Here is a 57,671-nt window from a genome sequence, read left to right as displayed (position 1 = left end):
TCTACCTCGTCCCGTTCGCCGAAGCGCTAGCCAGTGCGGGGGAGGGGTCCGAAGCCTGCGCAGTCGCTGAGGAGGTCGTGGCTGCCGAGTCAGGCGTTGGTCATCTGCGGTACTGGTATGCGCTCTTGCTGTGGCGGCAGGGCGAACGAACGGCTGCCGTCGCGCAATTGGCAAAGGCGGTGACGCTCAATCCGGCCGACCGTCGCTATCGTCGCAGGCTCCTTCGGTATCGTGGGATCCGGTACGCCTGCCTGATGCGTTACGTTGTCACTTTGCAATGGATGCGTAGGCCTGCCGCTGCCGGGATAAGCGCCTTCATGCGTCGGGAAAGACGACGAACGGGGAACGATGGCGTCGGAACCGCGCAGCCCCGCGCGCGCCACCCGTGACGTCGTCCCCCTATCGGTCATTCTCGCGAAGACCGGTATCCGTTATCGCGCGACGCGGACCCGCGGCACCGTCAGCCGTATTGATCCGAGCCTGCGCCAAGATGATGGACGGGTGGAAGGCAATGACGACGGCGCGTCGCCACCGCGCAAAGAAAAAGGGCCGGGGTTTCCCCCGGCCCTTTTGCATTCCGTTCGTCGAGCGAAGGCTTACGCCGCCGAAACCTCGGCGGTGTCGACCTTGATGCCGGCGCCCATGGTCGAGCTGACGGCAACCTTGCGGACATACTTGCCCTTGGCGCCCGTCGGCTTGGCCTTGACGATGGCGTCGACCAGCGCATCGAAGTTCGCGCGCAGGTCTTCGTTCGTGAACGATGCCTTGCCGATGCCCGAGTGGATGATCCCGGCCTTCTCGACGCGATATTCGATCTGGCCGCCCTTGGCTGCCTTGACCGCTTCCGCGACGTTCATCGTGACCGTGCCGAGCTTCGGGTTCGGCATCAGGCCCTTGGGACCGAGAACCTTACCGAGGCGACCGACGACGCCCATCATGTCCGGGGTCGCGATGCAGCGATCGAAATCGATCGTGCCACCCTGGACGATTTCCATCAGGTCTTCCGCCCCGACGACGTCTGCACCAGCGGCGCGGGCTTCGTCAGCCTTGGCACCCTTGGCGAACACGCCGACGCGAACCGTCTTGCCGGTGCCCTTGGGCAGCGTGACGACGCCACGGACCATCTGGTCGGCGTGACGCGGATCGACGCCGAGGTTCATCGCGACTTCGATCGTCTCGTCGAACTTCGACGTTGCGTGGGTCTTGGCGAGCGCGATTGCCTCGTCGATGCCGTACAGCTTCTCGCTGTTGATCGCGGTGCCGAGCGTTTTTGCCTTCTTGGTCAGCTTTGCCATGATCTCAGCCCTCCACCACTTCGAGGCCCATTGCGCGGGCGGAGCCTTCGATGATGCGGGTTGCCGCGTCGATATCGTTGGCGTTGAGATCCTTCATCTTCGCGGTCGCGATTTCCGAAAGCTGCGAGCGCTTGATCTTGCCGGCAACGGTCTTGCCCGGCTCCTTCGAGCCCGACTTGAGGCCAGCGGCCTTCTTGATCAGGAACGTCGCCGGCGGCGTCTTGGTCTCGAACGAGAAGCTGCGGTCGGCATAAACGGTGATGACGGTGGGGAGCGGCGTGCCGACTTCCTGGTCACCGGTCGACGCGTTGAACGCCTTGCAGAATTCCATGATGTTGACGCCGCGCTGACCCAGCGCAGGACCGATCGGGGGCGACGGGTTGGCCTTGCCGGCCGGCACCTGAAGCTTGATGTAGCCTGTAATCTTCTTTGCCATAAGGCGGTCTCACTCTGTCATGGGGCGCGGGCGCCGCGAGGGTGCCGTGCCCGGTTCAAGTTTAGCGGTTCTAGCGACGCCTCCATAAAGAGCCGCCTCCCGCAGATCCCAGCGATGTCTCGTCGGAAGGGAGCGCGCATAGCCGATCGGCGAGGCGTGCGCAAGGCGGGCCCGAGGGCGATCCCGTTCGTCGGCACGGTCGTTTCGGGGCAAGGCAAAGTCGTGAAAAGTCTACAATCCTTTTGGTGGAAATTCCTGTCCGGGGACGGAGGATCGTTTCCCGACTTGGCAGGTGTTGGCCCTATCTTTCTTGAAAAAAGAAGGAAACCGCGCGTTGTCCACTTGGCGCGACTACGATCGCAGGCGACCTGTCGGTACCGGTTACACCAATTACAGTGCCATTGCCCGCGACCATTTTGTGTGACCCCGAACCTGTTCGACGCCGGTCGGCGCAGCAAGGCGCCCTGCCGCTCCTGATCACAGATCCGGACGTTTTGCTGCATTGCATTATAGAAAGTGGCGGAAATCCGCGGTTGGCACGACTCTTGTTAACCAGTGCTCATGCCCCCCCCCGGGTGATCAGAGGAAAAGGGTTCCCATTATGAAGAAGATCTTGAGCGCAGCGACGGTTGCACTGCTCGCCACCGCAGCGCCGGCATTCGCCGCCACGCCGATCAACGTTCCGTTCACCGCGCCGACCGGCGTTGCAACCACCGAGGCTTTCTCGGGTCTGGTTCGCGTGACCGTCAGCGGCACGGGCTTCTCGAACGGCGCTGCCGTGAACGACGCCTTCTATTCGGTTTCTACGCAGAACCGTAACTCGGGTCTGTACCAGCTCGGCTTCGCGGCAAACGGCGCGGCGCTGAAGGCTGTTTCGAACTCGATCTTCGGCGGTGTCGTGCCGACGTACAGCGCGAACAACACCTACAGCTTCGTGCTGAACACCGGCCTGTCGCAGGCGAGCCTGCTGTCGTTCGGCGTGCTGGACGACCAGTTCGGTGACAACGGCGGTTCGTACACCGTTTCGGTCGCTGCAGTGCCGGAGCCCGCAACGTGGGGCATGATGCTGGTCGGCTTCGGCATGATCGGTTTCGGCCTGCGTTCGTACCAGCGCAAGTCGACCAAGGTCACCTACGCCTAAGCGTAAGACCAACGTCTAATGGTACCGCCGTCCTTCGGGACGGCGGTATTTTTTTGTCCGGTCGCCAAGCCGTCCGAAGCCGGGTCGCTTCAGGGTAACGGATCGGCAGACACGTCAGTCCCGGTATTTGATCTCGAGAAAGCGACCGCGCGTTTCCAGCAGGTCGAGATCGCCCTGCGCCAGTTGCGCGGACATTTGCGAAATCTCCTCGTCGATCAGGCGAAGGCCGTCGGCAAGCTGCGCGTCGGGGGTCCGCCCGTTGCGCTCGACCGTGCGCAAACCGGCGGGAACCTTGGCATAATCGCGGATCAGTTCGGGCAATTGCTCGCCGACGAGCTTGCGGACTTCGGTCGCGGCGGGTTGCTGCTCGTCCAGCGTGGCGAGTTGCGGCGCGAGCGCCTCGAGCCGGACACCGATCCCGTCGACCAGCGTTTGCGCGGGGGCAGGGAGCAGGGCACGCTGTGTCTCGAGCCATTGCTCGGTCATTCGCGGTAGGGTCTTTAGCGGCACCGCAGTCAACTGTTCGGCGCGAACCTGCGGTGTCAGGCTGGCGAACAGCAGGGTCGCGGTCACGACCGCCATCACCGCGAAGACGAGCAACGCGCCGCCCATGCCGAGCGGAATGAACCATCCGAGCGTGACCGCCACGACCAGGATCGCCAGATCCGCTGCTGCGGCATAGCCGACCCGCTTCGCGATGCCGGTCGCCGCACGCCGCCGTCCGCGCTGGAGCGCGCGCGCCGCGCGGGTTCGGTCGAGAACCTCGCCCGCGCGCGCTACCTGGCGATCGACGTCGGTCATCGGCTTACTCCGCCTCAAGCTTGAACGTGTCGCCCGGGCCGGACAGCCGGTTTTGCGCGGCACCTTCGGCACGCGCGATATAGCCCTTCGACTTCTCGACCTCGTTCGACAGCGTGCCGACCGTGGTCTTCATCGAATCCAGCGCCTTGAGCTTGAACGAGTCGATCGCATCCATAGTGTCATAGATGTTCTGGAACGCGCGCTGGAGCGTCTCGACCGGGATGGTCGAGGCGGCGGCCTGCTCGTGGATCGTCGCTGTCTGCGACTTGAGCAGCTTGCCGGTCGCATCGATGATGTTGGCGGTGGTGGTGTTGAGCGCGGTGATCTGGTCGAGCACGAGCCGCTGGTTGGCGAGCGCCTGCGCGACCGTCACCGCAGTGCGCAGCGCGGACACGGTGGTGGTCGAGGCGCGGTCGACGCCCTTGATCAGCTCGACATTGTTCTTCTTGACGAGGTCGAGCGCGAGATACCCCTGGACCGTCACCGCCATCTGCGTGAGCAGATCCTGCGTCCGCTGGCGCACGTAGAACAGCGCGCTCTCGCGGATCGCCTTGGCCTTGGCGGGGTCGCTATGGTCGAGGTCGTTCGCCTTGTCCTCGAGCCGTGCGTCCATTTCCTTCGACAGCACGATCATCTGCTCGAGCCGCCCCATCGCGGTCCACAGGTTGCTGCGCTCGGTATCGATCGCGGCATTGTCCATCAGCAGCTCGTCCTTGCCGCGCGCGAGCGTCTTGAGGATCGCCGAAATGTGCGACTGCGAGGAGCGGTATTTGTCGAAATAGGTGTTGAGTCCGCCGCCGAACAGCTTGGACATGATGCCCCGGCTCGAGATCAGCTTGCTGTTGGTTGAGGGGTCGAGCTTTTCGATCGTGCGGCGGAGTTCCGTCAGGTCGGCACCGACTCCGGTCTCGCCGTCCATCGCCTTGACCGGACGGTCGAGGAAGCGGTTAGACTGCTCGGCTGCGGCGCGGATTTCCTTCTGGCCCATCGCGGCGATCGCGTCGACGCGCTTGCCGAATTCGGGGGAGTTGACGTCCTGCGCGACGAGATCGTCGACGAAGCCCGCGACCTTGTCCTGCAACTTGCTGCGGACGCCATCTTCTACGGGCACGAGCCCGATCGCCTTTTCGGGCGCGAGCACGGGAACGGGATCGGGGGGCGTGAGGACCAGCCCGGACGCCGCGGCATCCGTATCAGTCGGTGCAGTCGTCGCCATCGGTCAGTCTCCCACTTACGCGGACGATAAATGCCGCCGATCCTCCGTCGCTTCAAGTGTATTAAAACAACAGTACACGTAATTCCCGCAGGTTGTAACGAAACCGTAACGGTTCAGCCACGCGTTCGACGCATCCCCTCCATATTGCGGCGCAACACGAAACTGGGGGTCCTTGATGCGTAACCATATTACCTTTGTAACGAGTGCAATCCTGCTCGGCTGCTGTTCGTCGACCGCGATCGCGCAGGCAACCGTGCAACCGAGCGAGCCGACCGCCGAAGGCGGCGACATCGTCGTGACCGCGCAAAAGCGCGAGCAACGGATCCAGGACGTTCCCATCACGGTCAGCGCAGTCACCGGCGCGCGGATGGCGGAGCTGGGGGTCAATTCGCTTGCCGAAGTCGCGCTTTATATTCCGGGGCTGCGGATTCAGGAGCAGAGCGCCAACAATCCAGGCTTCGTCATTCGCGGGATCACGTCGGACAGCGGGTCGTCGCAGCAGGGTGCGCGCGTTTCGCTTTATGCGAACGGGGTCGATATTTCGCGGACGCGCGGCGCGTATCAGGATCTTTACGATCTCGAGCGGATCGAAGTGGTCAAGGGGCCGCAGGCGACGCTGTTCGGCACCGCTTCCGCCGTCGGCGCGGTCAACCTCATCTCCGCGCCGGCGCGCGCCGGGACGTCTGCGCAGCTGATCGGCACCTACGGCAATTACAATCGCGGGCAGGCGTCGGGCTTCCTCAACGTCGGCAACGACACGCTCGCCGCGCGCGTCGCGTTTGCGTACAAATATCACGACGGGTTCGTCCGCAACATCGCGGGCGACCCCAAGGTGCCTAACCAGAACCAGGGCAAGGTCAATCAGGACGATCTCAACGGACAGGACCAGCGCGGCATCCGCGGTTCGCTGCGTTGGGCACCGACCGACCGGCTGACCGCCAATCTCGTGCTGAGCTATGACGGCCAGCGCAACCCGGGCACCGCCTTCCGCTCGCGGGCGCAGGCACCGACCGGCGGCAATGGCGGCGATTACAGCTACGCCGAACTGTCGGGTTCGCCGTTCAGCGAAAGCGTGCTGGGCGCCCGCAAGCTCGGGCTCAAGCGCGATGTCTATGACGCGAACCTGACCGTCGTCGCGGAGCTCGCCCCCGGGGTGACCTTCACGACCGTCAACGGCTATCGCAAGTTCAACAGCAACGAAGTGTTCGACGCGGACGGCGGGCCCGCCTGGTATCTCGAATTCGGCGAGGACGCGCGCGGCGACCAGTGGAGCCACGAAGGCCGCTTCAACTTCACCGGCGACACATACCGTGCGTCGTTCGGCTGGAACGCCTTCTTCGAGAACAATCTGCAGCGCGTTCCCTTTTCGACCGAGGAAGGGACGACCTGACCTGCGCGGGTGCCTTGCCCGCTGCCACGCGCACCGCGCTGGCGGCCGCCGGAATCCCGAGCGGGGCAGGGTGCGTACTGCCCAACGGGACGATCCCCGCGACTCGCACCACCGGCATCCTGACCCGCGGCGCGGCAACGCAAATTCCCTACGCCTCGGTCTTCAGCAATTACGGGACCAACGACACCTATTCGGTGTTTGCCGACGGGACCTGGATCCCGACCCCCAGGCTCGAACTGACCGCAGGCGCGCGCGTGCTAATCGAGCAGCGCAAGTCGGGCTACAGCTCGGTCCAGCCCAAGTCGGTCCTGGGCGGGGTTCCCTTGCTGCCGACCGTCAGCACCGGGGGGCAACTGTTCACCGCGGTGCGCAGCTTCCAGGCGATCCTGCCGCGCTTCAACGCGCTGTACCGCGTGACCAGCGACATCAATCTCTACGCGACGATCAGCAAGGGGCGGCGCTCGCCGGTCGTTCAGCTGGCGGCGATGAATTCGGCGGCGGGGGTGATCCCCAACCTGCAGATCGTGCCCGAGGAAGTGGTGTGGAATTACGAAGGCGGAATCAAGGGCACGGTGGGGCCGTTCAACGGGTCTGTCGGGGTGTTCTATCAGACCTATAACGGCTTCCAGGTCAGCGTGACCGACAGCAGCGGCCGCACCACCACGCAGAGCGCGGGCAAGGCGCGCAACCCCGGCGTCGAGGCCGAGGGCAATCTCAAGCTCGGGCGGTTCGTCCAGCTGTTCGGCAACTTCGCCTATGTCGACGGCAAGATCGCCAATAACGCGAGCTACGGCGTCTTCTCGGGTGATCGCTTCCGGTTGCAGCCGCAATATACCGCCTCGGGCGGGGCGACGATCCGGGTGCCGGTACAGCGGGTGACCTTCTACGCTACGCCGTCCGCGACGTATCAGAGCAGCCAGTTCTTCGAGCTGCCCAACAACCCCGCGATCAGCCAGGGTGCCTATGCGCTGGCCAACATCCGCGCCGGCGTCGAATTGGCGGACGGGCGCTATTCGATCGGCGGTTTCGCGCGCAACCTGCTTGACCGCAAGTATCTGATCGATGCGGGCAACACCGGCGGCGGCTTCGGGATCCCGACCTACATCCGGGGTGAGCCACGGGTCTACGGCGTGGAGGTGAGCGGCCGGTTCTAAGGGCAAGTTATGGGGCTTCAGAGCGACTTGGCAGACTGAAGCCCCAAGTCCCGGGAAGAATGCCTAATTGCCGATACACCTTAAATACGATAGTCATTCGCTTCTATGAACGGGGGCGTTTGATGGCTGTATTAGATCTCAAGGTCGATTCGGGGGTTGTCGTCTTCGACGAGGCGGCATGTCGTGCCGCGGGCAAGGCGCTGCACGATCAATATGTAGCGGCCAGTCCTTTTCCTAGCATCGTGATCGACGACTTTCTGGATCCGGACCTTCTGCGCCAGGTTGTCGCCGAATTTCCAAGGTCGGACGGTAAGACGCATTTCGACCGGTCGCAGGAACGGCTGAAATATCAATATCCGCCAAGCGAATGGTCCGGGCCGGTTACGCACAGCCTGTTCGCGGCGTTCAACAGCGACGCGTTCGTCGGCTTCCTCGAGGAAATGACCGGGATCAGCGGCCTGATCGTCGATCCGTCGTTCGTCGGGGGCGGGTTGCACGAGACCAAGCGCGGCGGGCATCTTGGGGTGCATGCCGACTTCAACCAGCATGTCCGGCTGAACGTGGTGCGCCAGCTCAACCTGTTGATCTATCTCAACGAGAATTGGGACGAGAGTTACGGCGGCAATCTCGAACTGTGGGACAAGGGCATGAAGACGCGCGAGGTCAGCGTGTTGCCGGTGCTCGGGCGTGCGGTCGTGTTCACGACCACGCTCGACAGCTATCATGGCCAGCCCGACCCGGTGACGTGCCCGCCCGAGCTCTCGCGCCGGTCGATGGCGCTGTATTATTACAAGGCGGTCGAGGGCGGGCTCGCGACCTTGCCCAAGCGGACGACCGCGTTCCAGGTGCGGCCCAAATCGGCCGATCAGGTCGATTGGCGGATCCGCAGCAAGCATCTGATCGACGACTGGGTGCCGCCGGTGATCCGGCGCCGGATCAAGCGGATCTGACCCTTATCCGACCAAAGCGCGGCGGGTCGGGTGGCGTTCGCGCCGCCCGGCCCGCAGCTCGTTTCGCCCCCGCCCTTGTTGCAGTGCACGGTTTCCGCTAGGGGCACGCGATCCTTTTCCCGATTTTGTAACGAGACACCCATGAGCCTCCGCAATGTGGCCATCATCGCACACGTCGATCATGGCAAAACGACCCTGGTCGACCAGCTCTTCCGCCAGTCCGGCACCTTCCGCGATAACCAGCGGATTGAAGAAAGAGCCATGGATTCCAACGACTTGGAAAAAGAGCGTGGCATCACCATTCTCGCCAAGCCGACCTCGGTCGACTGGACGCCGCCGGGTGCCGACGAGAGCATCCGCATCAACATCGTCGACACGCCCGGCCACGCCGATTTCGGTGGCGAAGTCGAGCGCATCCTCAGCATGGTCGACGGTGTCGTCCTGCTGGTTGATTCGTCGGAAGGCGCGATGCCGCAGACCAAGTTCGTCACCGGCAAGGCGCTGGCACTCGGCCTGAAGCCGATCGTCGTCGTCAACAAGGTCGATCGGAACGACGCGCGCATCCAGGAAGTGCTCGACGAAGTGTTCGACCTGTTCGTGTCGCTCGACGCAAACGACGAGCAGCTCGATTTCCCCGTGCTCTACGCATCGGGCCGCAACGGCTATGCCTCGACCGACATGGACGCGCGCGAAGGCACGCTGATCCCGATGTTCGAGACGATCGTCGCGCACGTGCCGCCGCCCGCGGTCGAAGTCGCCGGCGTGCCCTTCACCTTCCTCGTCACGCTGCTCGATCGCGATCCGTTCCTCGGCCGCATCCTCACCGGCCGCGTCAACTCGGGCGTGGTCAAGGTCAACCAGCCGATCCACGCGCTCGACAACGATGGCAAGATCATCGAAACCGGCCGCGCCTCCAAGATCATGTCGTTCCGCGGGCTCGACCGCGTGCCGGTCGACGAAGCCAAGGCGGGTGACATCATCAGCCTCGCGGGCCTTTCGGTCGCCACCGTCGCCGACACGATCGCCGACATCACCGTGACCGAGCCGCTCCACGCCCAGCCGATCGATCCGCCCACGCTGTCGATGCGCTTTGCCGTCAACGATTCGCCGATGGCGGGCCGCGAGGGCAGCAAGGTGACCAGCCGCATGATCCGCGAGCGCCTGTTCCGCGAAGCCGAGAGCAACGTCGCGGTCAAGGTGACCGAAGCCGCCGACAAGGACAGCTTCGAAGTCGCCGGTCGCGGCGAGCTTCAGCTCGGCGTGCTGATCGAGACGATGCGCCGCGAGGGCTTCGAGCTCGGCATCAGCCGCCCGCGCGTGCTGTTCGGCGAGGACGAGAACGGCAAGAAGACCGAGCCGTACGAGACTGTCATCATCGACGTCGACGAGGAATATTCGGGCACGGTCGTCGAGAAGATGAACCTGCGCAAGGCCGAGATGACCGACATGCGTCCGTCGGTCGGCGGCAAGACCCGCATCACCTTCTCCGCACCGTCGCGCGGGATGATCGGCTACCACGGCGAGTTCCTGTCGGACACGCGCGGCACCGGCATCATGAACCGGCTGTTCGAGAAGTATGACGCGTTCAAGGGCAACATCGAGGGCCGCAAGAACGGCGTGCTGATCTCCAACGGCTCGGGCGAAGCCAACACCTATGCACTGGGTCCGCTCGAAGAGCGCGGCATCCTGTTCGTCGGCCACGGCGAGGCGCTGTACGAGGGCATGGTCGTCGGCGAGAACGCCAAGCCGGAGGACATGGAAGTCAACCCGATGAAGACCAAGGCGCTGACCAACTTCCGGGTCAGCGGCAAGGACGACACGGTGCGCCTGACGCCGCCGAAGAAGATGACGCTCGAGCAGGCGATCGCCTATATCGACGACGACGAGATGGTCGAAGTGACCCCCAAGTCGATCCGGCTGCGCAAGCGCTTCCTGGATGCCAACGAGCGCAAGCGCGCGAGCCGGGCGAAGCAGGCCGGGTGAGGTTGCGAGTCTTTAGGGGCTAGGAGGGAGGCCGGGTGCGAAAGCACCCGGCCTTTTTTTACTGGTCAATTTAAGAACTAAATCTAACCAATTTTGAAGTATCAAGTGGCTAGGAAGTCAGTTCATGGTTTCCTCTTCGTCGTCCTCAAACTCTTCGACGTCATCATCATGGTTGGGTAGATCTTCAGTTCCTAGAACAGTGTAAATTTTGTCAATTTCTTGAGTGCGCAATAGCCATTCTGCTTGATCGTAATCTTCATAGCGCTTTGAGATTTTAATTCGATCCGCGGGAACTTGGTCATCTGCCTTGAAATCAAGCAAAGTCCGTCGCGATACAAAGATTACGCCCGAAGTGTTTTTAAAGAGGTTTGTCTCTAAAGGGCGAGAGTCTATGAAATTCGCTTTTTCTATATTCGCATATTCAAAAATGCATTTATCCAAGCTCGCCCTCTGAAACATCGCCTTCTCTAAATCGCACTTGGAGAGATTAGTACTCATTAGATGGCAGCCGTTAAAGTTCGCACCTCGAAAACTGCCAAATGAAAAATCAAATTCACTTAAATCTAATGCAAAAACATCGGCCTTGTCTGCTAGTATATATGACAGACATTGCCCAATAGGAGGGCTTCTGTCGTCCCCTGCTCCTATGCGAAGAAGGAAGTTTTTAAATCGAAGTCTACTCTTATCGAAGCCAACATCAATAAGTGCTATGCCGGGCTCGCCATGCAGCTTTGCGATGCATGAATGCAAAACTGCCCATAGCATCACCTCTGCATTCTTTTGCATTCTTGCAGCCGCTCGCCAATTCTTACTCGCCACGCTGTGCGGTAGAAACCCCTCGTCAATAACGGTTATCGCAAGGGCTTGACTCTTCTCATATAATTGACGGATGCGCGGCAACCCATTAACTAAGTCAGATGCCTCAAGACGCACTTCGTCTCTCATATAGTTAAGTATTTCAGTCGTTAAGGTTCCGGATCCTGTTCCGTTCATCCAAAGCTGAAGAGCTTGATCCGTGTACCGAGGTACGAATCCCATGACCTCCTTGGACATTCTCAGTATTGCACGAGCGGCGAGATAGTCGCCAAAGCTCTTATGCGTGAACTCGAACCCTCGGGCTGTTCCCTCAGACGACTTTAAGTAGAAGTTCATCGCGAGATTTGCTACGTCCTCACCACCGTCTCCCTTAAACTCGGCCCAAGCCTCTTCGGCATGGGTAATTTTAAGGGTACTATGAAATGAATCCTCTGTTGCAACTCTTGTATCGCCGCCCAGCCAAGCAGAAAGTGCTATTGTTTCCATCAGATCGTTGAAGCTAACTTTTGTTAAATGTTTTCCAGGTCCCTGCCTATCTCTTGGTTTATTTGCATCCCCCCAACCGCGGGCCCAAACTTCATTTATTAACCGCTGATATATGAGGTTCCTATTTTCGGCGGCAGCTTCCCAATCGTCTATTGCGAAGCCAGAAAGTACTAACAAGTAGCACAGCAGCGGCTCGTTTGTTACGTCGTTGAGCCGCTGATCCGAAAGCGCTAACGGAATATCGCTGTTTAAGCCCGCGCTCGGAGCAAACTTTTGCCACCATATTGGTCGTTGGTCGCGTGACGTAATCTCCAAATAATCGCTGTTCCCGTGGCTGGAGCATGGAGCGTACCCGACAACTTCGACTGCGGAATGGCCTGACGCCCCCCTAAAACGTCTAGCTGCTTGGAAAGATGGCAATCGACCTGTAACCACGATTTTGGGAGAAAAGGCCGCGTCTCCCTGAATTGCGGATTGTAACAAATTTAGTTTCGATACGAATAAGTTTGCGACCTCATCCGCTCCCTCGCCGGGGCGCGCTATTTCGTCTAGTCCGTCGAACAAAAGTACTAGCTTCGGTCCGTCTTCTACTGCGTTTCTTGATAATGGGGGCATAGTAAATGCCCCGCGCGTTCTGCTCGTAAAATAGTTATTTATAGCGTCTCGAAGGCTTCCCTCGAGATCTAAGTGCTGCAAAGGTATAAGCAACGGACGAACATCGGGACGATCGGCTAATACCCTTGCAAGATGTCGCAAAGATGTAGACTTCCCGCTGCCGGGGCCGCCTCCAACTAGCTTTACCTCTTCTTGCGAATCTATGTTTCCTGTATCGTCATCTACCCAATTAATTAAGACAGAATCCAAGTAATCAAAGTGGTATTTGTGTTCAACAAAAGCAGCGGGATCATCCACTTTATCGCGCCACTGACAGCGCAACGGTATATATGATTGCGATAAAGAAACACGGCCATCTTCCTGGCCAAACATCGGCTTTACCTCAAAGTCATGAATCAACTTATTTCGGTATGCCGCCCATTGATCTTCAAAGGCGGCGGCTTGATCGCCCGGTATCTGAATTAAGCTAGCGAGGGCTTTAAAAGAGTCGGGCTTTTTGATCCAAATCTCGGAGACAGCTCGAGAAAAAGCAGAGTCAAACCGTGCGGAAAGCTCAGGCGCGGTTTCGTTTGGTGTCAGGCGAAACTCACTTCGGCGAGCAACAAACTCATCACGTACGATTTTGTATATCGGCAGTGATGTTGGTCTGGTCAGAAAGCTTACGGGTACGTCTTCACTGCCAGCATCTGTGCGGACCCTTGCAGCATCTAGAGAGTCTTTGACAACTCTTCGAAGTCTTTCATCGTCTATTGCAGATGTTGAACGGAGTTCGTCCAAAGACCATGCGAATGACAGCCAAAAAAGTCTCCAAGCATTCTCGCCGGCGTCATCCTCAGACTTAACGGACCCTAGTACGTTAATTAGAGCCGAGATTCCGCCAGATATTCCATCAATACCAAATGCGGTTATGAAACCCTGCGCAGCGACGTCTGCGAGGTTCGTTGCGAATGACGCCCAGTCAACTTTAACGCTCAGACTGCGTTTTAAAGGTACAGTAATAGTTGTGTTTCTGTTCATATCCACTCCAGTCTGTTTGAAATAAGGTCATGAAACCCAAGCATTGTCGAGCGACAAATTGCCAAGGTTGGAAAGGTAATGAATACCCCTGTCCTACACGCCCCAATCCTGCCACCCCTGCACGCCACCACCCCAACAGGAGGCAGCGCCATGCAGAACCGCACCCCCGTCGCGCGCAGCGATCGGCCGGATCTTCCCGACTTCGCGCCCGTGCCGCGCAAATACCGGCATGATGGCTGGACGCCCGAGCGGCAGAAGGCGTTTATCGAGGCGCTCGCCGATACCGGCTGCGTCAGCCGCGCCGCCGCGATGGTCAATATGGCGCAGGCCAATTGCTACACGCTGCGCCGCGCGCCCGGTGCGGAGGAGTTCCGCCGGGCGTGGGATGCAGCACTCGACTTCGGGTTGCAGCGGCTGAAGGACATTGCGTTCGAACGCGCGATCGAGGGGTATCAGGTGCCGGTGTTCGTCGGCGGGAAGCTGATGGGCTATCGCCGCAAGACCAATGACGCGCTGCTGATGTTCTGCCTGCGCCATTATGGCCATGACGCCGAGGGGCGGCGCACCACCATCGCGTATTACAGCGCCGCCGCGATGGCGGGGGTGGGGGCGGGCGCGCGCAGTGACGACAGCAGTGACGGCGGCAGCGGCGCGGGCACGGCGGTCGCGCACGCCTCCGCCACGGTGCGGACGGTCACGCGGCGCGGGGGCGCGCGCAGGGCGGCGGATGGGGCTAGAGCGGTGGCGGGGGCTGCCGCCAAGCGCGAGGCCGAACCGCGCGACTCCGACGCTGCCATCGGGGCCGCGCGGCAGGATGCGCTGGCGGCGACGCTCCACGATTTCGCCGGGGTGACGCTCGATGCGACCGCCGCCGCCGCGATTGCCGAGGCGGTCGAGGCGTGTGCGCTGCGGCGGCGCGCGGCGGATGCGCGGATCGCGCAGGGCGGGGACGATGCGATCGCGCAGCGGCTCGACGACAATGGGCCGGGGCTGGTCAAGGTCGACTGGCGCGACGAGCAGCATTGGGGGCAGCTCGAGCCGCCCTATGCGCGCGATGCGGCGGATGCGTTCGGGGATGCGGCGGCGTTCGACGATGTCGACGGGTCGGACGGGACGGGGATGGACCCGCGCTTCGTCCATGAACTGCCGTGGTCGCTCGCGGGGGTGGATCTGCCCGAGGCGCCGGGGGGCGTGGCTGGCGAAGACCCGGCGGACTGAGCGGGGCGGGGGCGCCGGCACGCCGCCCGGCGGTGCGACCGCGCCTGGAACCAACGGCTTGCGCGACACGGCGCTTGCGGCTCTGCTACGGCGGTCGAGTCAGCGCGGGGGTGGATCGCCGGGGCGCGGTAGCGGGGGGAGCAGGGGTGCAGCATAGGATCGGTGCCGTCGCGGTGGTGCTCGCGCTTGCCGCGCCGCTTCCCGCGGCGGCCCCGGCAGGGGAACAGGCCCCCGCCTTCACCGTCCAGCTCTATGGCGGCGGCGCGGTCGATTCGCGCAGTCTGGCGGGGCGGGTGGTGATCCTCAATTTCTGGGCGAGCTGGTGCGCGCCGTGCAAGCGCGAGCTGACCGAGCTCGATGCGGTGCTCGCGCATCATGGCAGCCCGCGCGTCGCGGTGTTCGCGATCGATGCGGGGACGCGGACCGAGCCGCGGCTGCTCGACCGGCAGGCGGCGGCGATGCGCGTGCCCGTCGCGACCGGGATCACCGCGCCGTATCGCCCGCGCGGCGGCGCGGTGCCGACGACCTTCGTGATCGACCCGCGCGGGCGGATCGTGACGGTGCAGGCGGGCGCGTTCCGGCCGGGTGAGATCGCGCGGCTGGTCGATACGCTGCTGGCGGTCAGTCCGGCATCCGATAGATGACGTTCTGCGCCTGGCCGACACAGCCAAGCACTTCGTTGCCGAGCGTCGGCGGCAGATAGCGGAACTGCGCGACCGCCCTTTCGGACGACGGCCCGAACACGAACGGCGGATAGGCGATCACGGTGCGGACGTCGGTGACATGCCCGTCCGCGGCGATGTCGAACGCGACGCGTGCGCTCCCCTCGAAGCGCCAGCGTTGCGCCTCGGCCGGGAAGGCGCTGTCCGAGATCGCGGTGTTCCGCGCGACCGGGCGGACGTCGAGCAGCGAACATTGCTCGGGCGTGATCCCGGCGGCGGCGAGCCGCTGGTCGGCGACCGCGGGCGCGCCGCTGCGCTTGTCGATCAGCGCGAGATGGAGCTGCGCGAGGCTGCGGATCGGGTCGTCTTGCGGGAGCGTCGCGGGCGGGGTCGCGATCACGGTCTCGAGCAGCGCGCGCGCGGGCGGGAGCGATCCGCCCGCCTCGAGCGCGAGCGCCTGTTCGGTGCGGAGCCACGCCCGCACGCGCGCCGCGCCGGGCTGCGTCTCGAACCTGGCGAGCACCGCGGCGAATCGGCGGGCCCTGTCCCCCTCGTAGCCGCTGCGCGTGGCGAAGCGCTTTCCGCCGCTCGATCCGGCGACCAGCGCAAAGGCGCGGACCTCGACGGGGGCGTTGAGCGAGACCAGCAGCGAATCGAGCGAGTCCTGCGCGGTCGCCCGGCTGCGTGGGTCCTTGGCATTGTAGACCGCGGCGAGCCCCTGCGGGATCGCGCCCGGACCGGGCTTCTCGGGGTCGAACGCGGGGGAGACGACGTCCGGGTCGGCGTGGATTTCGGTCAGCCAGTCGCGCGTGCGCTCGCGGAACGGATCGATCAGCGCGAGCGCGGGCGGGCGCTTGACGCAGCGCAGCTCGAGCCGGACCGACTGGCGCCAGAACGCGTTGAGCTTGGCGACCGCGCTGGGTTGCCAGCGCCAGCCCTGCACGCTCGCGGCGAACACGCTGCCGAGCGGGCCGGGCTTGCTCGCAAAGACCGGGGTCGCGCCGATCACGCGGCCGTCGTCGTCGATCGCGAATTCGACCACCGCGACGTCCTGCGGCGCGATATCGCCGCCGCAGACCGGGAGGTCGCGGTCCGAATCCTGGAGCCAGCTGCTGTCGGGCAAATGCCCCGCGCCGGAATATGTCAGATATTGCCGGACATTCTCCTGGTTGCCGAGCCGCGCATAGATGAGCGCGGCGTTGCCGCGGATGCGGACCTGGCTGATCGTGACCTGGGTCGTCGTCCGCCCGGTCAGGTCGAGCGCCTTTTCGATGAGCGCGGCAGCGAGCCTCGGCTGTCCGCGGTTGAGCTCGGCGACCGCGCGGATGCTGAGCATGTTGGCCTGGTCGGTCCTGGGCAATCCGGCGAAGCGCGGCGCATCGGCCCGGATCGCGTCGATCGTGGTGGCGGCGAGATCGGGTTGCTCGGTCAGCGCCGCCAGCGCGAGCGTGTAGCGGGTGGTCAGCGCCTCGGGACCCGCCGAACTGGTTTCCGCGGCGATCGCCTGTTGCAGCTCGGTGATCGCCTGCGCATTCGTCGCGCCCCCGAGGTGGAGGCTGCCCAGGAGGAACAGCGCGGTCGAGAGATCGTCGTCGCGCGTCACCTTCTGCGCGGTAAAGGCGCGGACCGACAGCGTTGCCTCCGCGATCGCGGGCTCGAACTGCCCGGCCCTATGCAGCGCATACGCCAGCCGCGAGCGAATCACCGCGGCCGATCGCGCGGTCGGCGGGATCCCCGCCAGCGCGGCGCGAAAGGCGGTGACGGCGGTGGCGTAATCGGCCTTGGCGAACGCGGCCTGCGCGGCGTTGAACTGCGCCTGCGGGGTTTGCGCGGCGGCGTTGCCACTTGCCAGCGCGGCCGTGCCTGCTGCGAGAAAGAGCCAGCACTTGCCGATCCGTTGCATTGTAAACCCCCGTTATTGAACCCCGAAGGCGAAGCTATCAGCTTGAATTCGCGTGCGGAAGCGCCGCGAACGAATAAAGCGAAGCGCCGCCAGTCCCGCCGTCCTGGCGCGCGGTCAGGCCGCGCGGTGCGCCGGGCGCGGGGTCGCGTTGAAGCGGCGGTACCACGTCGCGAACACGTCGGCGGCAAGCGGGCGCGCGTAGAAATAGCCCTGCGCTTCCTCGCACCCCATCGCCGCCAGCGCGGCGTCGACCGCAGCGGTCTCGACCCCCTCGGCGACGACCTGGAGACCGAGCTGGCGCGCGAGTGAGATCATCGTGCGGACGAGGATCCGGTCGCGCGCATTGCCTTCGCCCATCCCGCGCACGAACGACTGGTCGATCTTGATGATCTGCGCGGGAAGCCGCTGGAGATAGGCGAGGCTGCTGTGACCGGTCCCGAAATCGTCGATCGCGATCCGCACCCCGATCGCGCGCAACGCCTCGAGCCGCGCGAGTCCGTTGTCGCCATCCGCCATCACCGCGCTCTCGGTCAGTTCGAGCTCGACCATCGCGGCGGGGACCTGATGCTTGGCGAGCAGCAACTGGAGGTTGAGCGCGAAATCCTCCTCCTCCAGATTGGCCGCTGAAATGTTGATCGCGAGCGGGACACGCAGCCCGGCGACCTGCCACGCGCGGACCTGCGCCAGCCCGGTGTCGAGCACGAAGGCAGTCGTCGCGCGCGCGAGCGCGGTATTTTCGATGACCGGGATGAATTCGGCGGGCGACACGTCGCCGAGCGTGGGATGGCACCACCGCAACAGCGCCTCCGCGCCAATGCAGCGCCCGGTCGCGAGGTCGATGCGCGGTTGATAAGCGAGGCAGAGCTCGTCGTCCTGTTCCAGCGCGGTGCCGAACGCGCGCAGCAGATCGAAATTGCGCAGGTGCGGCCCATCCATCGCGGGCGAGAAGACGCCGATCGCGCCCTCGCTATTGCGCGCGTCCTGCGCCGCGCTGTGCGCCGCGCGCAGCGCGTCGCGCGATCGCATCGTGCCGAGCGTCACCGGCGCGATCCCCGCGGTCAGCGTCGTCACGAGACGCGCGCTTGATGCCACGACCGACGCCTTCACCCCCGCCTCGAGAATCGCGTAATAGGAATCGAGGGAATGCCCGGGTTCGGAGATCAACGCGAACTGGGTTTCCCCGACGTGATAGAGGGTTCGGTGCGTGCCGATCAGTCCGGCCACGGTCCGCGCCGCGAGTTTGACGAACTCGTCGATGAAGTTGGTGCCGAGAACCCGGATCAGGCTGTCGACCTGATCCCCGCGCGCCAGGTCGATGAGTGCGACGAAGCGCAACTGGCCGGGATTCTCGCGCGCGAGATCGTCGAAATTCTCGAAGAACTGCAGGCGGTTGGGCAATCCCGTGACCGGATCGGTGCGGCCCAGCGAATGTTGCATCTCGATCTGTGCCATGACCATCGCGGCGAGATCGCGAAGCGCCTTGATCTCCGGCTCGGTAGCGGCGTGCGGTTCGGTCCCGAGGACGCACAAGGCGCCGAGACCGTGGCCGTCCGCGGTGATGAGCGGGGCGCCAGCATAGAAGCGAAAGCCCTTTCGGCCGATCGTGCTGTCGGCATAGACCGGATCGGTGGCGAGGTCGGGGATGATCACCATCCCGGCGGTTTCCACGACTTGCGAACAGGGTGCGTCCGCGCGGGGCATGGACGGCTCCGCGACGCCGACGCGCGACTTGAACCACTGGCGGTCGCTGTCGGTGAGCGACACCGCCGCGACCGGCACGCCGAAGATCTGCGCGGCCATGCGCGTGATCCGGTCGAAGCTCTCGCTCGCCGGCGTATCCAGCAGGTTCAGCTGCCGCAAGGCATCCAGCCTCGCGACCTCGTCAGTCGTACGCATCGAGAAACTCCGTTCGCTCGAACCTCTCCGTAAATGCCTGATAATGTTCAGGGGTTAATAGAATCATGCGGTCATCGCCAGCGCGACGCCGCGACCCGGAAAACGCGGATTTCCTGTCTTTGGGCCGGAAAATCCCGGACCTCCGAGGGGCGACGAACGGTGTATCCCATAAACCACAGTGACGCCCCAAAACGGGACCATTCCGCGATCTTGCTTGTCATAAATAGAAACAATGTTTCAAATTAACGAAAGATATCAGGGGAAGATGTCGGATCGGCGTGAACAGGGGGAATAACCATGCGCGACAATACGATACGGAATATCTTGGGGACCACCGCAATTGCCCTCGTCACCGCGCTCGGCGCGCTGCCGGCGCAGGCGCAGACCGCGACACCGGTTGGCGCCGATACGGCGGCCGCCTCCGACGGGGATATCGTCGTGACCGGATCGCGAATCCGCCGCAGCCCGCTCGATTCCGACAAGCCCGTCGTCACCGTCGACCAGACCTCGATCGCGCGGACCGGGCTCACCTCGGTCGCCGACGTGCTCCAGCGACTGCCGAGCGCAGCGGGCGGGCTGAACACCAAGACCAACAATGCCGGCAATATCGGCGGCCCGCCGGACGGCACCGGGGTTAGCTCGGGGTCGGCGGAAGTTGACTTGCGCTATCTCGCAGCCAAGCGGACGCTGATCCTCGTCGACGGGTTGCGCTTCGTGAACGGATCGGCGGCGGGGGGCATCCCCGCGTCGGTCGATCTCAACACGCTGCCGACCAACATGATCGAGCGGATCGAAGTGCTCCAGTCGGGCGCGTCGCCGCTCTACGGGTCGGATGCGGTGGCGGGCGTCGTCAACATCATCACCAAGCAATCGCAGGTCGGGCTCAAGGCATCGGGGCAATTCGGCACCTATCGCCAGGGCGATGGCCACACGCAGAACTACGAGGCGAGCTACGGCATCCAGAACAAGGCGAGCGGGACCTCGGTCGTGTTCGGCGGCAATTATACAAAGCAGGAGGGGGTGAGCACCGCCAACCGTGCGATCTCGCAATGGCCGACCCCGGGCGCGACGAGCTGCGCGGCAGGGGGCTGTTCGAGCGCGACGCCTAGCGGGCGGTATGACGTGCTGGGCGGGAGCTATACGCTCAATGCCCCCGTGATCGGCCGCAACAGCGTCTTCCCGACCGACTTCCGGCGCTATTCCTCGTCGACCGACAGCTGGAACTTCGCACCGTACAATTACCTGCTGACCCCGTCCGAACGCTATGGCGGGTTCCTCAACTTCAAGCAGGCGTTGTCGGATACGATCAATTTCCGCACCAAGCTGGTCTACACGCATCGCCATTCGACGACCGAAGCCGCGTTCCTGCCGCTGTTCGTCGGGCCGGATGCGGGCAACGGCAACCTGCTCGACACGATCTCGATCGACCGGACCAATCCGTACAATCCGTTCGGGGTGACCCTGTCGTCGGGCGCGGATGGGACGCCCGCCAATTACTCGACGATCCGCCGGCGCTTCGTCGAGGGTGGCCAGCGCGTCTTCACGCAGGATGTCGATACCTTCTCGGCAACGATGGGGCTCGACGGGTCTTTCCATGTCGGCGACCATAAATGGTATTGGGACGTCAACGGCGTCTACGGCTTGAACGATGCGCATCAGTTGTTCACCGGGAACGTGAACGCGGCGAACCTCGCGCGCGCACTCGGGCCGGTCGCCAATTGCACCGGGGATTGCGTGCCGTTCAACATCTTCGGCGGCGCGACGGTTGGCGGGGCGGGGTCGATCACCCCGGCAATGCTGAAGTACGTGACCTTCGATGAACGCGACAAGAGCTTCCAGCAATTGTGGGACTTCACCGCCAACCTGTCGGGCGAGCTGTTCGACCTGCCGGCTGGCGCGGTCGGCGTGGCGATCGGCTACGAACATCGCGACCAATATGCGAGCTACGATCCCGACCCGCTGATCGTCGCGGGGCTTGGTGCGGACGTGCCGACCAGCCCGGCCCGGGGCGGGTTCAACGTCGATGAGATCTACGGGGAGTTGCGCGTCCCGATCCTCAAGGACCAGCCGTTCTTCAACCGGCTCGAATTCGACGGCGCGGTGCGGCATTCGAACTATTCGTCGTTCGGCAGCAACACCACCTTTACCGCCTCGGGGCTGTGGAAGCCGGTCGCCGACCTGCTGCTGCGCGGCGGCTATGCGGAATCGCTCCGCGCGCCGAGCATCGGCGAATTGTACGCGGGCCCGTCACGGTTCGATGCGACGATCAACGATCCGTGCACCAGCGCGGCGGGGGGCGCGTTCCAGACCAACGCGACCGTCCGGGCGAACTGCATCGCCAACGGCGTCCCGGCAAGCGGCAGCTATGCCGAGCCGACCGGCGGGCAGCTCGGCGTGTTCTCGCAGGGGAACACCGCGCTGCGCCCTGAAACCGCCAAGACCTGGACCGCGGGGGGTGTCTACAGCCCGTCCTGGGCACGCGGTTTCTCGCGCGCGTTCAGTCTCGAGGTGAATTACTACAAGATCGATCTCGCCAATGCGATCGACTCGGTGCCCGCCACGCTGACGCTCACGCGGTGCGCCTTTAATGCGGATCCGGTCAGCTGCGCAGCGGTGCGGCGCACCGGATCGGGGCAGATCGCGGGGATCAACGGACGGCTGCTCAACCTCAACGCGATCCAGACCGAGGGGCTCGACGGGACCTTCCTGTTCCGCTCGCCGACCGTCCGGGGCGGGACGATCGGGCTGACGGTCAATGCGGCGTATCTGATCAAGTACAACATCCTGCCGCCCGCCGATCTCGGCGCGCCGGTCCAGGAATATGCCGGGACCGAGCGGGGGAGCCCGGATCAGGCCTATCCGCGTGGCAAGGTCAACGCGACGCTCGACTGGTCGACGCGCAATTACGGCGTGTCCTTCACCGGGCGCTACATCAGCAAGGTCGACGAGCGCGACGGGATCCACACGATGGGCGCGACCTTCTATGGCGATGCGCAGGTCTATGTCTCGCCGTCGTGGATGGACAATCGCTGGCGGCTGACGCTCGGGGTCAACAACATCTTCAACAAGGCTCCGCCGCAGTGCTTCACCTGCGACAGCGCCAATTTCGACCCGACGACCTATGACCTGCCGGGGCAGTTCGGCTACGCTAGGCTGTCGTACGGGTTCTGATCTCGAGATCGTTTCGTTCCCCCGGCGGTCGCGCCGGGGGCGTTGCGATGTTCAGCGGTGGAACAGCACCATCACCGCATCGAACAGCGTCGCCCCCGCGAGCGGACCGACGAGCAGCATCACTAGGTTGAAACCGATGATCCACGTGGTGAGCGTTTCGGCGCGCTTGGACATGCGCGGCGGCGCGGGCTTGGGTTCCCACGGTTCGGGCGGCGGCCAGCCATTCTGGAAATCTACGAACATCCGGCGACTCCGTTTCACATAACACTGTAGCGGAAACTTCCGGGAGCGCACAGTGGACCAATTGTCTCGCATGCGCGGTGCCCCCTAAAGTGAACGCCCGCTAAACGGTGTATTCCGCGTTGGTTAAGGCCGACTCCGGCACCTGTTGCAACACGCTAGCCCCCCATGCGTTTGGTTGCGGACTGAGGGCCTGCTGGATTGAGGAGATTGGACATGAACAGCTTTTTGAAGAAAGCCGGTCTCGGCCTCGCGCTCGCCGCGACCGCATTGACCGCGGCGGCACCCGCCGACGCGCAGCGCTGGCGTGGCGGTGGCTGGCACGGCGGCTATGGTGGTTACGGTGGCTATCGCGGTGGGTATCGCGGGTATAACAACGGTGCCGGGACTGCCGTCGTCGCCGGGATCGCGGGCCTTGCGATCGGTGCGGCGCTGACGTCGAACCGCAACGACCGCTACCGCGACGATTATTACCGCCAGCGCGGGTATCAGCCCTATTACGACGACGGCTATTATCGCAGCCACGGCTATTATCCGAACGATGGCTATTATGCCTATCGTTCGCAGCGCGACTGGGGCCGGTGCTGGGTCGAGCGGCGCTACGACCGCTATTACGACGATTACGTCCGGGTCCGCGTCTGCGATTGATCGCTGACGGGCGCGGGGGCTGAAAGACGGGGGCTGAAAGACGGCGCGGGCTTATGTCCGCGCCGTTTTCGTGTCTGGCCTATTGCTGCGTTTTGCGTCATGAGCGCGACCATCATGACCGACACCGATCTCCCCCCCGACCGCCTCTCCTCCAACCCACGCAGCCCGTTCTTCGACGAGGACAAGCTGTCGCGCGGGATCGGCATCCGCTTCAAGGGTGCCGAGCGCACCGACGTCGAGGAATATTGCCGCTCGGAAGGCTGGATCCGCGTCGCGCTCGGCAAGAAGGTCGACCGGCATGGGCAGCCGCTCACTTTGAAGCTGTCGGGCGAGGTCGAGGCGTGGTTCGAGCGGCCAGCCGAGGCTGGCGAGGGCGCAGAGGCCTGAGTTTCTTCTTCTCAAGCCCCTCCCCTTCAGGGGAGGGGTTGGGGTGGGGAAGTCCCGAGCGCTGCGCTCTGTGAGACACAGCCCCACCCCCAGCCCCTCCCCTGAAGGGGAGGGGAGCATTCAGTTAGTGCACGAAGCGCGCGACCACGTCGCGATACGAGCGCGACACCTTCACCTGGGCGTTCGACTGGAGCACCAGGAAGCATTCGCCATTGGTATGCGGCTTCACTTCCTTGACCAGGTCGAGGTTGACGATGGTCGAGCGATGCACCCGCTGGAACCGGCGCGGATCGAGGCGCTTTTCCAGATCCTTCATCGTCTCGCGCAGGATCAGCGTGTTGTCGCCGGTGTAGATGCACATGTAATCGCCCGCGGCGTCGATCCGCTCGATCGTGTCGACGTCGACGCGGAAGATCTGCCCGCGGTCCTTGATGTTGATGAGCTTCTCGAACCGGTTGGACGAGACCTGCTCGCCACCGTCGGTGAGATTCTCGACTGAATCGGGTGCGATCTCGGCGATCACTTCCTTGAGCCGGTCGACCTCGGTCGCGCCGCGCTTCTCGGACAGGCGCTGGCGAACACGGTCGAGCGTGTCGGCGAGGCGGCTCTCCTCGACCGGCTTCATCAGATAATCCACCGCATCGGTTTCGAACGCCTTGAGCGCGTGGTCGGAATAAGCGGTGACGAAGACGAACAGCGGGGGCTCGACCTCCATCAGCCCCTGGACGACCGAGAAGCCGTCGAACCCCGGCATCTGGATGTCGAGGAAGACCAGGTCGGGCTTGTGCGTCTTGATGCTGCGGATCGCCTCGCGGCCGTTCTGGCAGGTGTCGATGATCTCGATGTCTTCATGCGCCGCCAGCCGGAGCTGAAGCCCCTGGGTGGCGAGTTTCTCGTCGTCGACGAGGATGGTTCGGATCGTCATGCGGCCTCTTTCTTCGGTTCCTCGAGCTGGAACGGGATTTCAATCTCGACCCCGAATCCGCCCCCCGGGATCGATCGTGTCTCGAACTTGTGGTCCGGCCCGAACGCTTGGGCCAGTCTCTCCCTGATATTGGCAAGCCCGACCCCGGTGGAAAGGGGTTGGCTCGCGGAAACGCTTGTCCGAGCCTTGGCTTCGTTCAACCCGGGACCGGTGTCGGATACGACGATCTGCACCCGATCCCCGTTGAGCCGCGCGCTGACGCTGATATCCGCGCCATCTTCCTGGGGGGTCACCGCGTACTTGATCGCGTTTTCGACCAGCGGCTGGAGCAGCAACGAGGGCAGCCGCGCGCGCGCGGCGCGTGGATCGACCTCGAAATGCGGGCGCAGCCGTTCCTCGAAGCGCATCTTCTCGATCTCGAGATACAGTTTCAGCGTCTCGAATTCCTGCTGCACCGTGACATGCGCGGTCGGCTCGTTGGCGAGCGTGTAGCGCAGGAAGGCGGACAGCCGTCCGAGCATTGCATTCGCGCGCTCGGTTTCCTTGAGCAGCACCAGCGTCGAGATCGAGTTGAGCGTGTTGAACAGGAAATGCGGGTTGAGCTGATAGCGCAGCATCGCGAGCTGCGCCGACGAGGCGGTGTTCTCGAGCGTGGCGAGCTGGTCGATCTGTTCCTCGACGATCAGGTAGAAATTGATCCCGAAATACAGCGCGGTCCACCCCGCGAGCACGGTGAAGTTGAGGAAGATCGTCCCCAGCACGAGGCTGACCGTCAGCCCCGGGGTCGAGGACTTGATGAACGAGAACGAAAACGCGTCGAGCACCGCGTAGAGCAGCGTGGCGACCGCGAGCGTCGCGATCGTCAGCAGCGCCATCGCGAGTCGCGGCTGGCGGCGGTACATCTGGTACAGCGTCGAGAGCAACAGCGTGATGCTGTAGCCGACGATCGATTCGATCACGACCGGGATGATGACCGAGACTTCGCTGGCGTTGGAGACGCTCGAGACGCCGCGCAGGATGAGATAGCCGGTCCAGCCGGCCGCCTGCAGCGTCCAGAAGGCTCGGCTCTTGTCCTCGAAGAACGGCCGCGAGAATACGGTGGGCTTTGTGGTCAGCGGCATGGCGCGCGTTCTAGCCCGGCTGGCGGGAAGCGCAAAGCGCGCTATGATCAGGGCACGATGCCGCGCGGCAGATGCGGCCCGTACCCTTGGAAAGGATAGCCATGAACGACATGCCCGAGCGCGCGCAGTTCACCGCGATGGAGCACGGCACCCAGGCCGACTGGCGGATCATCGGGTCGCATTTCGGCGATTTCGCCAAGACCTTGCCGGGACGCGTGCTGACGCATCTCAAGCTGCTCGATGGCGACTACGGCGGGTTTCCGGTCGACCGGCTGCAACATTCGCTCCAGACCGCGACGCGCGCGCATCTGGACGGGCGCGACGAGGCGTATGTCGTGATGGCGCTGCTCCACGACATCGGCGACACGCTGGGGACGTATAACCACCCCGAGATCGCCGCCGCGATGCTGCGCCCGTTCGTCTCGGAGGAACTGCACTGGATCGCCAATACTCACGGCGTGTTCCAAGGCTATTATTTCTTCCACTACATCGGCGCGGATCGCGACTTGCGTGAGGCGTATCGCGGGCATCCGCATTTCGAGGCGTGCGCGGAATTCTGCGAGAAATACGACCAAGCGGCGTTCGACCCCGCGTTCGAAAGCGCGCCGCTGTCGTTCTTCGAGCCGATGGTGGGGCGGGTGTTCTCGCGGCCGATCAATTCGATCTATGCGAAGGCGGCGGCTGAGGCGGGGGCGTTTTAGGCCTGACGAACGCTTGACGGAACCGGACCCCGTTCGTTTCGAGCGAAGTCGAGAAACCTGCGCTGTGCCCGGTTTCTCGACTTCGCTCGAAACGAACGGGGTGTGGTCGTGTCCCTGTCCGTATGACGCCGGAGCTCGGCATGAAAGAAAAGGCCGCCGTTCCCGAAGGAACGGCGGCCAGTTGATCCAGGAAGCTTCGGAGCGCGCTTTAGAAGCTGAAGCGAGCGCCGATGCGGATCGAGTAAAGCGACTGGTTGACGTAAACCTGGTCGGTCGGCGGGGTGAACGACGTAGCGCCACCGGCCGGCGAGTAACGATACTGCGCGCAATTCTGGGCGGCGCTCGTCGCGACGGTCCCGGCGCCGTCGGCATTGCCGGCGGTGGTCAGGCACTGCACGCGAACCACGGCGGCGTTGTACGGGAACACATATTCCCGGGTCTGGCCCCAGTTCTTGTTGATCAGGTTGGTGACGTTCTCGATGTCAGCGAACACCGTGACGCGCGACTTGCCGACATAGGTCGGCAGTTCCTGCGCCAGGTGAAGGTCGAGACGCGTGAACCACTTGGAGTGGAAGGCGTTGCGTGGTGCGACCTGGCCCCGATACTTGCCCAGACCTGATGCATCGATGAACGCGTTGACCGCATTGCGGGTTGCGGCATCGACGTAGGACACGCGCGTGTCGGTCAGCGTCGGCACATACATCAGGTAGCGGTTGCCGCCCGTGCCCGAACCCGAACTGACACCCGTCGTCCCGAACACCGCCGAGCGCGTGCCGCCGAAGTCCTGGAACGTGTAGCTGAACGGATGGCCGATGCGCGATTCCCCGAACAGTGCGAAGGTCGTCTTATAGTCGCGGAAGAAAGCATGATCGTATGTCAGGCTGTACTTGAAGAAGTACTTAACCTGATCGTTCGAGATACCATATTGGACGTTGTTCGGATCGAAGAACGCGCCGTTGCTGTAGTTCGATCCTGCGGTCGACGAGGTTGCCGGGGCGGCGTCCTTGACGTCCTGATAGGTGAAGCTGCCGTTGATGTTCAGCCCGAAGTCGAACGTCTTGTCGAGGCGCGCAACCGCGATGTACGAACGGCCCTTGGTCGTGTTGGTCAGCAGGATGTCGGTGTTGGTGTTGGTGCTCGCCGCGCCATCGATGATGTTGCGGTAGCGCTGGCGGCCATCCGGGGTCAGCGAACCGGCGATCGGCTGCGAGCGGATGTCGGTGAAGTACACCTGGTTGCGAACCTTCGAGTACAGGAAGTCCGCACCGAAGATCCAGTTGTCGCCGAGCGGCCCGAGGTTGGCGGTGTATTCCGTGCTCAGCGTTGCGCGCCACTGCGACGGGATCTTGAAGTTCGGATCCAGCGCGTTGGTGGTCGAAGCAGGTGCCGCGGTCGTGCCGCTGAGGTAGGTGTTGACCGCGCCCGGGATGCTCGTTCCGGTCACGCCGTTGAGCGCGGCCTGGCACTGTGCCGCCGTGGTCAGCGTGGTGCAGCCGATCCCCGTCGCGCTGCGGTTGACCGAGATCGAGTTGGTCAGGACGCCCGTGTTCGAGAAGCTGTTCGACACATAGACGTCGGGGGTGCCGCCGCCGAAGATGCCGCCACCGCCACGGATGCTGAGGCGCGTGAACGGCTTCCAGTCGAAGCCGACGCGCGGCTGGAAGAGACCGAAGCCCGAGATGTTGGTGGTGTTCGCACCGATCGTCTTGAGTTCGCCGTTGACGATCGCGCCGTTTGCGTAGCGCGTGACATAGGCCGCGTTGAGCGCCGGGTTGCTGTGCATCGCGTACAGATCGTAGCGCATGCCGTAGTTCAGGTTGAACGTGTCGGTGATCTTCCACGCGTCCATGATGCCGAAGTTGAGGCTCTGGTAGCGGAACTTGGCGGCGGCATCGTCCGGCACCAGCGAGGGGATCGCGTTGGCGTAGGTCAGGGTGTTGGCCTGACGGTTGGTGAAGTCCGCGATCGAGTCGAAATAATAGTTGCCCGCGCTGTTCTGCACGAACGAGTTGAACACCGACACGTCCTGGAATTCGCCGTACAGGCGCAGGTCGTGGTTGTTGAGCGTCAGGCGGGTCTGCACGAGGCCGCCCCACGTCTCGGTGTGCAGCGCGTTGGTCTGGCGCGAGTTGTCCGGGCCGAACGAGACGACGGGCGCGTTGCCGTCGCACGCGGTCAGGTTGTTGCCGGCCTGCGTGCTGGTCGGGTTGGTGCAGACGCGGAATTGCGCGAAGCCGCGGCCGAGCAGCGGATCCTGGATGCGCGTGTAGTTCTTGTAGAATGCGCGAATTTCGGTCGAGAAGCTGTCCGACCAGGTCGAGTTCAACTGCGCAACGCCGGTGTGCAGGCGGTTGCCCTGGATATAGGCGTTCGACGCCAGACCGAGGCCGGGAGGCGGCGTGGTGAAGGTGTTGTTGAGCAGGTTGATCGCGTCGTTGGCGTAGGTGTAGGTCAACGACAGGCGCTGATCGTCGGTGATGTTCGCGTCGATCTTCGCGACGACGCGGTCGTCCTTGTCGCCGAGATTCCGCTGAACGCCGCCGGTGTCGTAGTTATAGACGCTCTTCGCGATCGCCGAGATGTTGTCGACCTGCGCCTGGGTCAGGCCGGGGATCGCCGTGCCGACGTTGTTGTCGACCGGGCCTTCCGCGATCGGACGACCACCGCGCAGCCGCTCGCCGGCGACCATGAAGAACAGCTTGTCCTTGATGATTGGGCCGCTCAGCTCGGCGCCGTAATTCTCGATCTTGAAGCTCGGGACATTGACCTTGATGTCCTTGGTGCGGCTGCCGACGAAATCGTCGCCCGACAGCGCGTAGAAGCCGGTGCCGTGGAACTCGTTGGTGCCGCTCTTGAGCACGATGTTGATCGCGCCGCCCTGGAAGTTGCCTTGGCGTACATCATAGGGCGCGACCTGGGCCTGGAACTGGCCGATCGCATCGAGCGGGATCGGCGAACGGCGGCTGGGGAGGCCGTCGGTGTTGAGGCCGAAGTTGTCGGTGATCGCGACGCCGTCGACCGAGAAGCGGTTGAAGCGCGCGTTCTGGCCCGCGAAGGAGATCGCACGGCCGCCGGTGGGGGTGTCGTCAAGGCGCGCGAACGGATCGCGGCGCACCAGATCGCGGATGTCGCGATTGACGGTTGCGATGTTGGCGATCTGGCGAGCGTTGAGGACGGTCGCGGGACCCTGCGAAATGGTGCGCGCGCGCGGCAGACTCGACGCCGTCACGACGATGTCGGGGCCATCAGCAGAGGATGACGCGGCCAACTCGATCGGCAGGTCATAGGCCTGCGAGACGACCGTGTTGACGTCGGTGACCTGTGCGGTCGAATATCCGGCTGCGCTGACCGAAACCGTGAAGGGACCACCGGCGCGCAGGCCGCTGGCGTTATAGCCACCGTCAGTGCCGGTCGTGGTGGTCGAGCGCGTGCCCGAGGCGACATCGACGATTTCGACGCTTGCACCCGGAACCGGGACGCCGGCGGCGGTGACGGTGCCGCGGATCGAGGCGGTGGTTTCCTGAGCGCTTGCCGCCGCGGGAAGGATCAGCGCCGCTACGGCCGCGCCAAGAAGAAGATTGTGTCGCATAGTGTCCCCCTACAGGATCTCGGAAAAAGCGATCGCGGTGGGCCTGTGACCCTGTCCGCATCGTCTTGTCCGTGCCCCTGCACGGGAAATATTTCGGTTGGATGACAGTTTCGAGGGAACTTAATGGAAGATTACAATCCGTTCATGGTGCGTTGCAAAAAAGCATCACCCAAAGTCGCGGACGAGCGCCGCCCAGCCGGCTTCGTCGAGGACGGAAATCCCTAGTTCCGCGGCCTTTTTCAGTTTCGACCCCGCGCCCGGGCCGGCCACCACGAGATCGGTCTTGGCCGACACCGACCCCGCGACGCCGGCACCCAGCGTCTCCGCCTGCGCCTTTGCCTCGTCGCGACTCATCGTCTCCAGGCTGCCGGTGAAGACCACCGTCTTTCCCGTCACCGGGGATTCCCGCAGGGTGGAGACGAACGCCGGTGGCGACACCTCCGACAATAAATCCGCCCAGGTCTCGCGGTTATGCGGTTCGGCGAAGAAATCGACCAGCGCCTCGGCGACGACCGGGCCGACACCGTCGACCGACTCGAGCTCGAGTCGCGCCTCCGGGGTGTCGTGCGCGGCGGTGGCGAGCTCGGCGATTCGCTGGACCGTGCCGAACGCCTTGACCAGATCGCGCGCGGTGACCGCGCCGACATGGCGGATGCCGAGCCCGAACAGGAAGCGCGCGGGATCGGGCGCGCGCTTCGCCGCGATCGCCGCGAGCAGGTTCCGCGCCCACACCCGCCCGTCCTTCTTGCGCGCGAGCAGTTGCGCCTCGGTCAGCCGGAAGATGTCGGCGGGGTGATGGAGCAGCCCGTCGCGGAAGAAGTCCTCGATCTGCTTGAGCCCGAGCCCCTCGATATCGAGCGCGCCACGGCTGACGAAGTGGCGCAGGCGCTCGATCCGCTGCGCGGGGCAGATCAGCCCGCCGGTGCAGCGGATATCGACTTCGCCCTCTTCGCGCACCGCGTCGGACTGGCATTCGGGGCATTGCGTCGGGAAGACCCATGCCGCGCGGTCCTCCTCGCGCGTGAGATTCTCGACGATCTGCGGGATGACGTCGCCCGCGCGCTGCAGAACGACCCGGTCGCCCGGGCGGACGCCGAGCCGTTCGACCTCGTCCTTGTTGTGGAGCGTGGCGTTGGTGACGACGACACCGCCGACCGTCACCGGGGTCAGCCGCGCGACGGGGGTGAGCTTGCCGGTGCGGCCGACCTGAATGTCGATCCGCTCGAGCACCGTCTCGGCACGCTCGGCGGGAAACTTGTGCGCGAGCGCCCAGCGCGGCGCCTTCGCCACCGCGCCGAGTCGCGCCTGCCAGTCGAGCCGGTCGACCTTGTAGACGACGCCGTCGATGTCGAACGGCAGGTCGGCGCGGGCGTGCTCGATCTGCGCGTATTGCGCGAGCGCGGCGGGCATGTCGGGGGCGGCGATCAGCAGGTCGCTGACCGGGAGGCCCCAGCCGGCGATCGCCTGCATCACGCCATATTGCGTGTCGGCGGGGAGCGCGGTCGTCTCGCCCCAGCCGTGCGCGAGGAAGCGCAGCGGGCGGCTGGCGGTGACCGCGGCGTCCTTCTGGCGGAGCGAGCCGGCGGCGGCGTTGCGCGGGTTGGCGAACTGGCGCGCCTTCTCGGGTGTGTCCGCCTCGGCGAGCAGGCGGGCGTTGAGCGCGGCGAAATCGGCCTTGGCCATATAGACCTCGCCGCGGATCTCGAACACTGCGGGGGCGTCGCCCTTGAGCATGGCGGGAATGTCGGGGATCGTCGCGACATTGGCGGTGACGTCCTCGCCGACCGTGCCATCGCCGCGGGTGAGTGCCTGGACGAGCGTGCCGTTCTCGTAGCGGAGCGAGCAGGACAGGCCGTCGATCTTGGGCTCGGCGGTGAACGCGACGGCGGCGTCTTCGGGCAGGTTGAGGAAGCGGCGGACGCGTGCGACGAATTCGATCGCCTCGTCGGGGGCGAAGGCGTTCTCGAGGCTCATCATCGGGCGCGCGTGCGCGACCTTGGCGAGATGCGCGGCGGGGGCGGCACCGACCTGGACGCTCGGCGAGTCGCTGCGGATCAGGTGCGGGAAGGCGGCTTCGAGCGCGGCGTTGCGGCGGACCAGCGCGTCATAGGCGGCATCCGAAATTTCGGGTGCGTCGTCGGTATGATAAAGCCGGTTGTGGCGTGCGATCTCGTCGGCAAGCTGCGCGAGTTCGGTGGCGGCGGCGGAGTCTGTAGTGGGGAGGGGGGCGTCCATGGCCCCTGCGCTAGCGGAGGGCCACGGCGCAGTTCAAGTCAATCGTCTTCGCTCGCGTCCATTTCGGCGAGATGCTTGGCTTCCTCGTTGGTCGATCGGCGCTCGGCGGTCTTTTCCGCGCGGGAGGCCATTTCGTCCCATGCCTTGGCGGCGCGCAACCAGCGGCTGCGGACATTGTCGAGCGTGGCGGCGGATGCATCGGTTTCGGCCTGGCGGGCACGATCGCGATAGAACAGGGCTGTAGTGTTCGTCGGAGGTCTCCACGCATGAAAGGAACGAGCCCACCGTGAAGCGAGCAAGGGTGCCGCCGTGACGGCGACACCCCCGGATCGTAAACCGATCAGGCCTGGGCGAGCTTTACAGCCGAGACCTTGCCGCGACGATCTTCTTCCAGCTCGTACGAGACGCGCTGGTCGCGATCGAGCGTTGCCATACCGGCAGCTTCCACTGCGCTGATGTGGACGAACGCATCACCACCGCCGCCCTCAGGCGCGATGAAACCATAACCCTTGTCGGCGTTGAAGAACTTAACTGTGCCGATAGCCATAACGTATTCCTTAAGCCCGGACGGTACCCCTCTTGGGCAGCATCCGGATGGGGCCGAGATCGAAGACGAGTGCGTCGTCCGGCCCCGGCCGGCGCACCCGATGGCGTTTGATCAACCGTGCGCGGAAAAACCGCTGCGAACAGGCTGACCTGAAAGAGAAAAGTCGAGAAACACGAAGCGCGTCCGGGGTAACAAGCGGGAGCGCGGTACGTCTCTCAGCCGCGCGATGCTTGGGAGCGGTGTCGCGCGATTTGGGTGGTGTAGCAGGTTATTACGGGCTTGTCGCGGCTTTTGCTTGGTCGGCGATTGCGGGACCACGCGATCTACCATAGCCTCGGCACGATTGGCCGCGCGGAGAACGGTTTATGATGCTTCCGATCCTTCCGATCGTTGCTGTCCTGCAACTGGCGGCCCCGCCCGCACCGGCGGCGGACTCGCGCAAGACGGTCGATTTGCCACCGCCGTGGCGGCCCTCCACCTGTCCCGCGGGGGAGCCCGGAGGCGACATCGTGGTGTGCGGCACGCGCGACGCCGCTGAGAAATACCGGCTGAAGACGCTACCCGAACGCTATGCGGGGGTGGGCGGCCCGGGGATCGGGGTCGATCTGGGAAAGGGGGTGCGGGGGAATCTGTACACCACGCCCGGTCGGCTGAACGACAAACGCGTGATGGTGACGGTGACGATTCCGTTCTGACCGGGGGCGTTGGAAAGGCCGCATCCCGCCGAGCGTAGGGGCCTGACGGGCAGGGTTCAGGCGACGCGGCAGCGCCCGCGCTACACCGTCTCGAGCAACCGGTCCGCCTGCGCGCGCGCTTCGGGGGTGATCTCCGCACCCGACAGCATCCGCGCGATTTCCTCGCGGCGGTCGGCATCGTCGAGCGCGGTGACGCCCGTGCGGGTGACCACGCCGTCATGCCGCTTGGCGATCAGCAGATGCTGCGCGCCGCGTGCCGCGACCTGCGGGCTGTGCGTGACGACGAGCACCTGCGTGCCCCCCGCGAGCCGCGCGAGTCGGTCGCCGATCGCGCTCGCCACCGCGCCGCCGACGCCGCGGTCGATCTCGTCGAAGATCATCGTCGCCGCACTGCCCTGTTCGGCAAGCGCGACCTTGAGCGCGAGGATGAAGCGCGACAATTCGCCGCCGCTGGCGATCTTGACGAGCGGTGCGAACGGCGCGCCGGGGTTGGTCGAAATCTCGAACTCGACCCGGTCCTTGCCCGCGCTCGACCATGCGTCCGCAGAGGCCGGGGCGACGACGGTGCGGAACCGTGCGGCATCCAGCTTGAGCGGTGCGAGCTCGCCCCGCACGGCGGCGTCGAGTCGCTCGGCGGCGGCGGTGCGCGCCTTGGTCAGCGTGGTGGCGGCGCGGTCGAAGTCGGCGCGCGCGGTCGCGAGCTTGCGTTCGAGCGCGGCGATGCCTTCCTCGCCCGCATCGAGCGCGGTGAGTTTCGCCTCCAGGTCCGCGGCGAGATCCGCCAGCTCGTCGGGCTGGACGCGGTGCTTGCGCGCCATCCCGCGCAATTCGAACAGGCGCGTCTCGTCATCCTCGAGCGCGGACGGATCGAACCACAGGTCGGTCTTGGCGATCCGCAACTGTTCCTCGGCGACCGCACCCTCGATCACCGCGCGATCGATCGCGGCGAGCGCTTCGGCCAGCGACGCATGATCCTCTGCGACGCGTTCGAGCACGCGTGCGGCCTGGCGGAGCTGCGCAAGGCCGCCATCGGACCCCTCGAGCCAGTTCTCGATCGCGGACAGATCGTCGGCGATCTTCTCCGAACGCTGCATCGAGCGGCGGCGTTCGGCAAGGGTTTCCTCCTCGCCCGGTTCGGGGGAGAGCGCGCGCAATTCGGCGACGCTGTGCTCGAGCCATTCGCGGTCGCGTGCCGCGGTCTCGATCGTCGCATGTGCGGTCGCGAGCGCGCCTTCGGCGGCGCGCCATGCCTTGTAGGCGGCTGCGGTGGCGGCGGTATCGACGCGGCCGAACGAATCGAGCAAGGCGCGATGCCCGCGCGCATTGAGCAGACCCCGGTCGTCATGCTGGCCGTGGATCTCGACCAGATGCTGCGCCATCTCGCGCAGCAGACCGGCGGAGGCGGGCTGATCGTTGACGAACGCGCGGCTGCCGCCATCGGCCTTGACGATGCGGCGGATCAACAGCGGTTCGCCGGGATCGCTGTCGAACCCGTTCTCGGCGAGCGCTGCCGCGATCGGGCCATCGGGGGCGGGGGTGTCGAAGGTCGCGGTGACGACCGCCTGCGTCGCGCCCTGCCGGACGAGGCCCGCCTCGCCGCGCCCGCCGAGCGCGAGGCCGAGCGCATCGAGCAGGATCGACTTGCCCGCGCCGGTTTCCCCGGTGAGCACGCCAAGCCCTTCGACGAAGTGCAAATCGAGCGCTTCGATCAGGACGACGTCGCGAATGGACAGCGAAATCAGCATCGTGCCGTCGCCTCTAGCCTATCCCGCGGCGTTCCGGAATTGTTCTTTGCATCCGGCCGCGGCGGAACGCGCTGCACCGGGCCTACTGGCCCGGGTTGGGGTTGCCCGGGTTGGTCGACGATCCGTTGGTGACCGGCGCCGCGCGCGTGTCGCGGTTGATCTCCTTCGACTTGGTCGGGATGCTGAGCGTGCTGTTGAGCGGGACGATCGGCTGGCCCGGCGCAATCGCGGCGACCGCGACGGGGGGATGTTCCTGCGACAGCTTGTACGCGCGCTCATACCATTGCGTGCCGGGATAGTTCGCGCCGAGCACCGCGGCGGCCTTGCGCGCCTCGTCCGGCACGCCGAGCGCGAGCGACGTCTCGGTCAAGCGCATCAGCGCCTCGGGCGCGTGCGTGGTGGTCTGATAATCCTCGACCACGTGACGGAACCGGCCGTCGGCGGCGAGCCACAGGCCGCGACGCTCGTAGAAGCGGCCGATTTCCATTTCCTTGCCCGCGAGGTGATCCCGGACGAGATCGATCTTGAGCCGCGCGTCGGCGGCATATTTGGTGTTGGGATAGCGCCGCGTCAGTTCGCCGAGCGAATCGAGCGCCTGCTGCGTGATCTTCTGGTCGCGCGTGACGTCGCTGATCTGCTCGTAATAGCCGAGCGAGACGAGGTAATAGGCATAAGGCGCGTCGCGGTTGCCCGGGTGGACCGACAGGAAGCGCTGCGCCGACAGGATCGAGGCGGTGTAATCATGCGCGAGATAATAGCTGAACGCGCTCATCAACTGCGCGCGGCGGGCCCACACCGAATAGGGGTGCTGGCGCTCGACCTCGTCGAACAGCGCCGCCGCGATCTTGTAATCGCCATTGTCGAGCCGCTGGCGCGCGGTCGTGTACAGCGTGCCGACGTCGCGCGCGATATACGGGATATCGGACTTGCCACGCTTCGCGCAGCCTGCGGTGGTGAAGGCGGTGGCGGCGATCAGCGCGAGCGCTGTGGCACGAAACAGGGGCGAGCGGGCATGTGGGGTACGCATCGGGGCCGGTCTTAGCCGAAGCGTGGAGGCGCGAACAATGTTTTTCGGCGGGGTTTCCCCCGGCGCGGCTTCCGCCCGGCGCTTTTTGCTTGATCGTTTCTCGGCAGGCGCGGATCACTTCGCGCGAATGCTGCGTTTGCGACATGAATCGCTTCAGGAGACACAAACCCGTGACCGCCACCTTGCTCGCCACCAAACGCGTTGAAAAGCCTTGGGGACGCCACACGCTGTGGCCCGGTTTTCCCGATCCGGCGGCGGACGGCGAGAAGATCGGCGAGGTGTGGTTCCAGACTCCGCATGCGGGCGAGCCCGACCTGCTCGTAAAGTATCTTTTCACGAGCGAAAAACTGTCGGTCCAGGTCCATCCCGACGATGCCGCGGCACAAGCGGCGGGCTATCCGCGCGGCAAGGACGAGGCGTGGATCATCCTCGCGGCGGAACCCGATTCGACGATCGCGCTCGGCACGCTCAAGCCGATGACCTCGGACGAACTGCGCGCGGCGTCGCTCGACGGCTCGATCGAGCATCTGCTCGACTGGAAGCCGGTGAAGGCGGGCGATTTCTATTATTCCGAGGCGGGCACGGTCCATGCGATCGGCGCGGGGATCACGGTGGTCGAGATCCAGCAGAATGTCGACCTGACGTACCGGCTGTACGACTACGGCAGCGACCGTGAATTGCATCTCGATGCCGGGGTCAAGGTTTCCGATCCCGAGCCGTTCGTCCCGCTGCCGACCCCGCCGCAGGACGGCAAGGATCATCAGGTGCTTGCCGAGGGGCCGAAATTCGTGATCGAGCGCTTCGCCGGGGGCGAGCGCGTGGTCGATCTCCCCGCGGGGCTGACCGGGTGGCTGGTGCCGCTGACCGGCGCGGGGGTCGCAGATGGCGTTGCGTTCAAGGCGGGCGAATGCCTGACGCTCGAGGGGCGCTGCGAGATCAAGGCGGATGCGGGGAGCGATCTGGCACTGGCGTATCCGGGATCGAAGCGGATCTGATTCCCCGGTGGCCGTCACCCCGCGTTTCGCCGGGGTGACGGCACCGCTTTTCGTTTTGGCGGAAACCCGGTAGCGGGGCGGCATGCTCCGCGTCCTGACCCTGGCCACCCTGTTTCCCGATGCGACGCGGCCCAATTTCGGGGTGTTCGTCGAACGCCAGACGCTCGGGCTCGCGGCACACCCGGACGTCGACCTGCGCGTCGTCGCGCCGGTCGGTTTGCCGCCGTGGCCGCTCTCGCGCCATACGCGCTTTGCGGGGCTCGCGGGCGTGCCACGGCAGGAGCGCTGGAAGGGGCTCGACGTCCGCCGACCGCGGTTTCTCACGCTTCCCGGGACCGGCGGGCGGTTCCATGCGCGGGCGCTGACGCGCGCGCTGATCCCGCTGCTGACCGCGCTGCGGCGCGACTTTCCGTTCGACGTGATCGATGCCGAATTCTTCTTCCCCGACGGCCCTGCTGCGATCGCGCTCGGCCGGCATTTCGGCGTGCCGGTGTCGATCAAGGCGCGTGGCGCGGACATCCACCATTGGGGCCGCGCGCCCGCGACCGCACGGCAGGTGATCGCCGCGGGGCAGGCGGCGGGCGGAATGCTTGCGGTGTCGCAGGCGATGCGCGCCGACATGATCGCGCTCGGCATGCCGGGCGAGCGGATCCGGCTGCACCACACCGGGGTCGACCTCGACCGGTTCGCGCCCGGCGACCGTAGCGGTGCCAAGGCCGCGCTCGGGGTGGTCGGTCCGCTGATCGTCTCGCTCGGCGCGTTGATCCGGCGCAAGCGCCATGACGTGGTGATCGACGCGCTCGCCGCGCTTCCCAATGCGACGCTGATCATCGCAGGCGAGGGGCCGGAACGCGCCGCGCTTCAGGCGCAGGCGGAAGCACGCGGGGTCGCGGGGCGGGTGACGCTGCTCGGATCGGTGCCGCATGCCGATCTGCCCGCGCTGCTCGCGGCCGCCGACGCGATGGCGCTCGCGTCCGATTCCGAGGGGCTCGCCAACGCCTGGGTCGAGGCGCTCGGCTGCGGGACGCCGATCGTGATCGCGGACGCCGGTGGCGCGTGCGAGGTCGTGAGTGACCCCGCATACGGGCGCATCGTCGCGCGGACCCCCGAAGCGTTCGCGGCGGGGATTCGCGCGGTGCTGGCGCAGGCGACCGATCCGATCGCAGTGCGGCGGGGGGCGGCGCGTTTTACTTGGCCCGCCAACACCGCCGCGCTCTACGCGCATCTCGCCGGACTGGTGTCAGCCCGCGGGTGAGGGCGGGTTCTTCGCGAGCCACGCCTTCGCCTGATCCTCGGTCAGTTCGACCAGATCCCCCATCTCGATCGGCAGGTCGATCAGGTGAAGCCCCCACGCCGCGAGCGGGTGCCCGTCGCGCAGGATCTCGCCGACGATCGTGTCGGTGCGCTTGTCGTCCGGATTGGCGTTGGTCGTCACCGCGAGATAGCTGAACCGCCCCGACGTGGCGCAGCGCGTGCTGATCAGGCCCGGGACCTTGACGAAGCGCGTGGTAACGGGCGCGCCGTCGCGGCTCCATGCGGGTTGCGGCGCGCTGCCCATCCCGGCGCCGCGCGCGCCGAGATACGCGTCGGTCGGCTTGGGCTGGCCGTCGAGCGCGGCGGGGTCGACGCAGGCGGCGGTCATGCCGGGCTGGTCGACCGACCCGAAGCGGCTGAACTCGGGCGGCGGCGTCTCCGCGCGGAAGCTGACGTAGCTGACGACGCACCCGCTCTGCTTGTTGCTGCGGCACAACGGCGTCGACTTGAGGTCGCCGCCGACGTCCTTCCCGACCGGGACCGCGACGTTGGTGCCGGGGATGATCAGCGAGATGATCTGGCGCTGGACCGGTTTCCCCTCGATCTCGCGCGCCATCAGGTCCTTGAGCAGCCCCGCGCCCTGGCTGTGGCCGATCAGCACGACGCCGCGGCCGTGATTGTCATAGGCGAGATATTCGTCCCACGCCGCCTTCACGTCGGCATAGGCGCGCGCGCGGACGTCGGGCATCGGCTTGCCCTGCAACGCCTCGCGCAGCGCGAGCAGCGTGACCTGCCGGTACAGCGGCGCGAACACGCGGCAATGCTTGGTGAAGCGTGCGGCCTGGCTGCCCGCGACCGCGATTTCCTCGGGGCCGGCGATCATGTCGCTATTGGGGGCGGGGTCGGCCGAGACGGTCGGATAGACGTAGAAGCAATCGAACTTCGGGTTCTCGTCGCGGTCGAACCGTTCGATCGTCCGCGATCCGTCGGCGCGGACGATCGTCGCGTCCTGATTGGCGGAGCACGCATCGCTGCGGCCGGGGCGGCAGAGCCATTCGTCGGGGCTGACGTATTTGAGCGCAGCCTGCGGTGGGGGCGGGGATGGCACCTGCGCCGCCGCGATGGTCGGGGCGGCGGTGGCCAGCAGGATGGCGGCAAGCGATTTCATCGATACGGTCCCGACCTGTTCGCGTTGCGCTTCTGCTAGTGGCCTTCGCCGGGGAAGCACCATATCAGACGCAGACGCAGGCGCATGTTCCGCAAAGCAATAGCGCGCCGCGTCAGCCGATCAAAGCGGATAGAGCGCGCCGACGACCCAGCGGCCCTCTCCACGCAGCACGGCCCAGGCACGGGCCGCCGCACGGCTGTCCATCGCCTCGACCCCGATCCCCCGCGCCTCGAGCGCGCGGATGAAGGCGGGGGCGGGGCGCTGCATCGTCGCGCCGGTGCCGAGGAGGAGGAACTCGGGGCGCGGATCGATCGCGAGCAGGTCGGCGAACGATTCGGGCGAAAGCGTCTCGAGCGCGGGCGCGTCCCATTCGGCGACCGCGTCGGGCGTGATCGTCAGCGCGCGGTACACGCCGCGGAACGACCCGGCCTCGACTTTATAGCCCTTGGCCGAAAAGCCGGTGATCGCCGGGCCGGTCCCGCTCGCGCTTTCGATCTGCATCAGCGCGGCTTGGCCGGCTTTGGCGTAGCGACCGGCTCGGCGAGGCTCGGATCGGGGCGCAGGCCCAGCGTGATCAGCAGCGACGACGACACGTAGATCGACGAATAGGTCCCGACGAAGATGCCGAGGATCATCGCCGCGGTGAAGCCGCGCAGCACCGGGCCACCGAAGATCAGCAGCGCGAACAGCGCGAGCAGGATCGTGACCGAGGTCATCACGGTGCGCGGGAGCGTCTCGTTGACCGAGAGATCGACGATCCCCGACATGTCCATCTTGCGATAGCGGCGCATGTTCTCGCGGATGCGATCGTCGATGACGATCTTGTCGTTGATCGAGTAACCGATGATCGTCAGCACTGCGGCGACGATGTTGAGGTCGAACTCGAACCGCGTCAGCGCGAAGAAGCCGAGCGTCATCAGCACGTCGTGGACGATCGCGACGACGGTCGAGACGCCGAACTGCCATTCGAACCGGAAGATCGCGAACAGGCCGATCCCGACGACCGCGAGCACAACCGCGAGGATGCCCTTCCAGATCAGCTCGCCCGAGACCTTGCCGCTGACCGAATCCTGCCGCGAGAACCGCGCATCGGGGAAGTCGCGCGTGATCGCGGACTGGACCTGCTGGACGATGCGGTTGGCGGCACCCTCGTCGCTGCTCTGCGGCGGGGGCAGCTTGATCGAGATGGTATTGTCGTTGCCGACCGTCTGGAGCCGTGCCTCGCCCAGCTCGAGCCGGTCGATCGTGCTGCGCAGCTTGTCAAGCGACGGCGGAGAGGCGAACTTCTCCTCGATCATCAGGCCGCCGACGAAATCGACGCCGAGGTTGAGCCCGCGCGCGAAGACGAGGCCGATCGCGGCGATCGACAGCAGCATGGTCAGCCCGAACGCCCATTTGCGCAGCGAGACGAAGGGGAGGTTGGTGTTGTCGGGAACGATTTTCAGGAGGCGCATGGTGTCTGGCCGATCAAATGTTGATTTCGGTCGGGCGGTTGCGGCGAATCCACAACACCACGAGCATCCGGGTGAACGTCACCGAGGTGAACACCGAGGTGATGATGCCGATCAGCAGCACGACCGCGAAGCCCTTCACCGGACCCGAACCGAGCATCAGCATGATGACACCCGAGATGGCATGCGTCGCGTTCGCCTCGAAGATCGTCCGGCTCGCTTCCTTATAGCCCAGCTCGACCGACTGGATCACGCTGCGGCCACGCCGGCGTTCCTCGCGGATACGCTCGTTGATCAGCACGTTCGCGTCGACCGCGGTGCCGATCGTCAGCACGAAGCCGGCGATCCCCGGGAGGGTCAGCGTGCCGTTGAGCAGCGCCAGCACCCCCATGATGACCACCACGTTGATGATGACCGCATAGTCCGCATAGAAACCGAAGCGGCCATAGGTCGCGATCATGAACACGATCACCAGAATGACCGCGATCGCCGAAGCGCGGACGCCCGCGTTGATCGATTCCTGCCCGAGGTCGGGGCCGACGGTGCGTTCCTCGACGATCTTGAGCGAGATCGGCAATTTGCCCGAGCTCAGCGCAATCGCGAGATTGTTCGCGGATTCGACCGTGAACGAACCCTCGATATAGCCTGCACCGCCGAGGATCGGCGTGTTGATGCGCGGGGCCGAGATGACCGCATCGTCGACGATCACCGCGAAGCGCTTGCCGGTGTTCGCCTGCGTCACTTCGGCGAACTTGCGCCCGCCGTCCGAGTTGAAGCTGAAGTCGACGATCGGGGCGTTGTCCTCCTGCTTGAACGCCTGTTTGGCGGTCAGCAGCTGGTCGCCGGTCAGGATCGCCTGACGCTTGACGAGGATCTTCGCGCCGGGGCCGCCCTCCGGATAGGGGAGCGCCTGCGTGCCCGCCGGGATGATCCCGCCCGGGGTGTAAGGCTGGTCCGCGACCATCTTGAATTCGAGCTTGGCGGTCTTGCCGATCAGCTCGCGCAGCGCGCGGGGGTCCTTGAGACCCGGAACCTGAACGACGATCCGGCTGGTGCCCTGGCCGACGATCGTCGGCTCCTTGGTGCCGAGCTTGTCGATGCGGGTCCGCACGACGTCGGTCGCGGTCGCCATCGCTTCCTTGATCGAGGCGTTGATGCCCGCCTCGGTCGGGGTCATCACGACGCGCGACGAATCGACCACCTGCAGGTCCCAGTCGCGCTGCCCGGTCAGGCCGACCCCGCCGGTCAGCTTGTTGAGGCGCTCGCGCGCGGCATCGAGCTGGGTGACGTTGCGCAGCATGAAGCTGAGCTTGCCGTTGTCGGTCGCGATGTCGCCGATCGGTATCGCGGGACTGAGCGCCATTTGCGAGACGATCTGCTCGCGCATCGCCTCGAGCCGGTTCTTGACCAGCTCGTCGGTATTCGCCTCGAGCAGCAGATAGCTGCCCCCCGCCAGATCGAGCCCCTTGTTGACCCGCGGATGCGGGAACGCGCCCCAGCGGTCGGTGACCGACTCGGGCAGGAAGCTCGGGATCGCCAGCGCCATCAGCGCGGCGAGGAAAGCGAAGATCGAAATGACCTTCCAGCGGGGAAAATCGAGCATCGGATCAGTCGTTCGCGGGCTTGGAGCCGAGCGGCGTCACTTCGGCGAGGGTCGCCTTGACGACGCGGATGCGCGTGGTGGGCGCGATCTCGACCTCGACGAAGCGGTCCTCGACCTTGGTCACCTTGCCGACGATACCGCCCGCGGTGACGACCGAATCGCCCTTCTTGACCGCATTGATCGCCGCGGCCTGGTTGCGCGCGCGCAACTGCTGCGGGCGCAGGATCATGAAGTAGAAGGCGACGAACACCAGCAGCAGCGGGCCGAAATTGACGAGCAGCGACAGAAAGCCGTCGGAGCCGGAGGCGGCACCTGTAGTCTGGGCGAAGGCGGGGGTGGCGAACATGGGCTACCTTGGTAAAACTGGCCCGCCAGCGCCAATCGGCAAGCGGGATTGCGGGATGAAGACACCCCGCTACAAGCGGCGCGCGCTATCATCTCATGCGCTTCGGTGCAACGGATCATGACTTTTGGAGACGCGACCATGACAATCCTCGTTCTCGGACACATTCGCACCGCGCCCGGCGATGCGGCGAAAATCACCGACCTGCTCGCCGCGCATGTCGCGCGCGTGAACGAGGAAGACGGGTGCGAGGCCTACAGCTTCGCGTTCGACGTCGCCGACCCGGACGTGATCCGCATCGCGGAACGCTGGGCCTCGCCCGAGGCGCTCGCGGCGCATGGCGCGGCGGAGCATTCGAAGGTGTTCGGCCGCGCGATCCGCGATCTCGGCGTGGTCGAGATGAGCGTCAAGGCGTGGGACGGGACTTTCTGGCGCACCCTAACTGGTGAATGATTCGTTAGCTTGCCATGATGGTGCGATGGCGAGTGAAAAGGCGTAGCGAATCGTATGAAGAAACAGTCAGTTGCGTGCCTCGGTGCCGTTCTCGTGAGCGCCGCGGCGGCAGGACCCTTCAATGCTGCGTTCGCCGAGACCAGCCGGGAGACGCTGACGCAGACCGCCTTTGTCGCGCAGGACAAACCGAGCGCGCTGCGACAGATCGCCAATGTCGAGGCGACCGCCGCAGCGACGCTCGCGCACGCGCCGGGCGATGCCGAGGCGCAGCTCACGCGTGCGATGGCGACGAGCTACCGCGCGAAACTGACCAACAGCCGCGCCGATGCGCTGTCCGCTAAGGCGCAGTTCGAGGCGATCACCGCGCGCAACCCGCGCGATGCCGAGGCGCAGGCGGCGCTCGGGGCGTGGCACCTGAGCGCGGTCAAGTCGCTCGGCCAGTTGATGGCGCGCGGTGCGCTCGGGGCGCGCAAGGCGTCTGGGCTCGAGGCGCTCGACCGTGCGGTGGCGCTCGGCGGGCAGCGCGCGTTGTTCCCCGGGCTGGCGGCGTTGCTGCGGCTCGCGATCGACCCGAAGGACCCGGTCGGCGCGACGCTTGCCGAAACCGCCGCGCGCGGCGCGACTCCGACCGCGCTCGACCGAATCCTCCAGCGGCGCGCGGCGCTGCTCATCACGCCGCTCAAATCGGGCGATCCGCGCGTGGTCCAGGCGCTTGCCAACCGCTTATTGCCATTGGGGCAATTCAAGTGACTTGCATCCGCCGCATTCTCGGCCTAGACGCGCCTCCCTCGGTCGGGGCGTAGCGCAGCCTGGTAGCGCATCACACTGGGGGTGTGGGGGTCGCAGGTTCGAATCCTGTCGCCCCGACCAGAGATTTCACACCCCATCAGACACGGCAGTCCTCGGCTGTCAGTCGGCGACCGGCGGTCTCGCCAGGACGCGCCGGGCGCGCGTTGGTCCGCATTGCCGTCGACGCGGAAACCGGGCTAAGGGCGCGTCCAGCATGGTGTTTGCTCCATGTGTCTGTTCGGAGAATTCCCTTGCGCCGCCACATTGCCCCTCTCTCGCTGGTTCTCTCGCTCGCGCTGCTCCCTGCGGCCGCATCGGCGCAGACGCCGACCGCCGATCCCGACGTCCGCTGCCTGCTGGTCAGCAACGTCTTCGCGGAGAAGGAGCCGGATGCGAAAAAGAAGCAGGTCGCGATCCTGACGGTGACCTATTATCTCGGACGGGTCGATGCCAAGCTGTCGCCTGAAAAGTTCCGCAGCGCGGTGGTTGCCGTCGGCAAGGAGCCGCTGGGCAAGGATATCGCGACGACGATGACCAATTGCGCGCGCGCGCTTCAAACGAAGCAGGTCGCGACCGCCGAGATGATGCAGGGCATCGCCAAGAGTCAGGCAGCCGCCGCCGCCGCAACCCCCGCCAAGGGGCGCTGATTTAGCGTCAAACCAGCCGCGCCGCGATGCTGCCCAGCAGGATCGCGGCGAACGGCACGACCGCGAGCGCTTGCCGCCAGCGTGGCACCGCCCATGTCGCGCGCTGGCCGAGCAGCAGCGCCGCCGCCACGCCGGTCGCGGCGATCGTCCAGAAGTGATAGCGGACTTCGGAGGCGACGCTGAGCGGCAGATAGCTCAGCGCATAGAGCAGCGCCGACCACGCCAGCGCGGGCGCGACCCCGCCATCACGCAGCGACGGGCGCAGCACGACCAGCCCGAATGCAAGCGCGATCCAGCACGCCGGCCAGCCGAGCGGCGTGGCGACGCTCGCCACTGCCAGCGTCGAAGTCCACGTGCGAACCGGGTTGGGGGCGACCGCATAGCCCCAGCGGTTCGGGTCGGACTCTAGTGACAGAACGGGCAGGTCGGCATCGTGGACGAGAAAGCGCGTGTTGCGATCGAAATGCGTCAGCCGATGCTCGAGATAGGCGACCGGGTGCGCCGCCAGCGCCGCAAGCCACCAGCCATAGGGGCCGGGCTTCGTCGCGAGCGGCGCGCGCAAGGCGGCGAAGCCGATCGGGCAGGGGGCGGGGCCCCACCAGGCATAGCTGTCCCACGAAATCGGTGAATAACAGCCGCGGTTGACCGCGACCGGATCCCGCGCGGCGAGCGGCGGGAAGGTGTCTGCATGGCTGAACCGGCCGGTCCCGGCGAGATCGTAGATCACCAGCGACAGTTCGACCCCGCTCCGCTCTGCATGTAGCGCGGCGTTTGCAAGCGGCAGCGCTAGGACGAGCGGGACGGCGGCGAGCACGCTGATCGCGGCAAGCCGGGGCAGCGTCGCGCGCCACGCCGCCGGGCAGAGCGCGACGAGCAGCGGCAGGCAGGCGGGCACCGCGTTGAAGCGCAGCGTCGCCGCCGCCACCAGCACCAGCGCTGCCACGATGCGGGGCCAGCGCGCGCCGGGCGGCGCGATCGCGAGCAGCCCGGCGGCGAGGAGCAGCGCGCCGGCGAACAGGCTGTCCTTGAGGATCGTGCCGACCAGCACGAGCGCGATCGGCGACAGGGCGAGCACCCCGATCGTCACCGCGGCACCCCGCCGGCCGCGACGCAGCGCGGCGAGCAGCAACAGCAGCGTTCCGCCCCAGTACAGCGAGGCCTGCAGCACGAGCATCGGCGCCGGTCCGTCCGCGACGTGGCGCAATTGGTGCCACAGCCAGTTCATCGCGGGTGGGTGCCAGTCGTCATATTGGCCGCTGACCGCCTGGCCATATTGACGGATCGCGTCCCAGGTCATGATCCCGGGCCAGAACACCGCGAGGTGGACCGCGAGCACCAGCAGCAGAACGATCGCCGCGGCCTGTATCGAAGGTGTAGCTCTTGTCACATTTTGGGGGTAGCATGACAAACCCATCGATCGTCACACAGGAATTACGAAAAATCGTGATATTTGGGCCGAGGATCGACTATAAATGGGATATTTCCGGGGGAGTATCGCTTTGACCCAGACCGTATTGATCGCGGACGACCATCCGATGTGTGCCGCTGCGCTTGGCATGGCGACCGAACAGGTCGTGCCCGGTGCCGATACCGTGAAGGTCGGGACCATTGCCGAAGCGGTGGCGGCCGCCGAACAGCGGCGGTTCGACTTGATCCTGCTCGACCTGATGCTGCCCGACGTCCAGGGGTTCGCCGGGTTGCTGATGCTGCGCCGGCTGCAGCCCCGCGCGACGATCGCGATCGTCAGCAGCACCGACGAACCGGTGGTGATGCGCCGTGCCGCGCGCGAGGGAGCGAGCGGCTATATCCCCAAGAGCGCGCCGATGAGCGAAATGGTCGCATCGATCCGCACCTTGCTCGGCGGGGGAAATGCGTTCCCGCCCGAAATGACCGAGCCCGAGGACGAGGCGGCGATCACGCCGTCGCGGATCGGCGAATTGTCGCCGGCGCAGTTCCGCGTCCTGCGCGCGGCGGCGGACGGCAGCCAGAACAAGCAGATCGCCTATGAACTGGGGATCGCCGAAACGACCGTGAAGACGCATTTCGCGCAGATCTTCCGCAAGCTGGGCGTTACCAACCGAACTCAGGCGATCCTCGCGTTGCAGGCGCTCGACGTCACCGCCTGAGCGGTTGAACGGCTGAGCGTCAGCCCGCCGCGCTGGGGGCGGTGCGCGCCTGCTCGATCGCGGCGATCGTGCGGAGCGCGCAGCCCTCGAGCCGTTCGCTCGACCGGCATTCGCCGCGTTCGATCGTCAGGCAGACCAGCGCGAGATCGAGCGCGCCGATCCCGTTGCTCGCGCCGCGCAACGCATGTGCCTCGCGCTCGGCGCGGACGAAGTCGCCTTGCGCCAGCGCGCCGGTGATCGCCTCGGTCCGCGCCGCGATGTCGCGCAGCATCATCCCGAGCAACCGGTTGGCATCGTCGACGCCCACCGCACCGCGTAGGTCGGCGAGCCGGTCGCAGTCGAGCAACGTGTCCGCCGCAGTGCTGGCGGGCGCGGGCGGGGAGAGCAAAGCGGCGACCTGCGCGATCAGGTCGGCGGGTTCGAACGGCTTTCGAATATAGGCGTTCGCGCCGGCTTCCAGCGCCATCTTGACGTGCCAGTCGCTGCGTCGCGCGGTCAGGATCAGCACCGGCAGCCCGCGAAACATCGCCGAGGTCCGCATCTCGCCGAGGATCGCGAGCCCGGTCTTGCCGGGCAGCGCGCAATCGAGGATCACCAGGTCGGGGCTCGATTCCCACAGGCTGTCGAGCGCGTCGTCGCCGTCGCGCACGGGCAGCACGACATGGCCGAGCGGGGTCAACGTCCGCGCGACGATCGCGCAGACCAGTTCGTCGTCGTCGACGATTACGATCCGGGCCATTATTTTATCCTGCCTGCTTCAAGCATTGCAACTGGGCGTGGCCGGAGCGCACCACCGCATCGCGTTCTGTTCCGGCGGGGATATCGAGCGCATCGTCGATCCGGCTCGCGAGCGTGCCGAGGTCGCCGCGCCCGAAGAAGGCGGCGGTCCCGGCGACCTGATGCAGCGCGTGGCGCAAGGCGTCGATCGCTGCCGCATCCCAGGACTCGCGCGCGACCGTGGCGTCGTACAGCGCGAACAGGTTGCGCACCCGCGTATCGAATTGCCCCTGCAATTCGGCGTCAGCGCTGGTCGCGGGCGCGGTGGCGATCGCAGGCGCGCGCGTGCCGACCGCCCAGCGGCGCACGGTTTCGTCGAGTTGGCCCATCTGCACCGGCTTGGCGATATGCCCCTGCATCCCTGCGTCGAGACAACTCTCGACATCGCTTGCATAGGCGTTGGCGGTCAGCGCGATGATCGGCAGATCGTCCGCCGTCACGCCGCTGGCGCGAATGTGCCTGGTGGCTTCAATTCCGTCGAGTTCCGGCATTTGCATGTCCATCAACACCAGCGCGAACGGAGCGCCCGTCCCGCGAGTCCGCTCCACCATCGCAATCGCTTCGAGCCCCGAACGGGCAATGGCAGGAGCGTAGCCAAGCCGCGTTAGCATTGCCTTAATGAGTGCCTGATTGACATCATGATCCTCCGCCACGAGGACGCGTGCCCCCGGAACCGCGGGGAGGACGCACGCTGGCCCGGGCGACATGACGGGCGGCGCCGCCGAGGGCGCTACGATCAGCGGCACGCGCAGCGTCACCGTCGTGCCGACGCCGACCTTGCTGGTCAGCGTGATCGTCCCGGCCATCAGCCGCGCGAGTTCGTTCGAGATCGCAAGGCCGAGCCCGGTACCGCCGTGGCGCCGCGAGGTGCTGGTGTCCTCCTGGACGAACTCGTGGAAAATCGCGCCCTGTCGGTCCTCGGCGATCCCGACCCCGGTGTCCGCGATCGCGACGACGATCGTCTCGCCGTCGATCCCGACGCTGAGCCGGATCGACCCGCGCTCGGTGAACTTCGCGGCATTCCCGAGCAGGTTGAGGACGATCTGTCGCAAGCGCAGCCCGTCGCCGATCACCGCGGGCGGAACCTCCGGCGCGACCTCGACCTCGAGCGCAATCCCCGCGGTCGTCGTCAGCGGCTTGATCAGCCGTGCGCAGCTTCGCGCCAGATGGTGCCAGTCGACCCGGTCACTCGCGAGCGTGACATGCCCCGCCTCGATCTTGGACAGATCGAGGATGTCGTTGAGCAGGCGCATCATCGCCTTGCCCGAATCCGCGATCATCTGGAGCTTCTGGCGCTGGTCGTCGCGGGGATCCTCCGCGAGCAGCAATTCGGTAAAGCCGAGCACGCCGTTCATCGGGGTGCGGATCTCGTGGCTCATGTTCGCGAGGAAGCTCGACTTGGCCTGCGCGGCGACCTCGGCATGGCGGCGCGCGGAATCGAGCTCGAGTTCGAGCCGCTTGCGTTCGGTGATGTCGCGCACCGACGAGATGATCTCGCGCGGCTCGCCGGTGACCGGATCGCGCACTAGCCCGCTGTTCGATTCGAGCCACGTCCAGGTACCCGGGCGATCGATCCGCTCGAGCCGATAGGCAAGCACCCGCCGTTCGGCGATCCCGGCGCCGAGTTCGCGGTGCAGGCGAATCACCATCTCGGCGTCATCCGGGTGGAAGCCGCGCAGCAGGTTGCGCCCGACGAGCTGGCGCGGGGTGAGCCCGATCACGTCCACCACCGAAGGGGAAACGTAGAGACAGACCCCGTCGATGCTCATCCGGAACACCGCATCGGTCGCGTTTTCGGCAAGCAGCTTCAGTTGTTCGGAGCTTTCGCGTAGCGCCGCCTCGGTCGCCTTGCGCTCGGTGATGTCGACGTTGACGCCGATGAAGCCGACCTGTCGGCCGGAGTCATCGTGCTCGCTGGTGGTGATCGTCTCGACCCAGCAGACCGATCCGTCCGACCGGACAAAGCGGAATTCCGTCCGCAATTCCCGTTCGTCGAGAACGGTGGCGCGCCATTCCTCGCGCAAGCGCTGGAGGTCGTCCGGATGGACCGCCGGTATCCAGCCCTCGCCCAGCGCCTGTTCGAACGTCAGGCCGGCAACATCGAGCCAGGCGCGGTTGGCATAGGTGATGCCGCCCGTCGCGTTCGACCGGTAGATCCCGGCGGGAGAAAGGTCGGCAAGCGTCTCGAACAGCCGCTTGCTTTCCGCGAGCGCGATCCGCGCGCGGCGTTGTTCGGTTATGTCGACGACCGCCCCGACATAGCCGGTCAATACGCCGTCGCTGTTGAACTCGGCGCTGTTGACGCTCTGCACCCATAATTCGCCGCCGTCGGACCCGTGGAAGGCGAAGTCGCGGACCTTGACCATCCCCGGTTTGAGACCGTGCCATGCGGGTTCGCGGGTGAAGGTGTCGGGATCGACCAGCGTCTTCATCCAGCCCGTGCCCAGCGATTCCTCGACCGACAGGCCAATCTTCATCGCCCAGGCGCGATTGACATAGGTCAGCCGGCCATCCGGACCGGCGCGGAAGATGCCGACCGGCGCGGCTTCGGCGAGGCGGCGGAACCGGACCTCACTGTCCTCGAGCGCGCGCTGGGTCGCCACCGCGGCGGTGATGTCGCGGATCGTGCCGATCGTTCCGTCGAAGCGGCCGTCGGGCGTGCTGAGGCGGCGCAGCGTCACCTCGATGTGGCGACATTCGCCGCCGGCGGTGAAGAAACGCTGTTTGAGGCTGGTTTCCTCGATCTCGCCCGAGACGATCCGGGGATAATGCGTCACCGCATGGCTGCGATCCTCGGGATGGAGCAGCCGCGCGGTACTCCAGCCGAGGCTCTCCTCGACCGTATAGCCGGTAAGCGTTTCCCAGGCGCGGTTGAGGAAGATCCAGCGCCCTTCGGCATCGGTGCGGAACACCGCTTCCTGCATCGCGGCGAGCAACGTGTCGGAGAAATCGCGGGCGTATTTGAGTTCGGCGCGAGTCCGGTCGCGCGTGCTCAGGATCGAGGCGAACGGCAGCCCGATCCCGAAGGCGGTCGCCAGCAGCAGTTGCAGCACGTGAATCCGCGTGCTGAGCGTGACGTTGAGCAGCCACATCGGCCCCGATCCGAGCAGCGTATCCGCCGTTGCGATCACCGAGACGATGAAGATCGCGGCAGCGGTCCCGGTGATGCCGAGGCGAAGCGCGGCGATGATCATCATCGGCAGGCAGAAGAAGGCAAGCGGGTAGCGGGTCTGGCCGAAGACGATCAGCGCGATCGCCGCAGTCCCGAGCAGGATCGCGACAATTTCAGGGATGCGCGCCCGATCGATCTGGCGCCGGCGCGGCCACGCCTCGATCGCGATCAGCGCGACCGGGCCGGTGATCAGCATGCCGAGACCGTCGGCAAGCGACCAGCTTCCCCAAGTCGGCAGATCGAGCCATTCCCCGGGTGGTGCAAGCTGGACGGCGACGATCAGCCCCGACACGGCCGGTGCGATCATCGAGCAGCACACTACGTAACGCGCGACGTCGTTGATCTTGTGCATGTCCGGGCGCGCGGCGTCATGCGCGCCCCGGCGGCCGCGCGTATATAGCCAGCAACCGAGCACCGCCTCGCCGACGTTGACGAGCGGGAAGAACAGGCTGGTCCGGCTGGGATCGAACACGGCATAATTGGCGGCGGAGAAGCCCACCAAGGCCGCCGCGATCCACCCGCCTGAGCGGCGCCAGCCCCCATGCAGGATGGCGGCGGACAGCAAGGCGTTGGGCACCCACAGCGCCGCGATCGTCCCGCTTCCGCGGGTCAGCGTGATCCCGACATAACCGAGCAGGAAGATCGCGGCGGCAAAGGCCGCATATCCCACGATCGAGCCGGCGCGTGCTGACCAGCGCGCGGACAAGGGAAGCGTTTCGGTCTGCGGCGGGTGTACGATCATCGTCCCATGCTGAGGGAGGTTGTTTAATCCCGCGTTACTAGCAAATCCCGACCGCGCTGTCGTGGACCAGATGGGGTAGCGAAACATCTGTCCTACACGAACCGTATAGGTTACCCGATTCGTCAGCAACGGGAGGGCTGGGATGACGGTCGAGACGCTGATCGATGCGGTGCTGGCGCGTGAGGGCGGGTATGTCGATCACCCGGCGGACCGCGGCGGCGAGACGCGGTTCGGCATCACCGCGGCGGTGGCGCGCGCGAATGGCTATGACGGCGCGATGCGCGCCTTTCCGGTCGCGATGGCGCGGGAGATTTACCGGCGGCTGTATTGGGAACAGCCGCGGTTCGGCGCGGTGGATCGGCTTGCCCCGACGGTTGCGGCGATCCTGTTCGATACGGCGGTGAACATGGGCCCGGCGGTCGCGACCGGGTTTCTCCAGCGTGCGCTGAACGCGCTCAATCGCGGTGCGCGCGACTATGCCGACGTCGCGCTGGACGGGGTGATCGGCGCGGCGACGCTCGCCGCGGTGACGGGGTTTCTCGCCAGGCGCGGGGCGGCGGGGGAGGCGGTGCTGGGCAAGGCGATCGAGGCGCTGCGCGGCGAACGCTATGTCGCGCTGGCGGAGCGACGACCCGCCGACGAGGCCTTTCTGTACGGTTGGCTCGACAACCGGATCGGTTAACAAACGGGAGCGGAACAATGGGATTGCTGGACGGTATCATCGGCCCGATCGCGGGGATCATCGACAAGATCATCCCAGACCCCAAGGCGCGCGACGAGGCGAAGCTGAAACTGCTCGAGTTGCAGGGGAGCCAGGACCTCGATCAGGTAAAGGCGCAGATGGCGGCGATCCTCGCCGAGGCGCAAAGCCCCGACCCGTGGACGAGCCGCGCGCGGCCGAGCTTCCTATACGTGATGTATGCGCTGCTGCTGTGGGCGATTCCGATGGGGTTGATCGCGGCGGTGCAACCGCAGATGGCCAAGGATATCGCAGCGGGGATGAACGTCTATCTCGCCGGGATCCCCGAGCCGCTCTACGCGCTCTTCGGGACGGGGTATCTGGGTTATACCGCCGCCCGATCCTGGGGGAAGGCGCGGGGCACGGACAAATAGGCGTTCGAGCGCGCACCCGCGCGCACGGGGCGGTCGCCCGGGTGACGGATTGCCTAGGCACTTCAGTGTGCTATCCAACTCCATCACACGCCTGGAGTTGCCCGATGCGCCTTGTCCTTGCCCTGCTGCTTGCCGCCACCGCCACCGATGCGCTCGCGGCCCCGCCGCCGGTGCACGGCTATGGCAGCCTGGCGATCTCCGCGCAGGGCGACCGGATCGCGACGTTCGAGAGCACCAGCCCGTTCGGCAAGGGAACGATCACGCTGCGCAGCGTCCGCGACGGCAAGGTGCTGCGCAGTTTCGATCCGTGCGCGAAGGCGTGTTCGCTGTCCGGCCTGACCTTCGCGCCCGACGGGACACTCGCCTGGCTCGCGCGCGACCGCGCGGCGGGGACGGTGACGCTCGCGGTCGACCAGAATGGGAAGGCGCGGACGATCGCGACGATCAAGGGCATCGCGCAGACGCCCCGGTTTGCGCCCGACGGCAAGCGGATCGCGGTGCTGGTGACGATCGGCGCCGCCAAGGAAGCCGGCGCGGCGCAGGCGGGGGTCCGCCAGATCGGCGAGATCGGCGAGAAGAGCGACGAGCAGCGACTCGCGGTGTTTGACCTCGCGGGCGCGCCGGTGGCGGCGGACGCGGTCAAGCCGGTGTCGCCGGCGGATCGCTACATCTATGAATATGACTGGACGCCGGACGGGACGGGGTTCGTCGTCACGTCGGCGCTCGGCAATGGCGACAACAATTGGTGGGTCGCGACGCTGGATGCGGTCGATGCGACGACGGGCACGGTGCGCACGATCGCCAAGCCGACGACACAGCTCAATTTCCCGCGCGTGTCGCCGGACGGCAAGACGGTCGCCTATATCGGCGGGTTGATGAGCGATTTCGGCTCGGTCGGCGGGGATGTGTGGACCGTGCCGTTCGCGGGCGGCACGCCGCGCAATATCACCCCGACCGCGCGGCTGACGGTGACGTCGCTCGAATGGACCGCAGGCACGATCCGCGGAACGGCGCTCCGCGGCGACCAGGTCGGCTTGGTGACGGTGGGCGAACGCGGCGACGGGTTCGGCTGGTCGCGACCGGCGAGCCTGGCGGCGGGGGACGCCAAGGCGGCGTGGAGCGCGGACGGCCGCACCGTCGCGACCGTCGCGCAGGATTTCACGCATGCGCCCGCGATCTTCGCGGGACCGGTGGCTGCGCCGGTGCAGATCACGCATGACAATGACGCGATCCCCGCGGTCATGACCGCGCGGTCGATCAGCTGGAAGAACGAGGGCTTTACCGCGCAGGGCTGGCTGCTCGCGCCGATCGGCGCGGATCCGGCGAAGAAGGCGCCGATGGTCACGATCGTCCACGGCGGTCCGTCGGCGGCGAACACGCCGTCCTTCGGCGGCGGCTATGGCGACCTGCTCGACGCGGGCTATTATGTGTTCCTGCCCAATCCGCGCGGCAGCTACGGCCAGGGCGAGGCGTTCACCGCCGCCAACAAGCGCGACTTCGGCGGCGGCGATCTGCGCGACATCCTGACCGGGATCGACGCGGTCGAGAAGGTCGCGCCCGTGGACGATACGCGGCTCGGGCTGACCGGCGGGAGCTATGGCGGGTTCATGGCGATGTGGGCGAACACGCAGACCAACCGCTTCAAGGCGATCGTCGCGGGGGCGGGGCTGTCCAACTGGGTCAGCTATTACGGCACCAACGGGATCGACCAGTGGATGCTGCCGTTCTTCGGCAAGACGCTGTACCAGGACCGCAAGGCGTATGAGGACGTCTCCGCAGTCAATTTCATCAAGCGCGCGAAGACGCCGACCTTCATCTATGTCGGCGAGCGCGACATTGAGGTGCCGCCGACCCAGTCGATCGAATATTGGCACGGGTTGAAGGACCAGGGCGTGCCGACGTCGCTGGTGATCTACCCCGAGGAAGGCCACGGCATCCGCGCGCCCGTGAATTATGCGGATCTGCGCAAGCGGACGGTGGCGTGGTTCGACCGGTATCTGAAGCCGGCGCAATAACGCAGGCGCAGGCACCCGGACCCTCCCCGGGGCGGGCCGCTACCGCAACGGTTTGCCCGAGTCCTTCCATTTATCGAGAATATCGGATGCTTCGGGCAGGCCGTATTCGGGTTCGGGTGCGGTATGCTGCGCAGGTTTTTCAGGAGCCGTGACAGGGGCGGCAGCGGGGCGCGGCGCGGGAAGGGCAATCGCGGCCAACGGGGCAACCGGTTGCAGCGGCCCCGGCACGGGCTCGCCGCCGGCATAGCGCTGGTGGAACGCCGCCGCCGTCCCGCCCGCCCCCTGCCAGCGATGAAACAGATGCGCGCCGACCGCCGCGGTCAGCACGAGGCTGCGGTTCCAGGTCGGGGTGACCGCATAGCTGTGGTAATGCGTCGCCAGTCCGACATCGCGCATCACCACCCCGTTGAGCGCCCCCGCCGCCACGCCGAGCGCGCGCGACCATGCCGCCTGATCGGGCATCCCCCGTGCGAGCGCCCCGTCGCAGGCGAAGCTAAACTGGCAATGCGCGACGTCCGACCCCTGATAGACGACGCCGCACACCGTGGCCGGGAAGGCGGGATGGCGGACGCGGTTGAGGATCACCTGCGCGACCGCGCGCTGCCCCGCGACGGGTTCGCCGCCCGCTTCATAATAGATCGCGGCGGTCAGGCATTGCAGCGCCCGCCCGCGGTCGGTCGCGCTCGCGTGCGCCAGCGAGAAGGGCGCGGCGGGGTGGACCGAGGCGTCGGTCCCGAGCAGGCGCGCGAGCAGCGGGAGCGTGGGGGGCGGGATCGCACCGGGTGCATCCTCCGCGTAAAAATAGGCGGCACCGGGGAAATGATCCTCTCGGTCGAAGCCGCCCGGCGCGGGGTCGGAGAGCGCCGCTTTGCGCGCCTGGTCGAGGATCGCTTGTACCGCCGGGTACAGGCAGAGCAGGACGGCGACCACCGCGAGCGCAACGAGAACCTCGCGCGGACGCGGCCAGAGCTTGTGGCGGGTCAGGAAGGCACGTGGAGTCACCGGCTGGCTAGTAACGCAACCGGGTTACCAGGTTGCTGACACACTCCCCCCGTTCGTTTCGAGCGAAGTCGAGAAACCTGCGCTGTGCCGGGTTTTTCGACTGCGCTCGAAACGAACGGGAGGAGGGGTAGCGTGGGCAACCCGTATTGCCGGGATCGCTGCCCGCCGTCACCCGCTTCCGGCCCGGGTGACGGCGGGCGAGGCGATCAACGGAGCGCCGCGGTCTCCAGCTTGAGCGCGCCCGCCGGGATCACCTCGACTTGCGGATACGCCTTGCGCAGCGGATCGATGAAGTCCTTCGCATCGCCGACCACCACGACGCTCGCGCGCGCCGGGTCGAGCTCTGCCGCCGCCGCGGCCTGCACTGCCGCCGGGTCGACCGCCGCGACCTTGGCGACATAGGCACCGAGTTCGCTGAGCGGCACGCCCTGCACGACATAGCCGCCGACCGTCCCTGCGATCCCGCCGGTCGTCTCGGTCGCGCGGCCGAAGTTGCCGACGAGCACCGCCTTGCGCGTCTCCAGTTCGGCGGGCGTGACCGCTTCCGCGCCGAGACGTTTCATCTCGGCGAGGATGATCGAGACGGTTTCGGGTGCGGACGGGTTTTTGGTCGAGGTACGGCCCGCGACCAGCCCGGGCTGGCGGCCCGCCTGGAGCGAGCTTCCCGCGCCGTACGCGAGCCCGCGCTTGATCCGGATTTCCTGGTTGAGCCGCGACGAGAAACCGCCGCCGAGGATCGTGTTGGCGACTGCGGTCGGATAATATCGCGCATCGCTGCGCGCGAGGCCGGGGCGTGCGACGACCACGCCCGCTTGCCCCGCGCCTGGCATGTCGACGACGACGACGCGCGGCTTGGGGTAGCTCTGCATCGGGACGGTGGCGGGTTTCGTCGCGACCGTCCGCCACGTGCCGAACGCGGCTTCCGCGAGCGGCCTCGCCTGCGCCGGGGTGATATCACCGACTAGCACGAGCGCTGCCTGTTTGGGTGCCCAGGTCGCGGCATAGGCGGCGCGAATGTCTTTCGCGCCAATGGCCTTGAGCGACGCGGGCGTCCCCTCGAGCGGATGGCCATAGGCCGATGATCCCAGCGCGGTGCGGACGGCGACGAGGCCGGCGAGCTGGCTCGGGTTCTTCTGCGCAACCTGAACGCCGTCGATCGCCTGCGCGCGGGCGCGCTCGATCTCGTCGGGCTTGAACGCGGGGTTGCGCGCGACGTCGGCGAGGATACCGAGCGCGGGCGCGGCCTGATCCGCCTTGACCGTGATGTCGATCGTCGAGCCGTCCCAGCTTGCATCGCTCGAGATCGCGCCGCCAAGCGTCTCGATCTGCTGCGCGATGTCGGTCGCGCTGCGGGTCGCGGTGCCCTTGGTCAGCAGCGTCGCGGCGAGGCTGTTGACGCCGGGGAGCGCGGCGGGATCGTTCGCGCCGCCGCCCTGGCCGACGAGCAAGGCGGTCATCAGCGGCAGATCGTGCTTTTCGACGACGACGACGCGCAGGCCGTTGGCGAGCGCGAATTCGACCGGTCTTGGGGTGGTCGCCGGAATCGTTGCAGCAGGTGCGGGGGGTGCGATCCGATCGGCGGCGCTCGCCGGCGTGACGATCTGGACGTCGGGCGGGGTGACGAGTTGCTGCGCGACGACCGTAGGTGCGACGGCGATCGTGTCGCCCTTCGCGCCGTTCGAACTTTCGGCGGGGAGATAGTGAATCGTCGCGGCGCGATTGTCTTGCAGATACTTGCGCGCGACGCGCTGGACGTCGGCGGCGGTGACGCGGTCGATCTCGGCAAGCTGCCGGTCGGCGGCGTGGGGGTCGCCGTCGATGATCGTCGCCTGCGCGATCGTGCGGCCCTTGCCCTCGGCGGTCTCGCGGCCGAGCAGTTCGGCGGTGACGATCTGGTTCTTGGCCTTGGCGAGTTCCGCCGGGCTGACCGTGGTGTCGCGCATCCGCGCGATTTCGCGGCGCAGCGCCGCCTCGCCGGTGGCGACGTCCTTGCCGCCCGCCATGATCGCGA

Annotated in this window: 46 protein-coding genes, 1 tRNA gene and 1 pseudogene (2 of these 48 running past the window's edge); 22 read left to right on the top strand and 26 right to left on the bottom strand. The window is 65.9% G+C overall.

The features are described 5' to 3' along the window. Positions 1 to 389, top strand: partial view of a hypothetical protein gene (locus RI03_RS13280; RefSeq protein WP_010217908.1) — the final stretch only. 889 nt of this gene lie to the left of the window's left edge; the window shows 389 of its 1,278 coding nt (coding positions 890-1,278); the start codon falls outside the window, past its left edge; it ends in the stop codon at positions 387 to 389. Positions 390 to 596: 207 nt separating this feature from the next. Here the strand turns inward: RI03_RS13280 and rplA are convergent, their stop codons facing one another. Both rplA and rplK read right to left on the bottom strand, forming a co-directional pair. Next, entirely contained in the window at positions 597 to 1,295 is a 699-nt protein-coding gene (gene rplA / locus RI03_RS13275) for a 50S ribosomal protein L1 (protein ID WP_010160414.1), read from the bottom strand. Positions 1,296 to 1,299: 4 nt separating this feature from the next. Beyond that, on the bottom strand, positions 1,300 to 1,731 hold the full coding sequence (gene rplK / locus RI03_RS13270; RefSeq protein ID WP_010160412.1) for a 50S ribosomal protein L11: 432 nt from the start codon (positions 1,729 to 1,731) through the stop codon (positions 1,300 to 1,302). 601 nt (positions 1,732 to 2,332) lie between these two features. On the opposite strand from rplK, the gene RI03_RS13265 reads away from it, so the two are divergent. Continuing rightward, positions 2,333 to 2,872: a PEPxxWA-CTERM sorting domain-containing protein gene (locus tag RI03_RS13265; protein ID WP_010217907.1), complete on the top strand. Its 540-nt coding sequence runs from the start codon at positions 2,333 to 2,335 to the stop codon at positions 2,870 to 2,872. 114 nt (positions 2,873 to 2,986) lie between these two features. On the opposite strand, the gene RI03_RS13260 is transcribed toward RI03_RS13265, so the two are convergent. Beyond that, complete coding sequence (locus RI03_RS13260) at positions 2,987 to 3,673, bottom strand: hypothetical protein (protein ID WP_010217906.1); 687 nt, start codon at positions 3,671 to 3,673, stop codon at positions 2,987 to 2,989. Positions 3,674 to 3,677: 4 nt separating this feature from the next. Continuing rightward, complete coding sequence (locus RI03_RS13255) at positions 3,678 to 4,889, bottom strand: toxic anion resistance protein (protein ID WP_010160409.1); 1,212 nt, start codon at positions 4,887 to 4,889, stop codon at positions 3,678 to 3,680. 175 nt (positions 4,890 to 5,064) lie between these two features. Here RI03_RS13255 and RI03_RS25365 point away from each other — a divergent pair. From RI03_RS25365 to typA, 3 genes and pseudogenes are all read left to right on the top strand, one after another. Then, a pseudogene (locus RI03_RS25365) lies at positions 5,065 to 7,433 on the top strand (TonB-dependent receptor). A gap of 122 nt (positions 7,434 to 7,555) precedes the next feature. Then, on the top strand, positions 7,556 to 8,383 hold the full coding sequence (locus RI03_RS13245; RefSeq protein WP_010217905.1) for a 2OG-Fe(II) oxygenase: 828 nt from the start codon (positions 7,556 to 7,558) through the stop codon (positions 8,381 to 8,383). Positions 8,384 to 8,524: 141 nt separating this feature from the next. After that, entirely contained in the window at positions 8,525 to 10,366 is a 1,842-nt protein-coding gene (gene typA / locus RI03_RS13240) for a translational GTPase TypA (protein ID WP_010160405.1), read from the top strand. 117 nt (positions 10,367 to 10,483) lie between these two features. Here the strand turns inward: typA and RI03_RS22715 are convergent, their stop codons facing one another. Next, positions 10,484 to 13,300, bottom strand: a complete 2,817-nt coding sequence (locus tag RI03_RS22715) for a pentapeptide repeat-containing protein (RefSeq protein ID WP_081504222.1) — start codon at positions 13,298 to 13,300, stop codon at positions 10,484 to 10,486. 150 nt (positions 13,301 to 13,450) lie between these two features. On the opposite strand from RI03_RS22715, the gene RI03_RS22275 reads away from it, so the two are divergent. Both RI03_RS22275 and RI03_RS13225 read left to right on the top strand, forming a co-directional pair. Then, positions 13,451 to 14,518 carry a hypothetical protein gene (locus RI03_RS22275; RefSeq protein ID WP_010217903.1) on the top strand — a complete coding sequence of 356 codons (1,068 nt, stop codon included), beginning with the start codon at positions 13,451 to 13,453 and terminating at the stop codon, positions 14,516 to 14,518. A 146-nt stretch (positions 14,519 to 14,664) separates the two neighbouring features. Then, positions 14,665 to 15,162 carry a TlpA family protein disulfide reductase gene (locus RI03_RS13225; protein ID WP_010217902.1) on the top strand — a complete coding sequence of 166 codons (498 nt, stop codon included), beginning with the start codon at positions 14,665 to 14,667 and terminating at the stop codon, positions 15,160 to 15,162. Here RI03_RS13225 and RI03_RS13220 read toward each other — a convergent pair. Continuing rightward, on the bottom strand, positions 15,140 to 17,083 hold the full coding sequence (locus RI03_RS13220) for an energy transducer TonB (protein ID WP_010217901.1): 1,944 nt from the start codon (positions 17,081 to 17,083) through the stop codon (positions 15,140 to 15,142). The two genes, RI03_RS13225 and RI03_RS13220, sit on opposite strands and share 23 nt — an antisense overlap. 114 nt (positions 17,084 to 17,197) lie before the next feature. Beyond that, positions 17,198 to 18,979, bottom strand: coding sequence for a putative bifunctional diguanylate cyclase/phosphodiesterase (locus tag RI03_RS13215; RefSeq protein ID WP_010217900.1), 1,782 nt, complete (start codon positions 18,977 to 18,979; stop codon positions 17,198 to 17,200). A 297-nt stretch (positions 18,980 to 19,276) separates the two neighbouring features. On the opposite strand from RI03_RS13215, the gene RI03_RS13210 reads away from it, so the two are divergent. Further along, positions 19,277 to 22,150, top strand: coding sequence for a TonB-dependent receptor domain-containing protein (locus RI03_RS13210; RefSeq protein ID WP_010217899.1), 2,874 nt, complete (start codon positions 19,277 to 19,279; stop codon positions 22,148 to 22,150). Positions 22,151 to 22,201: 51 nt separating this feature from the next. On the opposite strand, the gene RI03_RS13205 is transcribed toward RI03_RS13210, so the two are convergent. Beyond that, positions 22,202 to 22,393: a hypothetical protein gene (locus RI03_RS13205; protein WP_010160396.1), complete on the bottom strand. Its 192-nt coding sequence runs from the start codon at positions 22,391 to 22,393 to the stop codon at positions 22,202 to 22,204. A gap of 213 nt (positions 22,394 to 22,606) precedes the next feature. Here RI03_RS13205 and RI03_RS13200 point away from each other — a divergent pair, with 213 nt between their 5' ends. Next, the gene (locus RI03_RS13200) at positions 22,607 to 23,038 is read left to right on the top strand and encodes a hypothetical protein (protein WP_010160395.1); all 432 of its coding nucleotides are present in this window, start codon (positions 22,607 to 22,609) and stop codon (positions 23,036 to 23,038) included. 114 nt (positions 23,039 to 23,152) lie between these two features. Beyond that, positions 23,153 to 23,425, top strand: a complete 273-nt coding sequence (locus tag RI03_RS13195; protein ID WP_026046713.1) for a DUF3297 family protein — start codon at positions 23,153 to 23,155, stop codon at positions 23,423 to 23,425. A 124-nt stretch (positions 23,426 to 23,549) separates the two neighbouring features. Here RI03_RS13195 and RI03_RS13190 read toward each other — a convergent pair whose 3' ends face one another. Both RI03_RS13190 and RI03_RS13185 read right to left on the bottom strand, forming a co-directional pair. Next, entirely contained in the window at positions 23,550 to 24,350 is an 801-nt protein-coding gene (locus tag RI03_RS13190; RefSeq protein ID WP_010217897.1) for a LytR/AlgR family response regulator transcription factor, read from the bottom strand. Beyond that, on the bottom strand, positions 24,347 to 25,471 hold the full coding sequence (locus RI03_RS13185; protein ID WP_010160392.1) for a sensor histidine kinase: 1,125 nt from the start codon (positions 25,469 to 25,471) through the stop codon (positions 24,347 to 24,349). Before RI03_RS13185 ends, RI03_RS13190 begins: the two co-directional genes overlap by 4 nt. Before the next feature lie 110 nt (positions 25,472 to 25,581). Here RI03_RS13185 and RI03_RS13180 point away from each other — a divergent pair, with 110 nt between their 5' ends. Then, positions 25,582 to 26,172: an HD domain-containing protein gene (locus RI03_RS13180; RefSeq protein ID WP_010217896.1), complete on the top strand. Its 591-nt coding sequence runs from the start codon at positions 25,582 to 25,584 to the stop codon at positions 26,170 to 26,172. A gap of 208 nt (positions 26,173 to 26,380) precedes the next feature. Here the strand turns inward: RI03_RS13180 and RI03_RS13175 are convergent, their stop codons facing one another. From RI03_RS13175 to RI03_RS13160, 4 genes are all read right to left on the bottom strand, one after another. Then, the gene (locus RI03_RS13175; protein ID WP_010217895.1) at positions 26,381 to 29,761 is read right to left on the bottom strand and encodes a TonB-dependent receptor; all 3,381 of its coding nucleotides are present in this window, start codon (positions 29,759 to 29,761) and stop codon (positions 26,381 to 26,383) included. Positions 29,762 to 29,926: 165 nt separating this feature from the next. Then, on the bottom strand, positions 29,927 to 31,996 hold the full coding sequence (ligA, locus tag RI03_RS13170) for an NAD-dependent DNA ligase LigA (RefSeq protein WP_010217894.1): 2,070 nt from the start codon (positions 31,994 to 31,996) through the stop codon (positions 29,927 to 29,929). A gap of 38 nt (positions 31,997 to 32,034) precedes the next feature. Then, positions 32,035 to 32,295: a hypothetical protein gene (locus tag RI03_RS13165; protein WP_037515284.1), complete on the bottom strand. Its 261-nt coding sequence runs from the start codon at positions 32,293 to 32,295 to the stop codon at positions 32,035 to 32,037. 41 nt (positions 32,296 to 32,336) lie between these two features. Then, entirely contained in the window at positions 32,337 to 32,543 is a 207-nt protein-coding gene (locus tag RI03_RS13160; RefSeq protein WP_010164742.1) for a cold-shock protein, read from the bottom strand. 365 nt (positions 32,544 to 32,908) lie between these two features. Between RI03_RS13160 and RI03_RS13155 the strand changes: the two genes are divergently transcribed. Then, positions 32,909 to 33,238, top strand: a complete 330-nt coding sequence (locus RI03_RS13155; RefSeq protein ID WP_010217893.1) for a hypothetical protein — start codon at positions 32,909 to 32,911, stop codon at positions 33,236 to 33,238. An 80-nt stretch (positions 33,239 to 33,318) separates the two neighbouring features. Here the strand turns inward: RI03_RS13155 and recN are convergent, their stop codons facing one another. Both recN and RI03_RS13145 read right to left on the bottom strand, forming a co-directional pair. Further along, positions 33,319 to 34,983, bottom strand: coding sequence for a DNA repair protein RecN (gene recN, locus RI03_RS13150; RefSeq protein WP_010217892.1), 1,665 nt, complete (start codon positions 34,981 to 34,983; stop codon positions 33,319 to 33,321). Between the two features lie 82 nt (positions 34,984 to 35,065). Further along, a complete protein-coding gene (locus tag RI03_RS13145; RefSeq protein WP_010217891.1) occupies positions 35,066 to 36,010 on the bottom strand; it encodes an outer membrane protein assembly factor BamD in 945 nt (314 codons plus the stop codon). A 170-nt stretch (positions 36,011 to 36,180) separates the two neighbouring features. Here RI03_RS13145 and RI03_RS13140 point away from each other — a divergent pair, with 170 nt between their 5' ends. Together RI03_RS13140 and RI03_RS13135 are read left to right on the top strand one after the other, a co-directional pair. Next, positions 36,181 to 37,005 carry a class I mannose-6-phosphate isomerase gene (locus tag RI03_RS13140; RefSeq protein WP_010217890.1) on the top strand — a complete coding sequence of 275 codons (825 nt, stop codon included), beginning with the start codon at positions 36,181 to 36,183 and terminating at the stop codon, positions 37,003 to 37,005. A gap of 82 nt (positions 37,006 to 37,087) precedes the next feature. Continuing rightward, on the top strand, positions 37,088 to 38,260 hold the full coding sequence (locus tag RI03_RS13135; protein WP_010217889.1) for a glycosyltransferase: 1,173 nt from the start codon (positions 37,088 to 37,090) through the stop codon (positions 38,258 to 38,260). On the opposite strand, the gene RI03_RS13130 is transcribed toward RI03_RS13135, so the two are convergent. From RI03_RS13130 to yajC, 5 genes are all read right to left on the bottom strand, one after another. Beyond that, a complete protein-coding gene (locus RI03_RS13130; RefSeq protein WP_010217888.1) occupies positions 38,246 to 39,427 on the bottom strand; it encodes a DUF3089 domain-containing protein in 1,182 nt (393 codons plus the stop codon). The genes RI03_RS13135 and RI03_RS13130 overlap by 15 nt on opposite strands. 120 nt (positions 39,428 to 39,547) lie before the next feature. Beyond that, entirely contained in the window at positions 39,548 to 39,928 is a 381-nt protein-coding gene (locus RI03_RS13125) for an Mth938-like domain-containing protein (protein ID WP_010217887.1), read from the bottom strand. After that, entirely contained in the window at positions 39,928 to 40,881 is a 954-nt protein-coding gene (gene secF, locus RI03_RS13120; RefSeq protein WP_010164728.1) for a protein translocase subunit SecF, read from the bottom strand. The genes RI03_RS13125 and secF overlap by 1 nt, the downstream gene beginning before the upstream one ends. 13 nt (positions 40,882 to 40,894) lie before the next feature. Then, entirely contained in the window at positions 40,895 to 42,481 is a 1,587-nt protein-coding gene (secD, locus tag RI03_RS13115; protein WP_010217886.1) for a protein translocase subunit SecD, read from the bottom strand. Positions 42,482 to 42,485: 4 nt separating this feature from the next. Then, positions 42,486 to 42,827 carry a preprotein translocase subunit YajC gene (gene yajC, locus RI03_RS13110; protein ID WP_010164725.1) on the bottom strand — a complete coding sequence of 114 codons (342 nt, stop codon included), beginning with the start codon at positions 42,825 to 42,827 and terminating at the stop codon, positions 42,486 to 42,488. 138 nt (positions 42,828 to 42,965) lie between these two features. Here yajC and RI03_RS13105 point away from each other — a divergent pair, with 138 nt between their 5' ends. From RI03_RS13105 to RI03_RS13090, 4 genes are all read left to right on the top strand, one after another. Further along, complete coding sequence (locus RI03_RS13105) at positions 42,966 to 43,277, top strand: putative quinol monooxygenase (protein ID WP_010164723.1); 312 nt, start codon at positions 42,966 to 42,968, stop codon at positions 43,275 to 43,277. Between the two features lie 54 nt (positions 43,278 to 43,331). Next, a complete protein-coding gene (locus tag RI03_RS13100; RefSeq protein WP_010217885.1) occupies positions 43,332 to 44,027 on the top strand; it encodes a hypothetical protein in 696 nt (231 codons plus the stop codon). 43 nt (positions 44,028 to 44,070) lie between these two features. After that, positions 44,071 to 44,147, top strand: a tRNA-Pro gene (locus RI03_RS13095). A 170-nt stretch (positions 44,148 to 44,317) separates the two neighbouring features. Next, complete coding sequence (locus RI03_RS13090) at positions 44,318 to 44,713, top strand: hypothetical protein (protein ID WP_010217884.1); 396 nt, start codon at positions 44,318 to 44,320, stop codon at positions 44,711 to 44,713. A 7-nt stretch (positions 44,714 to 44,720) separates the two neighbouring features. Here the strand turns inward: RI03_RS13090 and RI03_RS13085 are convergent, their stop codons facing one another. Next, on the bottom strand, positions 44,721 to 46,100 hold the full coding sequence (locus tag RI03_RS13085) for a hypothetical protein (RefSeq protein WP_238542361.1): 1,380 nt from the start codon (positions 46,098 to 46,100) through the stop codon (positions 44,721 to 44,723). Between the two features lie 112 nt (positions 46,101 to 46,212). On the opposite strand from RI03_RS13085, the gene RI03_RS13080 reads away from it, so the two are divergent. Continuing rightward, positions 46,213 to 46,839 (top strand): response regulator, encoded by a 627-nt coding sequence (locus RI03_RS13080; RefSeq protein ID WP_026046711.1) that lies wholly within the window; start codon positions 46,213 to 46,215, stop codon positions 46,837 to 46,839. Between the two features lie 19 nt (positions 46,840 to 46,858). On the opposite strand, the gene RI03_RS13075 is transcribed toward RI03_RS13080, so the two are convergent. Both RI03_RS13075 and RI03_RS13070 read right to left on the bottom strand, forming a co-directional pair. Continuing rightward, positions 46,859 to 47,578 (bottom strand): response regulator, encoded by a 720-nt coding sequence (locus RI03_RS13075; protein WP_010217881.1) that lies wholly within the window; start codon positions 47,576 to 47,578, stop codon positions 46,859 to 46,861. A gap of 4 nt (positions 47,579 to 47,582) precedes the next feature. Further along, positions 47,583 to 51,530: a PAS domain S-box protein gene (locus RI03_RS13070; RefSeq protein WP_010217880.1), complete on the bottom strand. Its 3,948-nt coding sequence runs from the start codon at positions 51,528 to 51,530 to the stop codon at positions 47,583 to 47,585. 142 nt (positions 51,531 to 51,672) lie between these two features. Between RI03_RS13070 and RI03_RS13065 the strand changes: the two genes are divergently transcribed. From RI03_RS13065 to RI03_RS13055, 3 genes are all read left to right on the top strand, one after another. After that, positions 51,673 to 52,212, top strand: a complete 540-nt coding sequence (locus RI03_RS13065; RefSeq protein WP_010217879.1) for a glycoside hydrolase family 108 protein — start codon at positions 51,673 to 51,675, stop codon at positions 52,210 to 52,212. 17 nt (positions 52,213 to 52,229) lie between these two features. After that, positions 52,230 to 52,643: a holin family protein gene (locus RI03_RS13060; protein ID WP_010217878.1), complete on the top strand. Its 414-nt coding sequence runs from the start codon at positions 52,230 to 52,232 to the stop codon at positions 52,641 to 52,643. A gap of 104 nt (positions 52,644 to 52,747) precedes the next feature. Continuing rightward, a complete protein-coding gene (locus RI03_RS13055; protein WP_010217877.1) occupies positions 52,748 to 54,658 on the top strand; it encodes a S9 family peptidase in 1,911 nt (636 codons plus the stop codon). Positions 54,659 to 54,697: 39 nt separating this feature from the next. Here the strand turns inward: RI03_RS13055 and RI03_RS13050 are convergent, their stop codons facing one another. Together RI03_RS13050 and RI03_RS13045 are read right to left on the bottom strand one after the other, a co-directional pair. Continuing rightward, the gene (locus RI03_RS13050) at positions 54,698 to 55,660 is read right to left on the bottom strand and encodes a cell wall hydrolase (protein ID WP_010217876.1); all 963 of its coding nucleotides are present in this window, start codon (positions 55,658 to 55,660) and stop codon (positions 54,698 to 54,700) included. Between the two features lie 206 nt (positions 55,661 to 55,866). Continuing rightward, positions 55,867 to 57,671, bottom strand: partial view of a M16 family metallopeptidase gene (locus RI03_RS13045; RefSeq protein WP_010217875.1) — the 3' portion only. The gene runs 1,021 nt beyond the window's last position; only the last 1,805 of its 2,826 coding nucleotides appear in the window; the start codon falls outside the window, past its right edge; its stop codon occupies positions 55,867 to 55,869.

Source organism: Sphingomonas sp. PAMC 26621, assembly GCF_000251145.1.
In the GTDB taxonomy this organism is placed as follows: Bacteria; Pseudomonadota; Alphaproteobacteria; order Sphingomonadales; family Sphingomonadaceae; genus Sphingomonas.
The sequence above is the reverse complement of the archived record's forward strand: the minus strand, read 5'-3'. Positions and strand labels throughout refer to the sequence as shown.

What these genes read in the sequence shown, in the direction of transcription:
- rplA (WP_010160414.1), bottom strand. Translation starts at nt 1,295, where the DNA reads ATGGCAAAGCTGACCAAGAAGGCAAAAACGCTCGGCACCGCGATCAAC.
- rplK (WP_010160412.1), bottom strand. Translation starts at nt 1,731, where the DNA reads ATGGCAAAGAAGATTACAGGCTACATCAAGCTTCAGGTGCCGGCCGGC.
- RI03_RS13265 (WP_010217907.1), top strand. Translation starts at nt 2,333, where the DNA reads ATGAAGAAGATCTTGAGCGCAGCGACGGTTGCACTGCTCGCCACCGCA.
- RI03_RS13260 (WP_010217906.1), bottom strand. Translation starts at nt 3,673, where the DNA reads ATGACCGACGTCGATCGCCAGGTAGCGCGCGCGGGCGAGGTTCTCGAC.
- RI03_RS13255 (WP_010160409.1), bottom strand. Translation starts at nt 4,889, where the DNA reads ATGGCGACGACTGCACCGACTGATACGGATGCCGCGGCGTCCGGGCTG.
- RI03_RS13245 (WP_010217905.1), top strand. Translation starts at nt 7,556, where the DNA reads ATGGCTGTATTAGATCTCAAGGTCGATTCGGGGGTTGTCGTCTTCGAC.
- typA (WP_010160405.1), top strand. Translation starts at nt 8,525, where the DNA reads ATGAGCCTCCGCAATGTGGCCATCATCGCACACGTCGATCATGGCAAA.
- RI03_RS22715 (WP_081504222.1), bottom strand. Translation starts at nt 13,300, where the DNA reads ATGAACAGAAACACAACTATTACTGTACCTTTAAAACGCAGTCTGAGC.
- RI03_RS22275 (WP_010217903.1), top strand. Translation starts at nt 13,451, where the DNA reads ATGCAGAACCGCACCCCCGTCGCGCGCAGCGATCGGCCGGATCTTCCC.
- RI03_RS13220 (WP_010217901.1), bottom strand. Translation starts at nt 17,083, where the DNA reads ATGCAACGGATCGGCAAGTGCTGGCTCTTTCTCGCAGCAGGCACGGCC.
- RI03_RS13215 (WP_010217900.1), bottom strand. Translation starts at nt 18,979, where the DNA reads ATGCGTACGACTGACGAGGTCGCGAGGCTGGATGCCTTGCGGCAGCTG.
- RI03_RS13210 (WP_010217899.1), top strand. Translation starts at nt 19,277, where the DNA reads ATGCGCGACAATACGATACGGAATATCTTGGGGACCACCGCAATTGCC.
- RI03_RS13205 (WP_010160396.1), bottom strand. Translation starts at nt 22,393, where the DNA reads ATGTTCGTAGATTTCCAGAATGGCTGGCCGCCGCCCGAACCGTGGGAA.
- RI03_RS13200 (WP_010160395.1), top strand. Translation starts at nt 22,607, where the DNA reads ATGAACAGCTTTTTGAAGAAAGCCGGTCTCGGCCTCGCGCTCGCCGCG.
- RI03_RS13195 (WP_026046713.1), top strand. Translation starts at nt 23,153, where the DNA reads ATGACCGACACCGATCTCCCCCCCGACCGCCTCTCCTCCAACCCACGC.
- RI03_RS13190 (WP_010217897.1), bottom strand. Translation starts at nt 24,350, where the DNA reads ATGACGATCCGAACCATCCTCGTCGACGACGAGAAACTCGCCACCCAG.
- RI03_RS13185 (WP_010160392.1), bottom strand. Translation starts at nt 25,471, where the DNA reads ATGCCGCTGACCACAAAGCCCACCGTATTCTCGCGGCCGTTCTTCGAG.
- RI03_RS13180 (WP_010217896.1), top strand. Translation starts at nt 25,582, where the DNA reads ATGCCCGAGCGCGCGCAGTTCACCGCGATGGAGCACGGCACCCAGGCC.
- RI03_RS13175 (WP_010217895.1), bottom strand. Translation starts at nt 29,761, where the DNA reads ATGCGACACAATCTTCTTCTTGGCGCGGCCGTAGCGGCGCTGATCCTT.
- ligA (WP_010217894.1), bottom strand. Translation starts at nt 31,996, where the DNA reads ATGGACGCCCCCCTCCCCACTACAGACTCCGCCGCCGCCACCGAACTC.
- RI03_RS13160 (WP_010164742.1), bottom strand. Translation starts at nt 32,543, where the DNA reads ATGGCTATCGGCACAGTTAAGTTCTTCAACGCCGACAAGGGTTATGGT.
- RI03_RS13155 (WP_010217893.1), top strand. Translation starts at nt 32,909, where the DNA reads ATGATGCTTCCGATCCTTCCGATCGTTGCTGTCCTGCAACTGGCGGCC.
- recN (WP_010217892.1), bottom strand. Translation starts at nt 34,983, where the DNA reads ATGCTGATTTCGCTGTCCATTCGCGACGTCGTCCTGATCGAAGCGCTC.
- RI03_RS13145 (WP_010217891.1), bottom strand. Translation starts at nt 36,010, where the DNA reads ATGCGTACCCCACATGCCCGCTCGCCCCTGTTTCGTGCCACAGCGCTC.
- RI03_RS13135 (WP_010217889.1), top strand. Translation starts at nt 37,088, where the DNA reads ATGCTCCGCGTCCTGACCCTGGCCACCCTGTTTCCCGATGCGACGCGG.
- RI03_RS13130 (WP_010217888.1), bottom strand. Translation starts at nt 39,427, where the DNA reads ATGAAATCGCTTGCCGCCATCCTGCTGGCCACCGCCGCCCCGACCATC.
- RI03_RS13125 (WP_010217887.1), bottom strand. Translation starts at nt 39,928, where the DNA reads ATGCAGATCGAAAGCGCGAGCGGGACCGGCCCGGCGATCACCGGCTTT.
- secF (WP_010164728.1), bottom strand. Translation starts at nt 40,881, where the DNA reads ATGCGCCTCCTGAAAATCGTTCCCGACAACACCAACCTCCCCTTCGTC.
- secD (WP_010217886.1), bottom strand. Translation starts at nt 42,481, where the DNA reads ATGCTCGATTTTCCCCGCTGGAAGGTCATTTCGATCTTCGCTTTCCTC.
- yajC (WP_010164725.1), bottom strand. Translation starts at nt 42,827, where the DNA reads ATGTTCGCCACCCCCGCCTTCGCCCAGACTACAGGTGCCGCCTCCGGC.
- RI03_RS13105 (WP_010164723.1), top strand. Translation starts at nt 42,966, where the DNA reads ATGACAATCCTCGTTCTCGGACACATTCGCACCGCGCCCGGCGATGCG.
- RI03_RS13100 (WP_010217885.1), top strand. Translation starts at nt 43,332, where the DNA reads ATGAAGAAACAGTCAGTTGCGTGCCTCGGTGCCGTTCTCGTGAGCGCC.
- RI03_RS13075 (WP_010217881.1), bottom strand. Translation starts at nt 47,578, where the DNA reads ATGGCCCGGATCGTAATCGTCGACGACGACGAACTGGTCTGCGCGATC.
- RI03_RS13070 (WP_010217880.1), bottom strand. Translation starts at nt 51,530, where the DNA reads ATGATCGTACACCCGCCGCAGACCGAAACGCTTCCCTTGTCCGCGCGC.
- RI03_RS13065 (WP_010217879.1), top strand. Translation starts at nt 51,673, where the DNA reads ATGACGGTCGAGACGCTGATCGATGCGGTGCTGGCGCGTGAGGGCGGG.
- RI03_RS13060 (WP_010217878.1), top strand. Translation starts at nt 52,230, where the DNA reads ATGGGATTGCTGGACGGTATCATCGGCCCGATCGCGGGGATCATCGAC.
- RI03_RS13055 (WP_010217877.1), top strand. Translation starts at nt 52,748, where the DNA reads ATGCGCCTTGTCCTTGCCCTGCTGCTTGCCGCCACCGCCACCGATGCG.